Annotated in this window: 44 protein-coding genes and 1 pseudogene; 27 read left to right on the forward strand and 18 right to left on the reverse strand. The window is 58.6% G+C overall.

Annotation, left to right across the window (positions count from 1 at the left end):
- The first annotated feature begins 120 nt into the window (after window positions 1-120).
- The 8 genes from M5G20_RS16475 (at window position 121) to guaA (ending at window position 7487) form a co-directional block, all read left to right on the forward strand.
- Window positions 121-720, forward strand: coding sequence for a CoA pyrophosphatase (locus tag M5G20_RS16475; protein WP_273919941.1), 600 nt, complete (start codon window positions 121-123; stop codon window positions 718-720).
- A gap of 54 nt (window positions 721-774) precedes the next feature.
- On the forward strand, window positions 775-1299 hold the full coding sequence (locus M5G20_RS16480) for a gamma carbonic anhydrase family protein (RefSeq protein ID WP_212625688.1): 525 nt from the start codon (window positions 775-777) through the stop codon (window positions 1297-1299).
- Complete coding sequence (locus tag M5G20_RS16485) at window positions 1296-1511, forward strand: DUF1289 domain-containing protein (RefSeq protein WP_273919942.1); 216 nt, start codon at window positions 1296-1298, stop codon at window positions 1509-1511. The genes M5G20_RS16480 and M5G20_RS16485 overlap by 4 nt, the downstream gene beginning before the upstream one ends.
- Before the next feature lie 207 nt (window positions 1512-1718).
- Window positions 1719-2186, forward strand: a complete 468-nt coding sequence (locus M5G20_RS16490; protein ID WP_273919943.1) for a VUT family protein — start codon at window positions 1719-1721, stop codon at window positions 2184-2186.
- A gap of 100 nt (window positions 2187-2286) precedes the next feature.
- Entirely contained in the window at window positions 2287-3468 is a 1182-nt protein-coding gene (purT, locus tag M5G20_RS16495; RefSeq protein ID WP_273919944.1) for a formate-dependent phosphoribosylglycinamide formyltransferase, read from the forward strand.
- Window positions 3469-3675: 207 nt separating this feature from the next.
- Window positions 3676-4224 carry a sugar ABC transporter ATPase gene (locus M5G20_RS16500; RefSeq protein ID WP_075946645.1) on the forward strand — a complete coding sequence of 183 codons (549 nt, stop codon included), beginning with the start codon at window positions 3676-3678 and terminating at the stop codon, window positions 4222-4224.
- Between the two features lie 117 nt (window positions 4225-4341).
- Window positions 4342-5811: an IMP dehydrogenase gene (gene guaB, locus M5G20_RS16505; RefSeq protein ID WP_150732007.1), complete on the forward strand. Its 1470-nt coding sequence runs from the start codon at window positions 4342-4344 to the stop codon at window positions 5809-5811.
- Between the two features lie 98 nt (window positions 5812-5909).
- Complete coding sequence (gene guaA, locus M5G20_RS16510) at window positions 5910-7487, forward strand: glutamine-hydrolyzing GMP synthase (protein WP_273919945.1); 1578 nt, start codon at window positions 5910-5912, stop codon at window positions 7485-7487.
- 240 nt (window positions 7488-7727) lie between these two features.
- Here the strand turns inward: guaA and M5G20_RS16515 are convergent, their stop codons facing one another.
- The 3 genes from M5G20_RS16515 to M5G20_RS16525 are packed head-to-tail and all read right to left on the reverse strand — an operon-like array spanning window position 7728 to window position 12078.
- Window positions 7728-8732 (reverse strand): DUF3883 domain-containing protein, encoded by a 1005-nt coding sequence (locus tag M5G20_RS16515; protein WP_273919946.1) that lies wholly within the window; start codon window positions 8730-8732, stop codon window positions 7728-7730.
- Between the two features lie 38 nt (window positions 8733-8770).
- A complete protein-coding gene (locus M5G20_RS16520) occupies window positions 8771-10732 on the reverse strand; it encodes a DUF262 domain-containing protein (protein WP_273919947.1) in 1962 nt (653 codons plus the stop codon).
- Window positions 10729-12078, reverse strand: coding sequence for a DUF262 domain-containing protein (locus M5G20_RS16525; RefSeq protein ID WP_337994297.1), 1350 nt, complete (start codon window positions 12076-12078; stop codon window positions 10729-10731). The genes M5G20_RS16520 and M5G20_RS16525 overlap by 4 nt, the downstream gene beginning before the upstream one ends.
- An 83-nt stretch (window positions 12079-12161) precedes the next feature.
- Between M5G20_RS16525 and M5G20_RS16530 the strand changes: the two genes are divergently transcribed.
- Window positions 12162-12386, forward strand: coding sequence for a hypothetical protein (locus M5G20_RS16530; RefSeq protein WP_273919949.1), 225 nt, complete (start codon window positions 12162-12164; stop codon window positions 12384-12386).
- Between the two features lie 216 nt (window positions 12387-12602).
- On the opposite strand, the gene M5G20_RS16535 is transcribed toward M5G20_RS16530, so the two are convergent.
- Both M5G20_RS16535 and M5G20_RS16540 read right to left on the reverse strand, forming a co-directional pair.
- Window positions 12603-13697 (reverse strand): hypothetical protein, encoded by a 1095-nt coding sequence (locus M5G20_RS16535; RefSeq protein WP_273919950.1) that lies wholly within the window; start codon window positions 13695-13697, stop codon window positions 12603-12605.
- A gap of 3 nt (window positions 13698-13700) precedes the next feature.
- The gene (locus M5G20_RS16540) at window positions 13701-15362 is read right to left on the reverse strand and encodes a hypothetical protein (RefSeq protein ID WP_273919951.1); all 1662 of its coding nucleotides are present in this window, start codon (window positions 15360-15362) and stop codon (window positions 13701-13703) included.
- 680 nt (window positions 15363-16042) lie between these two features.
- Here M5G20_RS16540 and M5G20_RS16545 point away from each other — a divergent pair.
- Together M5G20_RS16545 and tadA are read left to right on the forward strand one after the other, a co-directional pair.
- Window positions 16043-17419, forward strand: a complete 1377-nt coding sequence (locus M5G20_RS16545) for a multicopper oxidase family protein (RefSeq protein ID WP_273919952.1) — start codon at window positions 16043-16045, stop codon at window positions 17417-17419.
- The gene (gene tadA, locus M5G20_RS16550) at window positions 17419-17916 is read left to right on the forward strand and encodes a tRNA adenosine(34) deaminase TadA (RefSeq protein ID WP_273919953.1); all 498 of its coding nucleotides are present in this window, start codon (window positions 17419-17421) and stop codon (window positions 17914-17916) included. The genes M5G20_RS16545 and tadA overlap by 1 nt, the downstream gene beginning before the upstream one ends.
- 126 nt (window positions 17917-18042) lie before the next feature.
- Here tadA and cmoB read toward each other — a convergent pair whose 3' ends face one another.
- The 7 genes from cmoB to M5G20_RS16585 form a co-directional block, all read right to left on the reverse strand.
- On the reverse strand, window positions 18043-18999 hold the full coding sequence (cmoB, locus tag M5G20_RS16555; RefSeq protein WP_273919954.1) for a tRNA 5-methoxyuridine(34)/uridine 5-oxyacetic acid(34) synthase CmoB: 957 nt from the start codon (window positions 18997-18999) through the stop codon (window positions 18043-18045).
- Entirely contained in the window at window positions 18996-19775 is a 780-nt protein-coding gene (gene cmoA, locus M5G20_RS16560) for a carboxy-S-adenosyl-L-methionine synthase CmoA (protein ID WP_273919955.1), read from the reverse strand. Before cmoA ends, cmoB begins: the two co-directional genes overlap by 4 nt.
- A gap of 149 nt (window positions 19776-19924) precedes the next feature.
- Entirely contained in the window at window positions 19925-20560 is a 636-nt protein-coding gene (locus M5G20_RS16565) for a lysoplasmalogenase (protein ID WP_273919956.1), read from the reverse strand.
- Window positions 20561-20562: 2 nt separating this feature from the next.
- Window positions 20563-20955: a protease inhibitor I42 family protein gene (locus M5G20_RS16570; protein ID WP_150732014.1), complete on the reverse strand. Its 393-nt coding sequence runs from the start codon at window positions 20953-20955 to the stop codon at window positions 20563-20565.
- Between the two features lie 218 nt (window positions 20956-21173).
- The gene (gene lon, locus M5G20_RS16575) at window positions 21174-23591 is read right to left on the reverse strand and encodes an endopeptidase La (RefSeq protein WP_273919957.1); all 2418 of its coding nucleotides are present in this window, start codon (window positions 23589-23591) and stop codon (window positions 21174-21176) included.
- 237 nt (window positions 23592-23828) lie between these two features.
- Complete coding sequence (locus tag M5G20_RS16580; protein WP_273919958.1) at window positions 23829-26237, reverse strand: glucose/quinate/shikimate family membrane-bound PQQ-dependent dehydrogenase; 2409 nt, start codon at window positions 26235-26237, stop codon at window positions 23829-23831.
- A gap of 211 nt (window positions 26238-26448) precedes the next feature.
- Window positions 26449-27831, reverse strand: a complete 1383-nt coding sequence (locus tag M5G20_RS16585) for a carbohydrate porin (RefSeq protein WP_273919959.1) — start codon at window positions 27829-27831, stop codon at window positions 26449-26451.
- Window positions 27832-28146: 315 nt separating this feature from the next.
- Between M5G20_RS16585 and M5G20_RS16590 the strand changes: the two genes are divergently transcribed.
- Window positions 28147-28377, forward strand: coding sequence for a VF530 family DNA-binding protein (locus M5G20_RS16590; RefSeq protein ID WP_007975135.1), 231 nt, complete (start codon window positions 28147-28149; stop codon window positions 28375-28377).
- Window positions 28378-28397: 20 nt separating this feature from the next.
- On the forward strand, window positions 28398-29012 hold the full coding sequence (locus M5G20_RS16595; protein WP_443218305.1) for a Pr6Pr family membrane protein: 615 nt from the start codon (window positions 28398-28400) through the stop codon (window positions 29010-29012).
- A 39-nt stretch (window positions 29013-29051) separates the two neighbouring features.
- Here M5G20_RS16595 and M5G20_RS16600 read toward each other — a convergent pair whose 3' ends face one another.
- Both M5G20_RS16600 and M5G20_RS16605 read right to left on the reverse strand, forming a co-directional pair.
- A complete protein-coding gene (locus tag M5G20_RS16600) occupies window positions 29052-29837 on the reverse strand; it encodes a siderophore-interacting protein (RefSeq protein ID WP_273919962.1) in 786 nt (261 codons plus the stop codon).
- Window positions 29830-30408 (reverse strand): PadR family transcriptional regulator, encoded by a 579-nt coding sequence (locus tag M5G20_RS16605; RefSeq protein ID WP_273919963.1) that lies wholly within the window; start codon window positions 30406-30408, stop codon window positions 29830-29832. The genes M5G20_RS16600 and M5G20_RS16605 overlap by 8 nt, the downstream gene beginning before the upstream one ends.
- A 471-nt stretch (window positions 30409-30879) precedes the next feature.
- Between M5G20_RS16605 and M5G20_RS16610 the strand changes: the two genes are divergently transcribed.
- The 10 genes from M5G20_RS16610 to M5G20_RS16655 all read left to right on the forward strand — a co-directional run bounded on the left by M5G20_RS16610 (window position 30880) and on the right by M5G20_RS16655 (window position 42948).
- Entirely contained in the window at window positions 30880-31368 is a 489-nt protein-coding gene (locus tag M5G20_RS16610; RefSeq protein WP_273919964.1) for a CS1 type fimbrial major subunit, read from the forward strand.
- A gap of 95 nt (window positions 31369-31463) precedes the next feature.
- Complete coding sequence (locus tag M5G20_RS16615; protein WP_273919966.1) at window positions 31464-33986, forward strand: CS1-pili formation C-terminal domain-containing protein; 2523 nt, start codon at window positions 31464-31466, stop codon at window positions 33984-33986.
- Window positions 33987-34072: 86 nt separating this feature from the next.
- The gene (locus M5G20_RS16620; protein ID WP_273919967.1) at window positions 34073-34813 is read left to right on the forward strand and encodes a molecular chaperone; all 741 of its coding nucleotides are present in this window, start codon (window positions 34073-34075) and stop codon (window positions 34811-34813) included.
- A gap of 98 nt (window positions 34814-34911) precedes the next feature.
- Window positions 34912-35400 carry a CS1 type fimbrial major subunit gene (locus tag M5G20_RS16625; RefSeq protein WP_273919968.1) on the forward strand — a complete coding sequence of 163 codons (489 nt, stop codon included), beginning with the start codon at window positions 34912-34914 and terminating at the stop codon, window positions 35398-35400.
- 652 nt (window positions 35401-36052) lie between these two features.
- On the forward strand, window positions 36053-36721 hold the full coding sequence (locus M5G20_RS30155; RefSeq protein ID WP_337994298.1) for a hypothetical protein: 669 nt from the start codon (window positions 36053-36055) through the stop codon (window positions 36719-36721).
- A gap of 453 nt (window positions 36722-37174) precedes the next feature.
- On the forward strand, window positions 37175-37663 hold the full coding sequence (locus tag M5G20_RS16635) for a CS1 type fimbrial major subunit (RefSeq protein ID WP_273919969.1): 489 nt from the start codon (window positions 37175-37177) through the stop codon (window positions 37661-37663).
- A gap of 106 nt (window positions 37664-37769) precedes the next feature.
- On the forward strand, window positions 37770-40292 hold the full coding sequence (locus M5G20_RS16640; protein ID WP_273919970.1) for a CS1-pili formation C-terminal domain-containing protein: 2523 nt from the start codon (window positions 37770-37772) through the stop codon (window positions 40290-40292).
- Window positions 40293-40334: 42 nt separating this feature from the next.
- On the forward strand, window positions 40335-41585 hold the full coding sequence (locus M5G20_RS16645; protein ID WP_273919971.1) for a hypothetical protein: 1251 nt from the start codon (window positions 40335-40337) through the stop codon (window positions 41583-41585).
- Window positions 41586-41644: 59 nt separating this feature from the next.
- Window positions 41645-42388, forward strand: a complete 744-nt coding sequence (locus M5G20_RS16650) for a molecular chaperone (protein ID WP_273919972.1) — start codon at window positions 41645-41647, stop codon at window positions 42386-42388.
- A gap of 62 nt (window positions 42389-42450) precedes the next feature.
- Complete coding sequence (locus M5G20_RS16655) at window positions 42451-42948, forward strand: CS1 type fimbrial major subunit (protein ID WP_273919973.1); 498 nt, start codon at window positions 42451-42453, stop codon at window positions 42946-42948.
- Between the two features lie 247 nt (window positions 42949-43195).
- Here the strand turns inward: M5G20_RS16655 and M5G20_RS16660 are convergent, their stop codons facing one another.
- The 3 genes from M5G20_RS16660 to M5G20_RS16670 form a co-directional block, all read right to left on the reverse strand.
- Window positions 43196-47875, reverse strand: coding sequence for a dermonecrotic toxin domain-containing protein (locus M5G20_RS16660; RefSeq protein WP_273919974.1), 4680 nt, complete (start codon window positions 47873-47875; stop codon window positions 43196-43198).
- 172 nt (window positions 47876-48047) lie between these two features.
- Window positions 48048-51167, reverse strand: a complete 3120-nt coding sequence (locus tag M5G20_RS16665) for a transglycosylase domain-containing protein (RefSeq protein ID WP_273919975.1) — start codon at window positions 51165-51167, stop codon at window positions 48048-48050.
- A 529-nt stretch (window positions 51168-51696) separates the two neighbouring features.
- The gene (locus tag M5G20_RS16670; protein ID WP_273919976.1) at window positions 51697-52137 is read right to left on the reverse strand and encodes an REP-associated tyrosine transposase; all 441 of its coding nucleotides are present in this window, start codon (window positions 52135-52137) and stop codon (window positions 51697-51699) included.
- A gap of 493 nt (window positions 52138-52630) precedes the next feature.
- Here M5G20_RS16670 and M5G20_RS16675 point away from each other — a divergent pair, with 493 nt between their 5' ends.
- The 4 genes from M5G20_RS16675 to M5G20_RS16690 all read left to right on the forward strand — a co-directional run bounded on the left by M5G20_RS16675 (window position 52631) and on the right by M5G20_RS16690 (window position 57189).
- On the forward strand, window positions 52631-54052 hold the full coding sequence (locus tag M5G20_RS16675) for an amino acid permease (RefSeq protein WP_212625668.1): 1422 nt from the start codon (window positions 52631-52633) through the stop codon (window positions 54050-54052).
- Window positions 54053-54366: 314 nt separating this feature from the next.
- On the forward strand, window positions 54367-54741 hold the full coding sequence (locus tag M5G20_RS16680; protein WP_273919977.1) for a GtrA family protein: 375 nt from the start codon (window positions 54367-54369) through the stop codon (window positions 54739-54741).
- Window positions 54738-55679: a glycosyltransferase family 2 protein gene (locus tag M5G20_RS16685; protein ID WP_273919978.1), complete on the forward strand. Its 942-nt coding sequence runs from the start codon at window positions 54738-54740 to the stop codon at window positions 55677-55679. The genes M5G20_RS16680 and M5G20_RS16685 overlap by 4 nt, the downstream gene beginning before the upstream one ends.
- Window position 55680: 1 nt before the next feature.
- Window positions 55681-57189, forward strand: coding sequence for a glucosyltransferase domain-containing protein (locus tag M5G20_RS16690; protein WP_273919979.1), 1509 nt, complete (start codon window positions 55681-55683; stop codon window positions 57187-57189).
- Window positions 57190-57228: 39 nt separating this feature from the next.
- Here M5G20_RS16690 and M5G20_RS16695 read toward each other — a convergent pair.
- Window positions 57229-57594: pseudogene (locus tag M5G20_RS16695) on the reverse strand (glutamate synthase-related protein); the annotation flags it as partial.
- Window positions 57595-57671 lie beyond the last annotated feature (77 nt).

Genomic DNA, 57671 nt, shown 5'->3' on the forward strand with positions numbered 1-57671 from the left:
CTTGGCGTGCGGCGGTGTCTGTCGGCAAGTTGTCGTTTCGCGACACGCCGCTGTCTGGGGGCTTGGGCGACCGATACGATTGGTGCATGATGCAGCGTAAGGCACAGATCGAGAACACTCATGCTGGACGAGCTACTGCATCGGGTAAGTCATCACACACCGCGCACGCTGGAGACTGACCGACGTTTCCCCGAGGCCGCCGTACTGCTGCCTATCACCCGCAGCGAAGAACCGGAACTTGTCCTGACCCTGCGCGCCAGCGGGCTCTCGACCCATGGCGGCGAAGTCGCCTTCCCCGGCGGCCGTCGCGACCCTGAAGACCCGGACCTGATTTTCACCGCCCTGCGCGAAGCCGAAGAAGAGATCGGCCTGCCACCGGGTCTGGTCGAGGTGATCGGTCCGTTGAGCCCGTTGATCTCCCTGCACGGTATCAAGGTCACGCCTTATGTGGGGGTGATTCCGGATTTCGTCGAATACCGGGCCAACGATGCCGAAATCGCCGCGGTGTTCAGCGTACCGCTGGAATTCTTCCGCGAAGACCCGCGCGAACACACCCATCGCATCGATTACCAGGGCCGCAGCTGGTACGTGCCGAGTTACCGCTACGGTGAGTACAAGATCTGGGGTCTGACGGCGATCATGGTCGTCGAGTTGATCAATCTGCTTTATGACGCGAAAATCAGCCTGCATCAGCCCCCCAAAAGCTTCATCAATACCTGAAGCCATCGTTCGAATGGTCGCAAATGCGGCTGCCTGAGCCCTGAGGAAACCACAATGAAATACCGCCTGGGCGACGCCCGTGTCGAAACCCACCCACAGAGCTGGGTGGCACCCAATGCCGTGCTGGTGGGCAAGGTCAAGCTGGAAGAGGGCGCCAACGTCTGGTTCAACGCCGTGCTGCGCGGCGACAACGAGTTGATCCTGATCGGCAAGAACAGCAACGTCCAGGACGGCACCGTGATGCACACCGACATGGGCTACCCGCTGACCATCGGCACCGGCGTGACCATCGGCCATAACGCCATGCTCCACGGCTGCACCGTGGGCGACTACAGCCTGATCGGGATCAATGCGGTGATTCTCAACGGCGCAAAGATCGGCAAGAACTGCATCATCGGCGCCAATTCGCTGATCGGTGAAGGCAAGGAAATTCCCGATGGTTCGCTGGTGATGGGGTCGCCGGGCAAGGTCGTGCGCGAGCTGACCGAACAGCAGAAAAAAATGCTCGAAGCCAGTGCCGCTCATTACGTGCATAACGCCCAGCGTTATGCCCGTGATTTGGCCGAGCAAGAACAATGACCACGCCTGAACGCCCGGTGGCATCGCCCTGCGTGAACATTTGTGCGCTGGATGACGATGATATTTGCACCGGTTGCCAGCGTACGGTGGAAGAAATCACCCGTTGGGGCCGCATGGATAACGACGAGCGCCGCCAGGTGCTGGGGTTGTGTCATGAGCGGGCGAAGGCCAGTGGGTTGATCTGGATGTTGCCGACCAAATCCAGTAACTGAATAGTGTGGGCTTTTGTGGCGAGGGAGCTTGCTCCCGCTGGGTTGCGAAGCAGCCCCATTTGGTCAAGGTCATACATTTGACACACCGCGTCTTCCGGTTTTGGGACCGCTTCGCGCTCCAGCGGGAGCAAGCTCACTCGCCACAGGTTATTTGTATCCGAAGATGAAGTAATCTGTGCGCAAAATTGACAGGTGTTCCCACGCCCCATGCTCTTCCTGATCGCCTACATCAGCAGCGTCGTGCTGATCAACTTCGCGTTTTCCACCGCTCCGCACCTGGACATCATCTGGTCGGCCTGGGGTGGGCTGGTGTTCATCCTGCGCGATATGGTGCAAACCCGCTTCGGCCACGGCGCGATTGCGGCGATGCTGGCGGCGCTGGTGCTGTCTTACGTCACGTCCGATCCGTCCATTGCCCTGGCCAGCGCCACGGCGTTCGCGGTGTCGGAGTGCATTGACTGGCTGGTGTTCAGCATCACCAAGCGCCCGTTGCACGATCGCCTGTGGATAAGTTCGGCGCTGAGCATTCCACTCGATACCTTTATCTTTTTCGGCATGATCGATGCGCTGACGCCGGGTGTGATCCTCACCGCACTGGGCTCGAAGTTCGCCGGTGTGACCGCCGTGTGGCTGATCATGGCCTGGCGCCTGCGCAAACAGGCTGTCGTCAGCTGAAGCCAAACCCTGCGGTTCATGTAAAATGCCGCGCTTTCTCCCCATGGATCGCGCGTATTGCGCCGTATCCTCGATGATCCGCTCCTTTGAGGACCTTCAGATGACCCGTATCGGAACTCCGTTGTCGCCGACCGCGACCCGCGTATTAATGTGTGGCTGTGGCGAATTGGGCAAGGAAGTGGTGATCGAGCTGCAACGCCTGGGCGTTGAAGTGATTGCCGTGGACCGGTACGCCAACGCGCCGGCCATGCAGGTGGCGCACCGCAGCCACGTGATCAACATGCTCGATGGTGCCGCCCTGCGTGCCGTGATCGAAGCCGAGAAGCCGCATTTCATCGTGCCGGAAATCGAAGCCATCGCCACCGCGACCCTGGTCGAGCTGGAGTCAGAAGGTTTCACCGTAATCCCGACCGCGCGCGCCGCACAGCTGACCATGAACCGCGAAGGCATCCGTCGCCTGGCCGCCGAAGAGCTGGACCTGCCGACCTCGCCGTACCACTTCGCCGACACGTTCGAGGATTACAGCAAGGCTGTCGAAGACCTCGGTTTCCCGTGTGTGGTCAAGCCGGTGATGAGCTCGTCGGGCAAGGGCCAGAGCCTGCTGCGCAGCGCTGATGACGTCAAAACAGCCTGGGACTACGCGCAAGAAGGCGGCCGTGCCGGTAAAGGCCGCGTGATCATCGAAGGCTTCATCGATTTCGACTACGAAATCACCCTGTTGACCGTGCGTCACGTCGGCGGCACCACCTTCTGCGCGCCGGTCGGCCATCGTCAGGAAAAGGGCGACTACCAGGAATCCTGGCAGCCACAAGCCATGAGCCCGATTGCCCTGGCGGAATCCGAGCGTGTTGCCAAGGCGGTGACAGAAGCGTTGGGCGGCCGTGGTCTGTTTGGCGTCGAACTGTTTATCAAAGGTGATCAGGTGTGGTTCAGCGAAGTGTCGCCGCGCCCGCATGACACCGGTCTGGTGACCCTGATTTCTCAGGATCTGTCGCAGTTCGCCCTGCATGCCCGCGCGATTCTGGGCCTGCCGATCCCGTTGATCCGCCAGTTCGGGCCTTCGGCGTCGGCGGTGATTCTGGTGGAAGGGCAGTCGACCGAGACCGCTTTCGCCAATCTGGGCGCCGCGCTGAGCGAGCCGGATACCGCGCTGCGTCTGTTCGGCAAGCCTGAAGTCAACGGCCAGCGCCGCATGGGTGTGGCCCTGGCGCGCGACGAGTCGATCGACGCCGCACGCGCCAAGGCGACCCGCGCTTCGCAGGCGGTGGTTGTAGAGTTGTAAAAGCCGCTCTGGCGGGCCTATACCTTCTATGGGCTCGCCACAATTTCCTGTGGGAGCGAGCCTGCTCGCGAAGGCGGTGTTCGCATCAACATCGATGTTGAATGTGAAGGCGCTTTCGCGAGCAGGCTCGCTCCCACAAGGTTTGTGCTTAATTGACGAGTATTCGATTGCGCAAGTCTTTTCATTAAAGCGTCAGGCCTGTTACCCATGAATTCGCAAAGCATCATCGTCCCGAAAATCTCCACACTGCCGGTGCACGAGCCCCGGGCACGGGCGATTGTGCGTTGGCTGGTGCGCAAGAACATCGTCAAGGAAGAACTGACCACCTGCGGCCGCACCGGCAATCGCATGGCGCACGCCATTGGCGACGGCGCCCGAGCAGTGGTCTTGCACCCTGAAGCCTTGCCGTTTGGCGAGCCGGTCAACGGCCTGGAGATCGTCACCAAGCGTTGCATCTATACGCCGGCCAAGGGCTTCCTTGAAGAAGCGGGCTGCGCCGAGTGCCGCAAGGAAATTGGCGAAGCGCTGTTCGAAAGCCTCGAAGACTGGATGCCGGGGCGCACCGATAACTTCACCTGCCCGGAATGCGGGCACGAAGACGACATCAACGGCTTTCTGTTTTTGCAGGAATGCGGTTTTTCCAACCTTGGTTTCATCTTCAACAATTGGGCTGAAGCCGGGTTCAAACAGAGTTTTCTCGACGAATTCGCCGATTGGCTGGATCAGCCAGTGAGTTGGGTCAAAGTCGAGTTGTAGGTGGCAATTATTCCCGTACATCCGCAATGCCGATAATAGACAGAGTTTTACATTGAACCCGAAGGGGTGTCTGACTATAATGGCGCGCTTCCATTTTCCCGCTCGGGAGCCCCCGCGATGCTGCGTATCAGCCAAGAAGCTCTGACATTCGACGACATTCTCCTAGTGCCCGGTTATTCCGAGGTGCTTCCTAACGAAGTCAGTCTCAAGACCCGCCTTACCCGTGGCATCGAACTGAATATTCCACTGGTTTCTGCCGCCATGGACACCGTCACCGAAGCCCGTCTGGCAATTGCCATGGCTCAGGAAGGTGGTATCGGCATCATCCACAAGAACATGACCATCGAGCAGCAAGCTGCCGAAGTGCGCAAGGTCAAGCGTTACGAAGCCGGTGTGGTCAAGGACCCGATCACCATCGACGCCGACGCTACCGTGCGCGAGCTGTTCGAACTGACCCGCATGCACAACATCTCCGGCGTTCCGGTGCTGCACAATGGCGACCTGGTCGGCATTGTCACTTCCCGTGACGTGCGTTTCGAGAACCGTCTGGAAGCCACTGTCCGTGAAGTGATGACGCCTAAAGAGCGTCTGGTCACGGTCAAGGAAGGCGCCGACAAGAACGATGTGCGTGAACTGCTGCACAAGCACCGCATCGAGCGCGTGCTGATCGTCGATGACAAATTCGCCCTCAAAGGCATGATGACCGTCAACGACATCGAAAAAGCCAAGGCTTACCCGCTGGCCAGCAAGGACGATCAAGGTCGTCTGCGCGTTGGCGCTGCAGTCGGTACCGGTAAAGACACCGGTGATCGCGTGGCAGCCCTGGTCAACGCTGGTGTTGACGTGGTGGTGGTCGACACCGCTCACGGTCACTCCAAAGGCGTGATCGACCGCGTTCGCTGGGTCAAACAGAATTTCCCTGACGTGCAGGTCATCGGCGGCAACATCGCCACCGGCGCTGCCGCCAAGGCCCTGGCCGAAGCCGGCGCTGACGCCGTCAAGGTCGGTATCGGCCCTGGCTCGATTTGCACCACTCGTATCGTCGCCGGTGTCGGCGTCCCGCAAATCAGCGCCATCGCCAACGTCGCCGCTGCCCTTGAAGGCACTGGCGTACCGTTGATTGCCGATGGCGGCATCCGTTTCTCCGGTGACCTGTCCAAGGCCATCGTCGCCGGAGCTTCCTGCGTGATGATGGGCTCGATGTTCGCCGGTACCGAAGAAGCGCCGGGCGAGATCGAACTGTTCCAGGGCCGTTCGTACAAGGCTTATCGCGGCATGGGTTCGCTGGGCGCCATGTCCCAGGCCCAGGGTTCCTCCGACCGTTACTTCCAGGACTCCTCGGCAGGCGCCGAGAAGCTTGTACCTGAAGGGATCGAAGGGCGTGTGCCGTACAAGGGCACCCTGAGCGCGATCATCCACCAGTTGATGGGCGGCCTGCGTTCCTCGATGGGTTACACCGGCAGTGCCGACATCGAAGAAATGCGCACCAAGCCTGAGTTCGTGCGGATCACCGGCGCTGGCATGGCCGAGTCCCACGTTCACGACGTGCAGATCACCAAAGAAGCGCCAAACTACCGCGTAGGTTGAGCCTTCAAGCAAAAAGTTAACGACCGGGGCTGTTTTATTCAGCCCCGAGTTGTTTCTGAATCACGACTGTTTCTGAATGACTTAGACGAGACTGAATCATGGCCCTCGATATTCACGCTCACCGCATCCTGATCCTCGACTTCGGTTCCCAGTACACCCAACTGATCGCCCGCCGCGTGCGTGAAATCGGTGTGTACTGCGAACTGCATCCATTCGACATGGACGAAGATGCGATCCGCGAATTCGCTCCTAAAGGCGTCATCCTCGCTGGCGGCCCAGAGTCGGTCCACGAAGCCAACAGCCCTCGCTGCCCGCAAGCCGTGTTTGACCTGGGCGTGCCGGTCTTCGGTATCTGCTACGGCATGCAGACCATGGCCGAGCAATTGGGTGGCAAGGTTGAAGGTTCCGAGCTGCGTGAGTTCGGTTATGCCCGCGTAGACGTGGTCGGCAAGAGCCGCCTGCTGGACGGCATCGAAGACCACATCGACGCTGACGGCCTGTTCGGCCTCGACGTATGGATGAGCCACGGTGACAAGGTCACCAAGATGCCGGAAGACTTCCACATCCTGGCCAGCACCCCGAGCTGCCCGATTGCCGGCATGTTCAGCGACGAGCGTCGCTACTACGGCGTGCAGTTCCACCCGGAAGTGACCCACACCAAGCAGGGCGGTCGCATCCTGTCGCGTTTCATCCTCGACATCTGCGAGTGTGAAGCCCTGTGGACGCCGTCGAAGATCGCTGAAGACGCCATCGCCCAGGTTCGCGCCCAGGTTGGCACCGACAACGTCCTGCTCGGCCTGTCCGGCGGCGTGGACTCGTCCGTGGTTGCCGCGCTGTTGCACAAGGCCATTGGCGACCAGCTGACGTGCGTGTTCGTCGACAACGGCCTGCTGCGCTTGCACGAAGGCGAGCAAGTGATGGCCATGTTCGCCGAGAACATGGGCGTCAAGGTGATCCGCGCCAACGCCGAGGACCAATTCCTCGACAACCTGGCCGGCGAGTCCGACCCGGAGAAGAAGCGCAAGATCATCGGCCGTACCTTCATCGACGTGTTCGATGCCGAATCCTGCAAGCTGGATAACATCAAGTACCTGGCCCAGGGCACCATCTACCCGGACGTGATCGAGTCGGCTGGCGCGAAAAGCGGCAAGGCCCACGTGATCAAGTCGCACCACAACGTGGGCGGCCTGCCGGAAGAAATGAACCTCAAGCTGGTCGAGCCACTGCGTGAGTTGTTCAAGGACGAAGTCCGTCGTCTGGGCCTGGAACTGGGCCTGCCGTACGACATGGTCTACCGTCACCCGTTCCCGGGTCCGGGCCTGGGCGTGCGTATCCTCGGTGAAGTGAAGAAGGAATACGCCGACCTGCTGCGTCGCGCCGACCACATCTTCATCGAAGAACTGCGCAAAGCCGACTGGTACCACAAAGTCAGCCAGGCCTTCGTGGTGTTCCAGCCGGTGAAATCGGTGGGCGTTGTAGGCGATGGCCGTCGTTACGCCTGGGTCGTGGCCCTGCGTGCCGTGGAAACCATCGACTTCATGACCGCACGTTGGGCACACCTGCCTTACGAACTGCTGGAAACCGTCAGCGGCCGCATCATCAATGAAATCGAAGGCATCTCCCGCGTCACCTACGACGTGTCGAGCAAGCCACCGGCGACCATTGAGTGGGAGTAGGTTTTGCTCGTAACTATCTGATTTCATTGTGAAAAATAAGAATAGATAGTGATGCTTACTGCGTCATCAATGGCGTTTTTCACGGTGTACAGACGGCGTGCCATAAAGAGATGTGCATCGATACCATGTTGGGATGAGGAATACTGACATGGTATCGAGAATGCTCAGTCGAGAAAATTTTTAAACTATTGCGGACTCTTCATTAATATAGCGTGTGGGCTATATCGGCAGGCCGACTGATTAACTCTCCGGCTTCGGGATGAACTTACCGATGTATACGTAGGGTTCAAGATCGAACGCTCGCTTCAGTCCGAGAGCATCGTACTCAGTTATGCTCGGGGTTTCGGACAGTGCAGAGGTAACCATGGCAAGACGCCATGCTGGATTGGATTGTAGACCCTTCCCATACTCATTCCGAGTAATAAAGAATTGGGGAGTGGGACTGGATGTGCCTTTGACCTCGACGTGCCGCACCGATTTACCTTTGGTAAAAACAAAGTCATAACCACATGGTAAATGCGTAACGCGTTCGTAGGCATACCCTTTTGTTTTGTAATGCTCAATGACGGCGCATTCTGCCGCTAGCTCCACCTTTTTCCGATGCTCTGGTGTACCGAATCCTTTTAGAGGATCGGCCGCGTCGAGTTCGGGATCGGGTAACGAGCCCTCGTTAGGGTTCTGGATAGCAAATCGGGTCATCGCTTTCAGACGACAGTTGAGAAGTTCCAGCACGCGCCTTTTGTTCTCGTTGGTGTCTACGCCTGGCCCTTCAAGGAAGGAATATTTGCCCTGCCTCACGGATGGATCCGAGAAAGGCATAATTCGGTACTCTGGTGGAACGAAGTATGCGGTCTTGCTAGATATGCAGTACGACCAGTCATAGGCCGGGTGCGCAGTATCCCCTCGCTTTTTGATCAGACCATCTGGAGGATCAAGCCATTCACCATGCAGGGTGGCATTTTCGTACCATCCGACAACATGGACGCCAGTGTGCTTTGGATTTTTCGCGAGGCAGATCACTGTCCAACCATTTGGATCATCGTTTGAAGGCGCATACTCGCTTGCTTGGGGCGGAACATAACAATAGTAGGTTCCATCAGGCCCAGGGTTAAAGTTGAACGCCTCGTGCCCCCGTCCTTCGTTTTTTTTGCCCTTGTTTTCGTTGAGCCAGCCAAAATTACCGTCGACCGGTCCGCCGCGATAGTATTCTGACCAGCCAAACTTCACCCATAGAATTTTTTTCACAGACCATTCCCTTGTCAATTAGTAGAAAGTTTTCGGGTTTAAACAACATTTCGAATACGGCCCTTATGATAATGGGCTTCCAGCAGCTTTAGCATGTCCTCATGATGTTGTTCTATCATGTCGTCATCCCAAATGTCTGAGTTACCCATTAACTTGAAAATGTGTGCCAGCTTCAATGCGTCAATGTTTGGCTTCTTATTGAAGTCGACGCGTTTCTTCCCTGGATCTTGGTTACTGTAAGATGAATTTTCACCCGGGCTAAGCAGTGCAAGATTGCCGAAGCTGTTCAGCATTTTTTTCTCAAGCTGTTCTTGCGTGTACTCGTGATGCTGCGGGTGTACATGCTCCACCGAGCTCTTCGAGGTAATTCGGAAATCCGGCAAGCGCTTGTCATCCTGGAAGGACAACGACGTTCGGTTTTTCCACAAAACGTATTCCAGCTTCTGGAACCAGTAGTGCTCGAAGCCAGTACCGAGATGTTGCTCCAAGTGTTCCCTGATCCAGTTATGTGGATGGCAAGCTGGTGGCTCATTTTGTAGGAGTGCAAAACTGGCTTCCTTTTGCGAGCAATTGGCTAGCGACAGCTTATTGTCGATGTCTTCCAGCAGTGCGAGTGCCTCTTCATGGCTTGTTGTACCCAGACTCCTTGCGAGGAGAGGCGTGAGCCAGTATTGGGCACTACGCTCGCCGGTGAAGTTGCGTACTGCTTGCAACTGAACCAGATCCTGTATGCGTTCAGGAAAACTGCGGTTCAATCTCTTCTCAGCGTCATTCCAACTTACACTGCCAAGATACAGATGTGCGGTATTGTCATTATCGTCTTGTCGCCATTTTACGACCCAGCGATCGAACTGATAGCGAACGTGCCACAGTAATTCGATGAACGCGACGGCATCTGCTTCTTTCGCTTCTTGCACAAATGACTTGAAGCATTCGCCAAAGTTGTTCGCGTGCAGGCGACTGCTGATATCACCTTGTTTCCGCTCAGCCCTGAAAATCCGGTAGGTGTGCATCAGAAGCAGCGGGAAGCTGATGATGGAGCGGCAGTATTCAGTATTAGCGCTGTCCTTGGGCGCCTGTGTATTCTTATTGTCGGGGGCCCGTACCTGGTGCTCTTCTTTGGCATGTGCGGTCAGTTCGGCAAGAGTCTGGCCCATGATGGCAACGCAATTGCTTTCTTCTATCGGGAACTGTGCGGCGTCGAATTTTGCCAGGCTGTCAAAGCGCAGTTGCTGCCAGTTTGCGTTGGGGAAGAGCTGGCGCACGTTGCGTTCGAAGTAGTTGCCCAGGTTTTCGCAGGCTTGCCAGATGGCATCATAACGGCGTTTGTGCTGATGGATCTTGTACAGGAGTTGTGACTTCAGGATATCGGTTTGCTCCAACTGCACCCCGCTCGTGTTGATGCGAGTGAAAAGTTGGTTCGGGTTCATCCCTGCCGGCATGATGTTGTTGACCCAGACCACCTGCTCATACAAGTAGTCAGCCAATGCTCGCAGCATTTCTTCGTCCTTGGCCAGTTCCTTGAGCTTCTGGCGTGCGGCTTTCAGGCCCTGGTGCAAGTGGACTACGTATGGGTCACACGTTTCCTCTTCAGTCAGACGTACATCGGACAAGCCGGCTTCATGGGTCAGAAAGGCTTGTGCCTTTTCGCGGATCGCGAAGGTGAGCCGGGGCTTTTTTCCAAGCCGGGTCATGTCGACCAGCCTGTGATCCGGTAATCGTTCCCGGAACGCCAGTGCGAGCAATACCAGTGTCGTGATGCGTTGCTGGCCGTCGATCAATTCGTAACTGCCTGCAGTTTCATTGCCAAGTGTGCTGATCAGCGTGCCGATGAAGTAATTTTCCTGGCCGTCCTGTCGGGCATTGGCGACGTCCATCAACAGTTTGGTCACATCTTCTGTCGGCCATATGTAGGGGCGTTGGTAACTGGGAATCTTCAGCGCTACGTTGCGCTGGTGCAGTTGAGCGATGGTTTCCGTTCTGGTCTTGACGCGGCTCATGCATGCTCCTTGCAGCGTTGTTCGATGGCCCGGCTGAGCTCTTGGTCGAACAGCTTGACGATATCGGCTGGGGTAGCTTCAGCCTCGGTCAGTTGAAGACCGAGTACTTTGCACACTGCGTCCACGTGCTGGCGTTTCTTGCTGTTAGTACGATCGAGGTTGTCAATCTGGATGTCGTATAGGAAGGCACGCAAGCGTGTAACCAGTTGGTCGTGGGTATAACTGCAGGCAATCCAGTCCAGGATCGGTGTGTCATGAGCCAGCTTTTGTACCGAGATTTCCTTGACTGCTTTTGCATTGCTCAACCGCAGGGAATACACCGCGCGGAACAACCACAGGCCGGCCTCTTCCAGCTTGCTGTCCCCAAAGCGACTGACGTAGAGCACCAGAGCTGCATCAAAGAGCTTGCGCAGAAATGGGGAGGCATCAGAGCGCGCTACCAGCGCTACGTAGAGCGTTTTCCATGCATCCGTGCAGGTTTCATCGATCAGCTTGTTGGGGCAGTAGCGATGAAGCAAGTGGTTGAAATTTTCCAGATAGTGGATGCTGTTGCACCCGGCGTTCAGTGGTTGGCGCAGGTCGTAATTGCGGAGCCCGGAGAGTGGGCGCAAGCCATTCCCCATTTGGTCATTCACCGAGAGTTGATAGGCGAAGTCACGCGGATCTTCTGCAGTATCGGTAGCCAGTTCCTGGATTACTTGTTTGTTCCAGACTTTGGTCTTTCGAGTTTTGCTAGCCAGGTCTCGCCAGGCTAGGCTTTGCCAGTGCCGTCCACGCATCAGGCAGTCAACAACCGGCTCTAAGTTCCCCATTCTTTCCCAGCGACGTGCGTAATCATCCTGACAGGACATGTCGACTACTGCACGCAGGTGGTGCGCTTTGGCGATATCGATACCCGACAGACGCACGCCACCGCTGTTCTGTGTTTCGAAGAAACGGTATGCATCGTCCTCGTTGCGTGTGACCACCAGTGTGACGTTGATCCGCTCCAGATCTGGCCGTACAAGCGTTGTCCCCTTTAGGGCAGTCAGATTTTCACGGATGCGCTGGAGGCTTTCAGGTGCCCGGTAGCTCAGATTAGGCAAGGGAGTGATATTGGCAAGTGCGCAAAGGATACCCACACTGGTGATGCGTTGTTGGCCATCAATGATATTGAGCCAGCATGCATCGCTGTTCGCATCGCTGCTCTGATGCAGGATCAAGCTGCCAAGATAGTAATCGGGGGCGCTCATGTCTTTCTGATGGCGGGCGAGGTCACCGGCCAGTTGCAGCACTTGTTCGCTGCTCCATCGATAGGGACGCTGGTATTCCGGCAGATGCAGTCGACCTTTGATGATCTGATCCATATCCCGGATGTCTTTGCCTGAAAATAGTTCGGCCAGCGATACGCTGGCGACTGCCAGAGGGAGTGGGGAGGAGGTCATAGGTTATGAATTCACTGCTGTTGTTTGTGTGCTGGACACTTGCTCTGCCCGTTGTGTCCGAATCGATGCTAGTGGCAGGTCATCATAAGGTTATCGGCGTTTCCAGCTACCAAGGTAGTGGCTATGCTGCTTACTCGTCACGCTTCAGGCAGGCTGCCAAGTATCCTGAATTGCTCCATGAGCTGAGTGCTGGATATGGTATTTTTCATGGAATTGAAAACTTTGTATAACGTAATAAATTGTTGTTAAAGGATTTATAGTAATAAACCATAATAGTGGGAGTGACACCTCTTCGCTAAAAACAAAAGCCCGTGTGATAACGGGATTTTGTTTTTTCGCGGTACAGGAGCTAAACGTTAAGGGGCGGGCGTTGGTGCGAATGCCCCGATGTAAACATATGGCCAAAGGCTAAACGCCGGCATGAGTCGTGGATCTGAACAAGCTACTCAGGACGCTGGTATTTGAACTTCGTGGATTTCGACCGGGGCCAAAACAGGCTTCGACGTGCTCCAGAAGGTGAACCCGGCGAAGGCACCGGCGCACACCAACGCCAAGCCGCATACCCAGACCATGAGGTGACGCTGCTCGCGGCGCAGGCGTGTTTCGCTATTGCTCAGTTCGTTGCGCAGCGCCTGCAGCTCGGCCTGGCGCTCGGCCCGCTGCTGCTGCCGTTCGCTGCGTTCGTAAAGCAGCGCTTGATCCTGTTCGGCCAGCACTTCGCGCAGTTCCGAGAGCTGGCGCTCCAGGTCATGGTGCTTCTCGTCCCGCTGCTGCGCTTGGAGGGCCAGTTCGGCATCGAGCCGTTCGGTCTGGCCGGCGGCTTCGCGGCGCTGTTTGTCGAGTGCAGCGAGCAGACCTTGCTCGACAGCCTGGAGACGTTGTTCCAGGGTTGAATCAACCGCCTGCTGCAACTGCGTGAGGCGCTGCTCCAAAGTGCTCGCCTGCTCATCGATGACTTCCCGGAGCAACTGCTGCTGTTCGTCCAGAACCCCCTGCATCTGCTGCATGCGATTGTCGAAGTCCGCCAGCAGGCGATCCCGGGTTTCCATCACTTCTTTGGCGATGCTGATCAGCATCTCGCCGTGTTCGTCGGTCAGTCCCTGGACTTTCAACAGGTCGGTGACGTATTGGCGCAAGCCTGCGGCCTGGTGCTTGATCACGGCCTGGTGCTGTTCGAGGCGCGTGTTCTGTCGTGCCAGTTCCTCGGCCTTGGCATCCAGGGTCTTCTGCTGGTCGGCCAGTTGCCCCTGCTGCTCGGTCAGTTGCTGCGCCTGCAGCGAGCTGATCACCATCAACTGGGCGAGAGTCTTGGAGAATTCCGCCTGCACTTCCTGGGCGTCGAGCTGTGCGTTCTTCAGTTCGCCGCGATGGAACAGCCGGCCTAGGAAGCTACGCTGCTCGTGTTCGTCGCGCACCCTCTTGAAATCGTCTAGACGCTTGAAGGTACTGTGGAACTTCTCGTACACCTCGGCGATGTCGATACGGGCGAGCAGGTCGTCGCTGGGGACGGTGCTGGCGAGTTGGGCAATGACCTTGGACATCCCTTATGTTTCCTTCCTGAACTGCTGAAGCAACGAGCCGAGGCGTTCGTTGAACTGTTTCTTGCTATCGATGGCCTGGGATAGCGCGGCGATAGTCGCAGCCTGTTCTCCCACGGTGCCTTGCGCGTGCTGCTCCGAGGCTTGCGCGGCCTCGGTTGCATGATCGAAGCGCTCGGCGATGCGCTGATTGAGTTGGGCCATCATCCGGTAGCGTGCCGACAGGCGGAATTGCAGCTCTACCCGTTCGATCATGCGCTCGCCCAGTTCGGCTGTAGCTTGCAGGGTATCGATCTGCGCATTGATGAAGTCTGTGCCCTTATCCAGCATCCAATCGATCAGCGAGTCGATGGCGTACATCAGCAGGGCGTTGGCGAGGCCGGTCATCAGGCCGGTGAGCACCGGGGCGATCATGCCGGCCAGCGGTGCGAGCACCGGGATGCCGATGATGAAGGTGTTCACCGATTGCTCCAGGAGCATGCCGGCACCCAGGGTGAACAGGCCGGCCAGGCTCTTGCTCACCGCGCGCATGACCTCGGCGCCGGACATCTCCTTGGGTGGCCAGAGCAGCAGCCTAAGGGCCTTGAACAGCTCTTGCATGCCTTCGCGGATGATGGTCACTACCTTGGCCGAGGTGGTAATGAGGTTGTTGATTAGGAAGGTCAGCAGGTTGCTCACAAGGCCTTGCAGGCCGCCCTCGAAGAAGGCTTCGAAAGCTGCCTTGAACTTGCTCTGAACGCGCTTCAACACACGCTCAACCGCCGCCACCACGCGGTCGAGCAGGGGTTGCTGATCGTCACGCTGGCTGACCACCTTGTGCACTTCGACGAAGCTGCCGTTGACCACCTCGAATAACAGCACTCCCATTGCCCTGCGCAGGCCGGTCTTGCCGAACTCCTTCGCGCCTGTAATGCCCAGCTCCTTGCCGTGGTAGAGCAAGCGGTCTTTGGTATCTGGCTGATGCTGATCGATGGCGGCGCGAGCCTTGTCGATCAGCGGCTTGGTAATGGATTCGTCGTAACCGTTTTCGGCAGAGAGCGCGGTCTCTGCGGCGGTATCACTCTTTTCTCGGTTATTTTCAAAGGTGGTGAAATGCAGATTGTCTTTTTCCGAGGCCAGCGCCTTGCGTTGCTCCGGAGTAAGCATCCAGGCGCCTTCCTTGTGTGCCTGCTTCAGGGGGATGGTGTGATCCAGCTCGGCGTTCATTACCAGCTTGCCATTTGACTTGGCGGTGCGCTTGGTCGGTGCCTTTTCATTGGTGTAGGTGTCGATGAAGGTTTGCGAGTTCATCGTGCCGTCCTTCACCGCATCCTTCATCTTCTGCTTTTTCGCGGCGGAGTAATCGTAGTCGGCTTCCCGGTCATAGTGCTCGGATGCCTTGGCGTAGATGTCCTGGTTAGCATTGTGCTGGGTGGTGACGTTGCCACCATCGATGTCCGAGAACATTGCCGGGGTCAATCCGAAGGGGCCGACCACTTGTTGCAGGGCTTCTTCGCGGCAGCGGTCGAGCAGCTCCTGGAGGCGCTTGTCTTTCAGTGTCTCCCGTTCGGACCGAGCGCCAGCGGGCATCTGTAGCTGCCGCTGGTCGGCATCGACCACGGAGCTGAGCAGGGCATCGAGATTGGCCGTGAGCAGTGGATCGACTTGCAGGGTCGGTTGGGAGGTCATGCAACAGTCCTTGTCGAAAGAAGCCTTCGCAGCAGGGAAAAGGCGAAAAGACACTATTAGGCCACTATTGATTGTTCAGGCACAAGCCGCAGACCTCAAGGCTTCCAGATCACTGGATGTCAGAAATACCCCAAAGGTGTACCGCAGGCGGACACTGCTTGGGGACTATCAGCCCAGTACGGATATGGGTAGGCTCGGGTTATCGCCCATTCTTGATTGGGACGCCCTTCGATGCTCACGTCAGGACGCGAGAAGCACCAAGTGTGATTGAGGTTTCGCAAAGCGAAGGGGGCGCCTGTGAAGGTTAGGCGAGTCAGTAAGAGGACTTACTTCCGAGTGCTACGGCATAGTCCGCGACAGATAACGAATGATGCGCTGAGATGTGAAATGGTATTTTTTATGGTCTTGTACTAATTGCCTCGCCAGAAGCGCCGTTTTTCCTGACGTTTACCTGCTCGTTAATAATAGAGTGGGAGTGATCCCGCACCAGCCCTGAAGGGTTGATCGCAGGATGAAAAGCCGTGTGAACGAGAGTTCACGCGGCTTTTTGCATTGGAGCCGGCCGTACCTGCGGCCCGACGTCACGCCCGCTTTGCTGTTGCTTTCGCAGTTGCAGGTGTATCGTATTCGCCTTTTGCGGGCCCCTGGGCCTGACGCTGATTTGTGAGGTAGTTGAGTTCATGTCCTTTTCCCGTCGACAAATACTCGGTGGTCTGGCCGGTCTTGTGGTGGTTGGCGTGGGAGCCGGTGGCGCGTCGCGGTACTGGCTGGGCAAGATGGCCGATGCGGACGCCGGTCACGACTATGAACTGATTGCCGCCCCCCTGGACGTCGAGTTGGTGCCGGGACACAAGACCGAGGCCTGGGCGTTCGACCCGTCGGCGCCGGGCACCGAGTTGCGCGTGCGCCAGGGCGAATGGTTGCGGGTGCGCTTCATCAATCACCTGCCGGTCGCCACCACCATTCACTGGCACGGCATCCGCCTGCCGCTGGAGATGGACGGCGTGCCGTACGTCTCGCAATTGCCGGTGTTGCCGGGTGAATATTTCGATTACAAGTTCCGCGTGCCCGATGCCGGCAGCTACTGGTATCACCCGCACGTCAGCAGCAGCGAAGAACTCGGTCGTGGACTGGTCGGTCCGCTGATCGTCGAAGAGCGGGAGCCCACCGGTTTCAAATACGAAAAAACCTTGAGCCTGAAGAATTGGCACATCGATGAGCAGGGCGCTTTCGTCGACTTCAGTATTCCCCGGGAGGCGGCCCGTGGTGGTACGGCGGGGCGCCTGTCGACCATCAACGGCGTGCCGCTGGCGGTGATCGATTTGCCTGCCGGGCAGATCACTCGCGTGCGTTTGCTCAACCTCGACAACACCCTGACCTATCGCCTGAACATCCCCGGCGTCGAAGCACAGATTTATGCGCTGGATGGCAACCCCATCGAACCGCGCCCGCTCGGCAAGGAATACTGGCTCGGCCCCGGCATGCGTATCTGCCTGGCGATCAAGGCACCGCCGGCCGGTGAAGAGTTGTCCCTGCGCAACGGCCCGGTGCGCCTGGGGACGCTAAGGTCTGTCGCCAATACTGACGCGCCGACGCAATGGCCGCCGGCGCTGCCCGCCAACCCGGTGGCGGAGCCGGACCTGGCCAATGCCGAGAAACTCAACTTCAATTTCGAATGGGTCGGTTCGGTGTCGGTGAACGTCGACAACGGCAAACCGCCGAGCCTGTGGCAGATTAACGGCCAGGCCTGGGACATCACCGACAAGACCTGCGCCGACCGCCCGATCGCCAAGCTGGAAAAGGGCAAGAGCTACATTTTCGAACTGAAGAACATGACCCAGTATCAACACCCGATCCACCTGCACGGCATGAGTTTCAAGGTGATTGCCTCGAACCGGCACAAGGTGATTCCGTACTTCACCGACACCTACCTGCTGGGCAAGAACGAGCGCGCGCAAGTGGCGCTGGTGGCGGATAATCCCGGGGTGTGGATGTTCCATTGCCATGTGATCGACCACATGGAAACCGGCCTGATGGCCGCTATCGAGGTGGCCTGATGCGTCAGATTCGTCCCGCTGCCATCATCGATCGCAGCCGTGATCACGACTTCATGCGCGAAGCGTTGGCGCTGGCCGCCCAAGGTGCGGCCCTTGGTGAAGTGCCGGTGGGCGCGGTGCTGGTCCAGGATGGGGAAATCATCGGCCGCGGCTTCAACTGCCCGATCAGCGGCAACGACCCCAGCGCCCATGCCGAGATGGTCGCGATCCGCGCCGCCGCCCAGGCCGTCAGCAACTATCGCCTGCCGGGCAGCACCCTCTACGTGACGCTGGAGCCATGCAGCATGTGCGCCGGGCTGATCGTGCATTCGCGGATTGCGCGGGTGGTGTATGGCGCGCTGGAGCCCAAGGCCGGGATCGTGCAGAGCCAGGGACAGTTTTTCACCCAGGGCTTTTTGAATCACCGGGTGTTGTATGAAGGCGGGGTGTTGGCCGAGGAGTGCGGGGCGGTGTTGAGCGAGTTTTTCAAGGCCCGGCGCGCAAAGCCCTCAGACTGAACTCGACACTGTAGGAGCTGGCTTGCCAGCGATGGCGTCGGCATATCAAACATTGATGGCGACTGATGCAGCGCTATCGCTGGCAAGCCAGCTCCTACAGGTTCAATTGGTACTTGGGGGATTGGGTTACTTCTTCGCCACAATCACCGCACGCATCGGCGCCGGCAGCCCTTCAATCGTCTTGCTGTGATCTTGCGGATCGAGGAAATCACTGAGCGACTGATACTTCATCCACTCCGTCCCGCGCTGTTCCTCGATGGTGGTGGTGCTGACATCTACGCAACGAATGTCAGTGAACCCGGCCCGACGCAACCACAACTCCAGCGCCGGCACCGACGGCAGGAACCACACGTTGCGCATCTGGGCGTAACGGTCTTCCGGCACCAGCACCTGATGTTTGTCGCCTTCGACCACCAGGGTTTCCAGCACCAGTTCCCCGCCCTTGACCAGGCAATCCTTCAGCGCCAGCAAATGCTCGATCGGCGAGCGGCGGTGGTAGAACACGCCCATGGAAAACACCGTGTCGAAACCTTCAAGGTTCGGCGGCAGGTCTTCGAACGGGAAGGGCAGGTGCCAGGCATTCGGTTCAGACAGGTAACGCTGCACTGCCTGGAACTGGCAGAAGAACAGCCAGTTCGGATCGACACCGATCACGCTGTCCGCGCCGGCGCCGAGCATGCGCCACATGTAGTAGCCGTTGCCGCAGCCGACATCGAGGATGCGTTTGCCCACCAGATCCAGGTGCGGTGACACCCGCGACCATTTCCAGTCCGAGCGCCATTCGGTGTCGACGTGTACGCCGAACAAGTCGAACGGCCCCTTGCGCCACGGCGACAGGCCCATCAGCGCAGTGCGCATCTGCGCGCGGGTCGCGTCGTCGCAATCGGTATCGAGTTTCAAGCCGTCGAGCAAATCGACTTCACTTGGCTGGATCTTCGGCAGGGCGTCCAGCGCACTCTGCCAACGCTCCAGGTCGCCGTGACCCTTTTCCATTTTCTTGTCGAGTTGCGCTTGCAGGGTGTTCGCCCATTCGGCCAGTGGAGTACCGGCCAGACGGCGGGCGAGGGGGGACAGATCAATCATGGCAAGGCAATCAACGAGGCAAAGTTAAGACACTGGAACCACGGCACGACTTTCGAGAACCCGGCGGCCAACAGGCGTTCGCGGTGTTCTTCGAGGCTGTCGGGCTTCATGACGTTTTCGATGGCGCTGCGCTTCTGGGCGATTTCCAGTTCGCTGTAGCCGTTGGCGCGTTTGAACGCGATGTGCAGATCGGTGAGCAGCGCGTGTTCCTGCTCGTCTTCAAAGCGCAGTTTTTCCGAGAGGATCAACGCACCACCCGGCAACAGCGACTGACGGATGCGCGACAGCAGTGCCGTGCGCTGGTCCGGGGCGATGAATTGCAGGGTGAAGTTCAGCGCCACCACCGAGGCCGGCTGGAACTCGAGGGCGAGAATGTCGCCTTCGATCACGTCCACCGGCAGCAACTCCTGGAACATCGAGTCCTGACCGTTGAGGTACTCGCGGCAGCGTTCGACCATGGCCGCGGAGTTATCCACAGCGATGACGCGGCAACCGTCGGTGCGCACGTGTCGGCGCAGGGCCTGGGTCACGGCGCCCAGCGACGAGCCCAAGTCATACAGCACGCTGTGGGGCTGGGCGAACTGCGCGGCGAGCACGCCGAGGTTCTCCACGATGGTCGGATAACCCGGCACCGAGCGCTTGATCATGTCCGGGAACACGCGCACCACGTCCTCGTTAAAGGCGAAGTCGGGCACCTGGGCCAAGGGCTGGGCGAAAAGGCGATCGGGTTCTTTGCTCACGGCGGTTCCAGCGGCGTAGGTGGAAAAGGCCGGCATTTTAGCCAAGTTGGCGCGGGGATGCGCGGGTTGTCTGATAAAGAGGCATGCCTCGGAATCTTCGCCATCAGTGATATTGCTTTCGCGAGCAGGCTCGCTCCCACAGGTTGATCATCGTTCCTGTGGGAGCGAGCCTGCTCGCGATAGGGTCAACGCGGTTGCTGAGTGAACGCGGAGGCCGTGATACCCCATTGCCCCAGCCAATAACTGAGGATGATCACATAGGGCGCCGCATCAAACGGCATCACAAACCGACTGATGCCAATCACGCTATCAGAAAACACAAACGCCACTGCGCCAGCGGCCGCCAGCAATGCCGAACGCTTGGGCACGTCGGTGCCGAGTCGCGCCAGCGCACGCCAAAGCATGGCGCTGATCGCCAGGCCGTAAACAATCACCGGGATCAGCAGCGGCCCGAGTCCGTGGGAGATCAGAATCCCCAGCAGCACGGCGCCAACGCCAAGGGCCAGAATCAGCGGGAGCACGGCCAGACGTCGACAATCGCTCAAGTACGCTTTCAGGTAAGCCAAATGGGCAACCAGAAACGCCCCCAGCCCAAACACAAACAAATCCCCTGGCCATGCCAGCAGCACATCGCCGAGCAGGGAGAAGATCAATCCAAGACTGATCCAGCGCCGGTATTCGCCGGGTGGCGCGTCGTGCAGCCAGCCGAGCAGCGCAAGCACGGGCAGCGGTTTGACCAGCAGGCACAGCAGCGAGGCGTGCACGCTCAGCCCGTAGAGAAAAGTCACCGCGCCCATCAGCGCCAGGATCAGCCAGCCCATGATCAGTTGACCGAGATTGCGCAGTCGAAGGAGTCCACCGGCAGCACTTCCGGCGCCCACGGTTGTTGCGAGGTCAGGCGCAGACGTCCGGTGCCGGCGGCAAAGGCTTGAAAACGCCAGGTTGATACACCCGCAGCGCCCACGACACCGGCGTCTTCGGGGTTGCGGTAAACCTCTGGGCCCAGCGGACGCAATACGCCGCCAGCCGAATCCTGGATCGTCCAGCGGTAGCCGGTGGTGGGGTTGCTTGGCAAGGTCAGGATCAGATTTTGCCCGTTGGTGAGTTTCACCGGGCATGCGCTTTGTTTTTCCACAGTCACGTTGTGCTTTGGTTGCGTGGCGCAAGCGGCCAGCAAGGCGAGGGCGAGGGGGAGAAACAGGCGAGTGGGGGACATAAGGTCAGTGGCTCCGGCGTTCACGACGAACGGCGAGCATAACCGAGATGAGACAAATTGTGACAGCGACTGAAGGCGGCGGTGTCAGGGCTGACGCCATCGCTGGCAAGCCAGCTCCCACAGTGGTTGTGTGTCGATCGAAAAATATGTGAACGACCCAAAACCACTGTAGGAGCTGGCTTGCCAGCGATAGCGTCGGTGCAGACGCTACTGATCTGTCAGAACAACACCTTCGCCACATCCGCAAAGCGCTTGGCGAAGTGCACCGCAATGCCTTCCTTCAGATACTCCGGCAACTCCTCGAAATTCCCCCGGTTAGCCTCCGGCAAAATCAGCTCGAAAATCTTCTGCCGCCGCGCTGCAATGACCTTCTCGCGCACCCCGCCGATCGGCAGTACATGCCCGGTCAACGTCAGCTCACCGGTCATCGCCACGCCTTTTTTCGGCGCCTGATTGCGGGCCAGGGAGAGCAGGGCGCTGGCCATGGTCACACCGGCGCTCGGGCCGTCTTTCGGCGTCGCGCCTTCCGGTACGTGCAAGTGCACGAAGGCTTCGTCGAAGAACTTCGGATCACCGCCAAACGACTTCAGATTAGAGCTGACGTAGCTGTAGGCAATCTCCGCAGATTCCTTCATCACATCGCCCAACTGTCCGGTGAGCTTGAAGCCACGGTTGAGCGTATGGATGCGCGTCGCTTCGATCGGCAAGGTCGCGCCGCCCATGCTGGTCCAGGCCAGCCCGGTGATCACGCCCGTTCCCGACAACACTTGTTCGTTACGGAACACCGGTTTGCCGAGTGACGGTTCGAGGTCTTTCGGGCCGAGCTTGATCACCGATTTCGGTTCGTCGAGCAGCTTCATCACCGCCTTGCGCACCAGTTTGCCGAGGTTTTTCTCCAGCTGACGCACGCCGGCTTCACGGGCATAGCCGTCGATCAAGGCTTTGAGCGCGGTGTCGCTGATGGTCAGGCTGCCTTTCGATACGCCGGCCTTCTCAAGTTGTTTCGGCCACAGGTGACGCTTGGCGATGGCGACTTTTTCTTCGGTGATGTAGCCCGACAGGCGAATCACTTCCATCCGGTCCAGCAATGGGCCGGGGATAGAGTCCAGGGTGTTGGCGGTGCAGATGAACAGCACTTTCGACAGGTCCATGCGCAGATCGAGGTAGTGGTCGAGGAATTCGACGTTCTGCTCCGGATCAAGGGTTTCCAGCAGCGCCGAGGCCGGGTCGCCCTGGTAGCTCTGGCCCATCTTGTCGATTTCGTCGAGCATGATCACCGGGTTCATCACTTCGACGTCTTTCAACGCCTGCACCAGTTTGCCCGGCTGCGCGCCGATGTAGGTGCGACGGTGGCCCTTGATCTCCGCTTCGTCGCGCATGCCGCCGAGGCTGAAGCGGTAGAACGGCCGTCCCAGGGATTCGGCGATGGATTTGCCGACGCTGGTTTTACCCACACCCGGTGGCCCCACCAGCAACACGATGGAACCGCTGATCTCGCCTTTATAGGCACCGACCGCGAGGAATTCGAGGATGCGGTCCTTGATGTCGTCGAGGCCCGCGTGGTGTTTGTCCAGCACCTTGCGCGCGTGCTTGAGGTCGAGTTTGTCCTCGCCATACACGCCCCACGGTACCGAGGTCGCCCAGTCGATGTAATTGCGGGTGACCGCATACTCCGGCGAGCCTGTCTCGAGGATCGACAGCTTGTTCATTTCCTCTTCGAGGCGTTTCTGCACCTGCGCCGGCAGGACTTTGCCCTCCAGCCGCTGTTCGAATTGTTCGAGGTCGGCGCTGCGGTCGTCCTTGGTCAGTCCCAGTTCCTGCTGGATGACCTTGAGTTGTTCCTTGAGGAAGAACTCGCGCTGGTGCTCGCCGATCTTGCGGTTCACTTCGGCGGAGATTTCTTTTTGCAGGCGCGCGACTTCGACTTCCTTGCGCAGCATCGGCAGGACTTTTTCCATGCGCTTGAGCATCGGCACGCAGTCGAGCACTTCCTGCAATTCGCTGCCAGTGGCCGAGGTGAGGGCGGCGGCGAAGTCGGTCAGCGGCGACGGGTCGTTGGGGCTGAAGCGGTTGAGATAGTTCTTCAGCTCTTCGCTGTACAGCGGGTTGAGCGGCAGCAATTCCTTGATCGCATTGATCAGCGCCATGCCGTAGGCCTTGACCTCGTCGGTCGGCTCCGTGGGCTGGTGCGGGTATTCGACCTCCACCAGGTACGGCGGGCGATGGTGCTTGAGCCAGGTCTTGAGGCGGACGCGGGTCAGGCCCTGGGCAACGAACTGCAATTTGCCGTTTTCGCGGCTGGCGTGGTGCACCTTGACCAGCGTGCCGTACAGCGGCAGGGCCGAGGTGTCGAAGTGGCGCGGGTCTTCCTGGGGCGTGTCCATGTAGAACAGGGCCAGGGAGTGGTGATCGGACTTGCTGACCAGGTCGAGGGTCTCGGCCCACGGTTCTTCATTGACGATGACCGGCAGCACTTGGGCCGGGAAGAACGGTCGGTTGTGGATCGGGATGATGTAGACCTTGTCCGGCAGGTTCTGGCCGGGCAGGGCAAGGCCTTTGCCGGTCGAGTGGTGGGTGGCGTTTTCTGGATCGGCGTATTCGCTCGGGTCTTCGGGAAATGCTTGCTGGTCGCTCATGGGGCACCTGCGCAATGGGGTATGGGTCTTAGATGGGGCAGGTTGGCGGTGGTTTCAATGATGCGTTGGCGTTAATGAATCATTCGAAGGTGTGTTCAGTAGACAGACAGGTTAGCTGAACCATGGCCGTGCACGGTCAAATGTGGGAGCGGGCTCGCGCCCACAGTTTGTTCCGCGCAGGCAATAAAAAAGGCGACACCTGTGAGGGCGTCGCCTTTGTTTTACTGCCGTTACAACTTACTCGGACAGTTTGTACGCAATCACGTAGTCACCCTGTTTGGTGCCCAGCGAGCCATGACCGCCGGCGACGACGAGCACGTATTGCTTGCCGTCCTTGCCGGTGTAGGTCATCGGTGTGGTTTGCGCGCCGGCTGGCAGGCGGCCTTCCCACAGTTGCTTGCCGTTTTTCACGTCGTAGGCGCGCAGGTACTGGTCGAGGGTACCGCTGAGGAAACCGACGCCACTGGCGGTGGTGAAAGTGCCGCCCAGGCTTGGCACGCCCATGCTCAGCGGGATCGGAACCGGCGAGCTGTCGCGCACGGTGCCGTTCTTGTGCTTCCAGAGCACCTGGTGGTTGGTCAGGTCGATTGCGGCCACATAACCCCACGCTGGTGCCTGGCACGGCAGGCCCATTGGCGACAGCAGCGCTTCGAGGACTACGCCGTATGGCGCGCCTTTGTTCGGCTGCACGCCTTCGGTTTCGCTTTTGCGCGGGCCTTGAGCGGCGATTTCAGCGGCCGGGATCATTTTCGATTTGAACGCCATGTAGCTTGGGTTCACGAAAGCGATCTGACGCACCGGGTCAACCGAGATACCACCCCAGTCGAACACACCGAAGTTCCCTGGATACACAATCGAACCCTGCAGCGATGGCGGCGTGAACGGGCCGTCGTAGCGCATGGATTTGAAATCGATCCGGCAGATCAATTGGTCGAACGGCGTAACGCCCCACATGTCGCGCTCTTGCAGCGGCGGCGGCATCAGGTTCAGGTCCGACTTCGGTTGGGTCGGCGAGGTGTGATCGCCTTCCACCGCGCCTTGCGGCACCGGCACTTCATTGATCGGCACGATGGCCTGGCCGGTGCTGCGGTCCAGCACGTAGATGCTGCCTTGCTTGGTGGAGGCCAGTACCGCTTGCTTGACGCCGTCAGCGGTTTTCAGGTCCATCAGGGTCGGCTGGCCACCCACGTCCATGTCCCACAGATCATGGTGGGTGAACTGGAAGTGCCAACGCACCTTGCCGGTGGCGATGTCCAGAGCGGTCAGGCCAGCGGCATGCAGTTCCGATTCAGGGGTGCGAAAACCACCGAACTGGTCCGGGGTCTGGTTGCCCATCGGCAGGTAGAGCATGCCGAGTTTTTCATCGACGGCGAACATGGACCACATGTTCGGCGAGTTGCGGGTGTAGACCTTGCCTTCGGCAATCGGCGTGGTGTCGTCCGGGTTGCCGCTGTCCCAGTTCCACACCAGTTTGCCGGTGTGTACGTCGAACGCGCGGATGACGCCGCTTGGCTCGTCGGTGGAAACGTTGTCGGTGACGTGACCGCCAATCACCACCAGGTCCTTGGTGACCGCAGGTGGCGAAGTGGAGTAGTAACCACCGGCGGTGAAGCCACCGATGTTGGCGCGCAAGTCGACCTGGCCCTTGTCGCCGAAGTCTTCGCACATCTTGCCGGTGTCGGCGTTGAGGGCGATCAGGCGGGTGTCGGCGGTCGGCAGGAAGATCCGGCGCGGGCAGACACTGGCCACCGGAGCGCTGGCGTTGCCGGTCGGGCTCTGTTCGGTGGCGTACACCGCGTCATCGTGATACGTCACGCCACGGCAGGTCATGTGCGCCCAACCCTTGAAGTTCTCCGCGTTCTGCGTGGAGAGCTTCGGATCGAAACGCCAGATTTCCTTGCCGGTGTCCGGGTCCAGGGCAATCACCTGGCTGTGCGGCGTGCACACGTAGAGCATGCCGTTGACTTTCAGCGGGGTATTTTCGGCAGTGGTTTCGCCCGGGTCGTTCGGCCCTGGCAGGTCGCCGGTGCGATAGGACCAGGCTTCAACCAGCTTGTGCACGTTCTGCGGGGTGATCTGCGCCAGTGGCGAGTAACGGTCACCGTGGGCACTGCGGCCGTAGGAGTTCCAGTCGCCATCCGGCATGGCCGGGGCGGTGTTGGTCATGCCGGGTACGCTGTCGCGGTCCAGTTGGCCCTTGATCTCACCTGGGTTGGTGAACTGGCTGGCCAGTGCCGTCACGCCAGCGAGCACCACGGCCACGCTCAGCGCGCCAGTGCCCATCGGTGCGGCACCGTCACGCAGCAGCGGACGACGGAACCAGGGCAGCAGCATCACCAGGCCCAAGGCAAACAGCATTGCCAGGCGCGGCACCAGTTGCCACCAGTCGAGGCCGACTTCCCACAGCGCCCACACGGTGCTGGCGAACAGCACCAATGCGTACAGGCCCAGTGCGGCACGGCGTGCCAGCAACATCAGGATGCCGGTCAGCGCCAGGCCGATACCGGCCAGCAGGTAGTACAGCGAGCCGCCGAGCATGCTCAGCTTGATCCCCCCGGCCAGCATGGCCAGGCCCATTAGCAGAAGCAGTATGCCAAGCAAGCTTGGCAACAAACGGCTTCGACCCAAGGCACTATCAGTGCTCATAGTGTGATTCTCCGTGACGTTTCAAGTAGTCCCGCGCAAGTTCACTGTAGATGACGATCGTGTGCGGGCAGGGTTCAGATAAAAAACGGTTGGTTGATAACCCCCTGTAGGAGCCGGCTTGCTGGCGATGGCGGTGTATCAATCAACATTGATGTGTCAGATAGACCGCCATCGCTGGCAAGCCAGCTCCTACAGGGTTTTGTGGTGTTGGTTAGAACGATGACTGGATCTTGATCCCGCCAATCAGCGCGTCATCAACATCGTTCACGCCACCGGGGTGGCGGATGTATTGCAGGTTCGGGCGCACGGTCAGCCAATTGGTGACGTGCACGCCGTAATAGAGTTCGGCGCTGTATTCGGTGTCTTGCGGCGGCAGGAACGCCGGGTCGTCGTAGTCGAAAACCGCGCGGGCCTGGTTGGTTGCCTCGGCATTCTTGCGGTACGCCGGGTTGACGTGCACGCGGGCCATGGCGAAACCGATGTCGTCCTTGGCGCGGGCGTCAAACAGGCCTTTGTAGACGACACCGGCCTGGACATAGTTGTCGATGGCGTTGGTCTTCTTGTCGTGCATCGTGCCGTTGGCGAACACACTCAGGCCGCGGGAATGGTCGCTGGCGATGCTGGTGATTTGCTGCTGAATACCGAGCCACACACCGTGTTTGCTTGACGCACTGCGATAAGCCTCGCCACTCAGGGCGGCGGGCTGGCCGTTGCTGTCCTTGTAGGCGTCGGTGGCGTTGGCGTTGCTGTAGTAATAACCGGCGCGGTATTCACCCGGCAGGCCGTTGAGCTTCGGCGTCCACACCAGTTCCACCGGCAGGATCGCGCCCTCGGTGCCGCTGCCGCTGAGCTTGAAGCCGTTGTCGCGATCAAGGTTCGACGGGTTCTGCTCGTATACGCCGACCTGCGCGTACAGCTCTGGCGTCAGGTGATACTTGACCCGCATCGCCCATTGGCTGACCGGCCAGTTGTACCAGATGCCGCCGACCCAGTTGCCGACCTGGGAACCGCAGAACGCCAGGTTCTGGAAGTCGCAGGGGAAACTGTTGAAGTCTTCACCCTCACCGAAGCGGCCGACCTTGATGTCGAGTTGCTGATTGAAGAATTTCTGCTGATACCACATCTGCGTCAGACGCCAGGTCTGGCCGCGCCCCCAGACTTCCTGGGCCGAAGTGAAACCACCGACACGCGGGTCGTTGATGCGGTCGTTGCTGATGTTGTTGCCACTGCGTTCGGTGATGGTCAGCTGAAATTCAGCGTCGTGCCAGCCGAGGATCTTTTGCAAGTCCAGATGGCTGCCCAGCGCAAACTGGTCGCTGTAGCGCGCGGTACGGTCGTGATCGTAGCCACCGTGCAGATTGCTGCCCATTTCGCCGGTGTAATCGAGGTTGAACTCGTAGCCTTTTTCCGCCAGTTCCGTACGTGTGCCGTTCCAGTCACCGAGCATCCACGCAGAATCGCTATCGAAAGCCGGGGCAGCCTGGGCGCAAGTGGCCAGGCCCAGTGCGGCGCACCCGCCAAGGAGTTTCAGGACTTTTCGGCAGGCGATCGGGATAGAGACAGCGCTGTCTTGCAACAATGGGAAATCAGGCATAGAAGGAAATTCTTGATCTTTTTCTGTGGGATGAACGTAAAAGCAGACGTGAAGCGGGTTAGCAAAAGCGTTTCAGCTAGAGCGGGCGCAAGGATAATGTTCTGTTACAAATAGAGAAAGGTCTTTTACTGACATGCATCCTTTCAGTTTTTGTAACAGTGGCAAAAGATCGCAGCCTGCAGCCGCGCATTTCCAATGCAGACGGCGATCGTTCAGGCTTCACCTACATTTAACCAGAGCACAGATCGCTTCCCCCCAACGGAGCCCTCGGCTAAGGTGCGCGACTTCCCATCCCCACATCGCTGAAGGCCCGGCATGACCGAACACAACATTGACCCGCTGCACGGCGTCACCCTGGAGCAAATCCTCAATGCCCTGGTCGAGCACTACGAGTGGTCCGGGCTGGCCGAGCGCATCGATATCCGCTGCTTCAAGAGTGATCCGAGCATCAAGTCGAGCCTGACGTTTTTGCGTAAAACCCCATGGGCGCGGGAGAAGGTCGAGCGCTTGTACGTGAAGTTGATGCGCACCAAGCGACCGCTCTGAACATGCTCAACGCGCCTGCCATGCGACGTCGATTTGTGGCCGTGGCTGCCATCCTCGGCTGGGTCGGTTTGAGCATCCAGATGTACTTGATCTTTCATTCGCGCTGGACCTTGGGCGCGAGTCTGTTGGGTGGGCTGATGAGCTTCTTCAGCTATTTCACCGTGCTGAGCAATACGCTGGTGGCCACCGTGCTGACCTGTGAATTGACGTCTCGCGAGTCGGCTGCGCGCCGCTGGTTCTTGCAGCCGTGGGTCAGCAGTGGCATCGCCGTGAGCATCGTTGTGGTTGGGTTGGCGTACAGCCTGTTGCTGCGCCATCTGTGGCATCCCGAAGGCTGGCAATGGCTGGCCGACGAACTGCTGCATGACGTGATGCCCGTGCTGTTTCTGGTGTATTGGTTTTGCTGCGTGCCCAAGGGGTCTTTGCGTTTGCGCCATATCGCCCTGTGGGTGATTTATCCACTGGTGTACTTCGGCTATGCGCTGTTGCGCGGGCATTTTCTGGCGGTTTACCCGTACCCGTTCATAGATGTGGATAAGCTGGGTTATCCACAGGTGTTTATCAATGCCGGGGGGTTGTTGGCGGGGTTTGTGGTGATTGCGTTGGTGCTGATCGGGTTAGACCGACGTCGTTAACCCTGCAGGAGCCAGCAAGCCGGCTCCTGCAGTGATGGGTCATTCCTCCGGGGTGTCATCCAGCCGCCAGTAGCCCACGGCTTTGACGAACTGGTCATCCAGCCCATGGTCATCGAGCAACACCCGGCGGATCTGCCGCGATACCTTGGTCTCCGTCGCGATCCACGCGTACAGGCTGCCGGCCGGAACATCGATCTGCCGCACGGTGTTCAGCAGATGGTCCTGGCCACCCTCGCGCAGTACCCAGATCACACTGACCTCGGCGGCGCTTTCCAGCACTTGCTGTTCCTTGCCGTTTTCCACTTCGATGATCACCAGCGCACGGCGGTTGGCTGCCAGGCCTTCGAGGCGCCGGGCAATGGCGGGCAGGGCGGTTTCATCGCCGATCAGCAGATAGCTGTCGAAGATGTCTGGCACGATCATCGAACCCCGTGGCCCGCCGATGTGCAGGAACTGCCCGGGTTTGGCCTGCTCGGCCCAGGTCGAGGCAGGGCCGTCGCCGTGCAGGACAAAGTCGATGTCCAGCTCCAGGGTGTCCAGGTCGTAGCGGCGCGGAGTGTAGTCGCGCATGGCCGGCATCGGGCCGTTGTCCTTGCCAGCGCCGAGTACCAGGGTGTCCATTGCCGCCTGTTCCGCCGCGTTCTGCGGGAACAGCAGTTTGACGTGGTCGTCGGTGCCGAGGCTGACGAAGCCCGCAAGCTCTGGCCCGCCCAGGGTAATCCGGCGCATGCGTGGCGTCAGGTCGACGACCCGCAGCACCTCAAGGCGGCGGCGCTTGATCTGGTGCATGACGCGGTGAATGGCTTGCGTGTTCACTTCAGTCATTCGCTTTCTCCTGGGTAACTTGAACGGCGGGCCCGTCGACAATGGCTTTGGCGGTGTCGTTGAGCAGTGCAGCGACACGCTGGATTTCTTCGGCGCTCCAGCGCCCGTGGTGCAGTTGCAGCGCGTGACGCAGGTTGTGCACGGCTTCGTGAATTTCCGGCGGGCGATCATGGCCGCGCAAGGAGCGTTTGCTGACATCGATGCGCACCCGCACCCCTTCAAGGGCGACGGCTTGTTCGGCCAGGGACTGACGTCCGGCGTCTGTCACGCTGTAGCGCTTTTTCCCGCCTTCAGCGTCGCCCAGGATCATTTCGCTTTCTTCGAGAAAGGTCAGGGTCGGGTAGATCACGCCGGGGCTTGGACTGTAGGCGCCATCGAACATGCCTTCGATCTGGCGGATCAGGTCGTAGCCGTGGCACGGCTGTTCGGCGATCAATGCCAGCAGCAGCAATTTGAGGTCGCCGGGGGCAAATACCCGGGGGCCGCGCCCACCCCGTTCGCGGCCAGGGCGTTTTTCGAAGCCGTCGCGGCCGTCGCCGAATCCCCGGTGGGATAAATGATGGTCTCTCATTTTTTCGTTCTCTCGTCGTATTTAGATACAACTTAAGATATATCTTAAGGCTGTGCAAGAAAGCCCGACCAGCGGTCGGCGACTTCGGGCCAGACAACGCGCGACGTTTTTTCATTGAGCTATTGCCCATTATTAAATGGCTGTGGCCTGGCTTGGGAGGGTTGTAAGCGTTTTTTTTATGAAGTCTGTCATGTCATTCATATGTTTTAATTTATTTCTTTTGAAATGTCTTAAATTGAATGTTGTTTATTGTGGTTGTTGCTGTTTGTGATTTTTTATTTTCCTTCTTGATTGCTTCTATGTGGCTACGTGTGAAGTCGATTTTTCCTACTTACTTTGCACTTTATTTAAATGATCATCTGCGCCGCTAAAGTTGAGAGACAGGTTTTAACTTCCTTGAATGGGTTGTTGATAAACATTCCTGTTTTAACTTTTTTGCGAAACCATTCTTTTAATAACAGGTACGTAAGCATGTTCAAGAAAATCGCCTTCGCAGCTTCCATGGTTGTTGTTTCTTTGAGTTCTGCCGTGGCATTCGCTGCTGAAGAGTCGCGCAGTTCCATCCAAATCAGTGCCAGCATTCCGAGCAAGGTTTTCCACGCTCAGCCGCGGGACCCGAACTTCGGTAAAGACGAAAAAATGAACTATGTCCTGGCGACTGGGGAATTGACCGCGTTGCGCGCGCTGTATGACGTCAGGCACACCTCCGGCGGTATCGGTGCTTACATCGAAGGTGGGCCGCAGGCATTGCATAACGGTGCCAACAACATTCCACTGACGTACACGTTCAATGGCGTCACCCTGACAGGCGCATCTCAGGAAGTGGTCACCGAGGCTGCAGCAGCGGGTGGTATCTCAGCCGACCTGGTCATCACGGCGGCGAAACCGGGCGACACCCAGAATGGCGAATACAGCGCAACGCCCGTACTGATCTTTGATGCCCTCGCCAAGGCATCGTAATAAAACGCCGTAGTTTTATTTAAGTTATCGGTCGGCGAGTGACGTTCTGCTCGTCGATCCTGGTTTGATACATTTTCTTTTAGAGTATTAAGTTCATGTTCCCGATGACGCCCATCGCGATGGCGCTCGCTCTTGTTTTTTGCGCAAACGCTTTGGCCGTGCCAGTGAATAGCGGCCTGACTCCCCGAAGTTTGCTGGCTCAGTCCAAGGGCTTGCCCCGTGAATTCGAAGAGCACTTCTTTGATGTTCCGTTAGCGGTCCGCGTGGAACTTGATCAACAGTTTCTCGGTGAGGCGATGGTGGTGTTAAGTCGCGACGATCGCGTCACCCTCGTTGACTTTACCGAAGTCAGTGACAGCAAGATCAAGTCTGTCGAGCGAGATACCTGGTCGACCTACCTGACGCAAGGAATAGCGCTTGGCGCCTGCCAAACCAAATGCCCGGAGCAGTTGCTCGCCGTGTACTACAGCCTTGAAAACTCAATGCTGTCGATCCTCACGGAAAACGCCGAGCGTGACGATCAGGCACGACGCTTCTACCACTTGCCGCAGGGCGGCAGCAGCGGCCTGATTGTGCGCAATCAACTGAACCTCAACGGCGGTCAGAACCAGGACCTGGGCGGGCGCTACGGCCTGCAAGCCAGCAGCAGCCTGGGCCACTGGACCCAGTCAGTCAACCTGCAACTGTCCCGGACCGGTGGCATCGACAGTCAGGTCAATCACGCCGTGCATGACCTCTATGCCCAGCGCGAACTGGAGGGCAACTTTCTGCGTCTGGGCTACTTCACCCCGACCTCCGAAGGGCTGACCCGCCAGCCACGTACATTCGGTGCGAGTCCGGATACGGCATTGGGTGTCATGTATGGCAGCTCCGACAGCCTGGTGATTAATAACCCGAAGCCGTCGATATATCCGATCTACGTGACCGCCAACCGCCAGGGTTCGGTGGAAATCTACCGCGACGGCTTGTTGATCAATACGCAAGCGGTTCCAGCCGGATTACAAACGCTGGATACGCGTCCGCTGCCGGGTGGCATTTATGAGGTCGAAGTGCGACTGGTCGTAGATGGCCAGACCACCTCCAGCGCTCAGGAGTTGGTCTACAAGCCGAACAACTGGCGCAACCATGACGAGCGCTGGCGCTACAACCTGTTCACCGGACGTGAATCCAGTTTGCTCAGCAACTGGGACAGGCAGGCTGACGGCGGTATGGTCGCCGGTGCGGCGTTCAACTTCCTGCTGCACCCGCGAGTGATCCTCGGCATGAGCGGTCGACAGGTACGCGACACCCTGCAATACGGCACATCGATCGACTGGACAGTCATCAATAATGCCAGCCTTTTCGCCAATATCTACCAGACCGAAGACTACGGAACCGGCCTCGATTTGCAGGGTTTGTACGCTTATGGACGGGGCAGCCTTGTCGCCAGCCATAATCGTAGCTGGCTCGACACGACGCGACTCTACGACACCTTGCCTGACGGCACGCGGTTGCGGCAGCGTAATGTGTTTGTCGGCCAGACCCGTCACTCATCGTTGGCGGTCAATCACCGGCTCACCCAAAAAAGCTCGGTCAATGCCCGGGTCTCCCATAGCCAGGGCAATACCGTGGGCACGGGCGTGGATCTGGGCTGGACTCAGCGCACTCAACTGTTTGGCAATGATGCCAACTGGCGCTTTTCACTGTTCGATCGACCGGGCAGCTATAGCTCGGGGAACAACCGGGATCGTGGGGTCGACGTCAGTCTTAACCTCGCCTTGGGCGGGCCGGGAGAACAACTGACCGGCAGCCTGGGTTCGCGCACTGCACGAAACGGCGGCGGCGATCACCATGCCTCGCTGACCTATCGCAAAAACCTTCAGGATCACCTTCTGCAAAGTGTCTCGGCCACGGCGACCACTGACACCTATGGCGTGGGTTTGTCTGCGATGGCGACGATGCATTCGGACCTGGTCAGTGGCGATGGTTTCCTCCAGCGCTCCTCCTACAACAATGACGTGACAGGCGGCCTCAATCTGGACAGCACCGTGGCGATCGGTGCGCGGAAAATGGTCATGACCAGCCAGGCCCACCGTGATGGTGCGGGCATGATCATCGACGTGGAATCGGACATCGACGGCATCACCCTGCGTGCCGACGACTTGAGCGGCGGCAGTGCAGTACTGCGACCAGGTCGCAACTTTGTGCCGCTCACGGCTTTTAAAAGCAGCGCGGTGAACTTCGATTTCGAAGGCAATCATGTGCCCGCCGCGAGCATCCAGCCGCCACGCTCCAGCTATCACCTGAACAAGGGAGGCGTGGAGTATCGCAAGATCACCATCAGCAAAACCGTCACCGTGCTCGGTCGCCTGATTGACCCTGAGGGCAGGCCGCTCAAAGGTCATCACATCATCAATCACGCCAGTCGCGGCGTGAGTGAAGTCGATGGTTTTTTCTCCATGGAAATGAACGCCGGTTCACCCACGCTCGAAGTGCGTTCCGGTGATCAGTTGCTCTGCCGGTTCCGACTCGACCCGAACAATGCTCGTCGGGAAAACGATGTGCTGATGATCGGTGATTTGCGCTGCTCGCCGAAGACGTTGGCCGATGCAAATTCCAAGTCTGAGAAACCCGGTTGAGGCGCCGTTGGAGTCAGTGGATGCACCGCTGATCCAGGCCTTCATCGGACCGGATTCGGCTGAATTTAATATTGAGGGGGTACGTCATGAAACGTCTGTTGGCAATGTTCGGCTTTTCGCTGTTTTCTCACGTGGCCCAGGCCGCGCCGCAAATCAATGTCGGGGTGGTTTACGATTATCTGGATGGCGATAAAAGCTCTTATTTGAAACGCATATTCAATGGGGGCGACAGCACGGCTTTCGTCAAAATCAATATTCTGGAAATCATCTATGACGCCGATGGCAACGCCAGGGAAATTCCGTTGGTCAATCAAACCGACGGCACTTCGCGCGATGGCTTGATGGCCAGCCCGGCGCGATTGATTGTGCCGGCCAATGGTCTGCAGGGCAGCCGATTGCTGTACTTGGGGGCGCGCGAGAAAGAACGTTATTTTCGCGTGCGTTTTGTGCCCGTCGTGCCAGAAAGGGAAGATGAATTTGCCATCTCGGCAGAAGAACGTGACGACTATAAAAAGAGCCTGTCGGCCGGGGTCAACGTACTTGCCGGTTATGGCACGGTGTTCTTCGTCCGGCCCAAGGAGACCCGTTTTGACAGCGTGAGCGAGAACGAGGCAGGGCAATACCGGATCCGCAACAACGGTAACAGCGTGGTGGTGATCGACGAGTTCAAAAATTGCTCGATCAAGAGCGCGCACGACTGCCTGCCCACTACCAAACATCACATTCTGGCCGGTCGGACTTTTCAGTTCGAAAAACAACCAGGCCGTCACTACCGTTTCACCATGATTGAAGGAAGCAAAAGCCAAAACCTGGATATCAAGGGTTGAGTCCGGTTTAGCGTATTTATCAGTTGCTGTCCTGAAATCTCATATCGGCGTTGGCTTCTTTGTTTGCAGCATTGAAGTGCAAGTAACAGGTGAAAGTCATGTTTGAGAAATGGATAACCGTCACCTCGACGGTGTGTCTGACGCTGTCCAGTATTTGCGCATACGCCGTTGTGGAACGCGAAACTTTCGAAGTGTCTGTTTCTATTCCGACCGCGGAGTTTCATGTATTGCCGGTGGACCCGGGCTGGATGGGGCATGAGCAGAAGCTGCACTGGAATCTGGCGACGGATGAACTGGGTTCGCTGCGTAAACAATTCGACGTCAAGAACACTAACGGTGCAATTGTCGCTCGATTGAGTGAAGAGCCCTATATCAGCAACGGCCGGGAGGTCGACAACATTGCGCTCGCCGTCATGTTCAATCGAATAAAACTCACGGTGGACAATGCCCAGGTGATTGCGGCGTCAGAGGCAAATGTTGGCAAGCGCGTGGAGTTATTGATTGCCGCGGTCAAGCCGGATGCTGGTTATAAGCCCGGAGACTATTACGGCAGTGTGCATATGATTTTTGAGGCCCTCGCTCCTTGATGCCTCAGGGGTAATCGCGTGGCGCTTATTACGCTCTATTGAAATTCCAGGTCAATTCAAAATGAAGTTATTTTTTTCGCCGGGAACGATGACTGCGCTCTCGTTGGCGGGTGGCTTGCTGGCCGGGTTGTATACGTCGCCAGTGGCAGCAGTGGTACAGGAAATCAGCGCGAAGTTCGTGCCTGATCCGTCAAGTCCGTTGGTCAACAAATTTATCAACACGACGCCACAGACCGGCGTGTGCCCAAATTTTATACCTGCCCGATGTGCGCAATTAGACATCTTCAGCCTGCGAGTGCCCGACCTGAGATTCCGCTCTGCACAGCCAATTCCGGCTGGACATACCGATCCCAGGCAGGGAGCGACCTTCAGCGTGCCATCGAGCTGGCGCCCAGTGGAAGTTGTGCACAGTCGAACAGGTGAGCGGGAGACTGTTGAAATGCGTATCGCCGGAATTGGTGGTACCTGGCATCTGGCGCATCCACCGGGAGTCAGTGCCTGGGCCACGACGCCGGGAGGCCGTTGGCGCGCGCCATGGACCCACCCAGCCGCCCCCTGTACCGGTCTCGACATTAATGCCGCCGGAGTCGCTCATGCTTTTTTCTTTTGGCTCTTTCCCGAGGGCGCGGGGGCCTGCAGCATATTGGCCTATATGGATATTCCCTGGTTCGACCACCGCGCAGTTGAATACGTCTATGAACTGCGCACGCCTAATCCTTTGACCATGTCCTCCGGCGAATATCGGGGCTCATTGACGTACACCACAGGCCCTGGTGGTGATTTCGACATGGGCGATGTGATGCTGCCAAACGACTCGGCAATCACGCTCAATTTCACCCTGAATGTCCAGCATTCGCTCAAGGTCGACATCCCGCCGGGGGGGAACCGAATCGATTTGGTGCCCCAGGGTGGCTGGCAAGCCTGGTTGAATCAGGGGCGCAAGCCTGTGCGGTTGTTCCGCGACCAGACGTTCAATGTCTCGGCGTCATCGCGCTTCAAGATGCAGCTCGAATGTCAGTATCCCGCTGGCAATACCTGCGCGTTGCGCGACAGCGAATCTGCGCAGCAGGTGCCCTTGAACATCAGCGTGAGTCTGCCAGGCGGCTTGGGGGATGCTGCCGGCCAACCGGTGCAGCGTCGTCCGTTGCGTCTGGATGGCAGTGGCACCGAGTTGTTTCAGCCGGGTTTCTACGTCGACCGCAAGCCGGGCACGCTGCACTTCGAAGTGGCCCGGGAGCATGTCGATCAGATGTTGCGCGAGGGCGGCGGGAACACTTGGTCGGGCAATGCCACGGTGATCTGGGATTCGGAAGTGCTCTGAACCCCTGGCCCTGAAGTTTCGTCAAGCGAGTGCTTCAGGGCCATCGGCCTCCTTCAAGGCCACGGATGTAAAGAGCCTGTTTTTTTGCATGTCAATGCGATGAAATTAGTGTTAACTCTCTAATGTCGGCTTTCGGGCCTTGGTTTACGGCTTGTGTAGTATTGTTCTTACGGAAGTGCTTCTACCTGGATAACCTTATTAATATTGATTATCACGACTTTGTAGTACCGTTCTTACAGTAGAACAATGCGGTTTAGTTTATTTCGCGGTTTTTCTTTCCATGGTCGTAGCACTCTGGCTACGCACTTGCAGGAACTTGCCTGCTTACTTTCCAGATAAATTGGTCGATCATCTTTCGGCGTTGAAAGTTCAGCTGGGCAAATAGCTGCTCGTGACGGTTTTGCTCTTCATGAACTTTCAGCACTTATCCTTTTTAAAGACAGGTACTGAAAGATGTTCAAGAAAATCGCGTTCGCTGCTCCTCTGGCTGTTCTGGCACTGAGTTCTTCCGCCGCGTTTGCCGCAGGTGAAGCCCGTCATTCGATCAATCTGGTAGCTGAGGTGCCGACCAACGGCTTCTACGTGGTCCCGACTGATCCTGATCTGGTCAACAAGGACCAGGACATGAGCTATCGGCCCACTACCGGCAAAATGGGTGAGGTCAACGGGCACTTTGACATGATCAACACTAACGGCTCTGTACACGCCAGTCTGGACAGCGTGCCGCAACTGTACTCCGGTTCTAACGCTATCAATCTAGCGGTGACGGTTAATGGTGTAGTCCTCACTACGTCCCCGCAAATGGTGGTCGGTGAGACCGAATCGAACGTCAACTTCCGAGCCCCAATCAATATCAAGGCTACTAGCGCCAGCATAGCGCCAGGCTCTTACACGGGTTCCGTCAACATGACGTTCGACGCTGTTCTCCCTGTTGCTATTTGAACTTGAGCTGGAGTCGTAAGCGTTTACTTTCTTAAGTAGCGTGACCGGCCGGCTTACTTGAGTTTTCCGGCCGGGTTTCAATTTTTTGCAATCAGAGTATTCGTTCATGTTCCCGATGACGCCCATCGCGGCGGCGCTTGCGCTGCTGTTATGCAGCAGTGCATTTGCGGCGCCCACTTCTGTTGATAATACACCGCGAAGTTTGCTGGCTCAGGCCAAAGGCTTGCCGGCAGAGTTCGAGGAGCATTTTTTCGACGTTCCGTTGGCGGTTCGAGTCGAGCTCGATCAGCAACCGCTTGGCGAGGCGATGATTGTGTTGACCCGCGATGATCGGGTGACACTGCTCGACTTCACCGACACCAGTGAAAGCCGTTTCGGCGCCAGCGAACGCGAGACCTGGACTGACATTCTGAACCCCGGCGTGGCGCTGGGCGCCTGCACCGGTCAATGCCCGGAACAAATGCTGGCGGTTCACTACAACCTGGAAAATTCATTGCTGTCGATCGTCACCGAAAATGCCGAGCGCGACACCGAGGCCAAGCGTTTCTACGCGCAACCGGAAGGCGGCAGCAGCGGCTTGATGGTGCGTAATCAACTCAATCTCAACGGTGGCCAGGATCAAGACCTGGGCGGCCGTTTTGGTCTGGAGGCCAGTGGTAGCCTGGGCAACTGGAGCCAGACCTTCAACATGCAACTGGCGCGTCTGGGCGGGCCGGACGACAAGACCTACCACGCCGTGCATGAGCTGTTCACCCAGCGCGAACTGGAGGGCAGTTTTTTCCGCCTGGGCTACTTCACGCCCGGCTCCGAAGGCCTGACCCGTCAGCCCCGGTCGTTTGGCACCAGTCCCGACACCACCGTGGGCGTGATGTACGGCAGCTCTGACAGCCTGGCCATCGACAATCCGAAACCCAGCGTGTACCCGGTTTATGTCACGGCCAACCGCCAGGCGTCGGTGGAGATTTTTCGCGATGGCCTGTTGCTCAACACGCAGTCGGTACCGGCCGGTTTGCAGACCCTCGACACACGACCATTGCCCGGCGGCATTTACGAAGTGGAAGTACGGCTGATCGAGGACGGTCAAATCACCTCGACCACTCAGGAATTGATCTACAAGCCGAGCAACTGGCGTAACCACGATGAGCGCTGGCGCTACAACCTGTTCGCCGGGCAGGAAAGCAAACTGTTGAGTAACTGGGATCAACAAAGCAGTGGCGATACCACGGCGGGCGCCTCGATCAACTATCTGCTGCACCCGCGGGTGATCCTCGGGCTGTCGGTGCGCCAGGAGCGGGAAAAGCTTCAGTACGGCAGCTCCATCGACTGGACCCTGGGCAACAGCACCAGTTTCTACGCCAACCTTTACCAGACCGAAGACCACGGCACCGGCGCTGACCTTCAGGGCCTGTACAACTATGGCAATGGCAGTCTGGTGGTCAGCCATAACCGCAGCTGGCTCGACACCACCAACACCTATGAAACGCTGCCCGACGGCACCCGCGTGCGCCAACGCAATGTGTTTATTGGCGAAGCCAGCAATTCGTCGCTGGCCCTCAACCACCGCATCAGCCGCAAGAATTCGCTCAACGCCCGGGTCTCCCACAGCGAGGGCAATGTCGAAGGTGTCGGTATCGACCTCGGCTGGTCTCAACGAACCCAGCTGTTTGGCAGCGATGCCAATTGGCGCCTGTCACTGTTCGACCGCCCGGGCAGCTACAGCAGTGGCGATGCACGCAATCGTGGAGTCGACCTGAGTATCAACATGGCGCTCGGGGGGCCGGGGCAGCAGATTTCCGGCAGCATCGGTAGCCGCACCGCCCGTGATGGCAGCCGTGACCACAATGCGTCGATCGGTTATCGCAAAGACCTGCAAGACCACATTTTGCAGAGCGTTTCGGTGACGGCGCTCACCGACACTTATGGCGTGGGCTTGTCGAGCCTGGCGAACTTTCGCACCGATGCCATCAATGGCGACGGGTTTATCCAGCGCTCATCGTTCAACAACAATTTCACCGGCGGTGTGAACCTCGACAGCACGCTGGTCATCGGCGGCCAGCGCATGGCGTTGACCAGCCAGCACCAGGGACGAGGCGCAGGAATGATCGTCGACGTCGAGTCCGACATCGAGGATATCGCCTTGCGTGCCGACGACCTCAGTGGCGGCAGCGCAGCCCTGCGTCCGGGGCGCAATTTCATTCCGTTGACAGCCTACAAAAACAGCTCGGTGAGTTTCGACTTCGAAGGCAATCACGTGCCGGCGGCCAGCATCGAACCGTCGCGCACCCGCTACCACCTGAACAAGGGGGGCGTGGAGTACCGCAAGGTGCGGGTGATGAAAACCCTGACCGTACTCGGACGTCTGCTCGACCCGCAGGGGCGGCCGCTCAAGGGCCATCACGTGATCAACCACGCCAGCCGCGGGGTCAGCGAAGTCGATGGCTTCTTCTCGATGGAAATGAACGCGGGCTCGCCAACCCTGGAAGTGCGTTATGCCGACCAGTTGCTGTGCCAGTTCCGCCTCGATACAGACAAACACCGCCGCGAAAACAACGTGCTGATGATCGGTGATTTGCGCTGTTCCCCAGACACCCTGGCGGACGCCACCCACAAATCCGAGACGGCGGGCTGAACGGCGCGCTGTTGAAACCCTTTTATCGGAGGTCAGGCATACATGAATGTCTCGCGTTCTTTCGTTTCACGTACCGGCCATTGGTGGTGGGGTGCTTTGCTCGCGTGTGCAGTCGCCAGCCCGGTCGAGGCGCAGGTCTCCACGATCACGGCGTCGTTCAAGCCGGATTCGGCGCACCCGCATCTCAACAAATTCACCAATACCACGCCACCCAGCGGGTACTGCGAAAGTCATCCAGAACAATGCCAAGGAGACGGTTTGTTCAGCCTGCAGGTGCCGATTCAGTTCAATTCACGTGCGCCGATCCAGGCCAATCATGCTTCCGAGCGACAGGGCGCGATGTTAAAAGCGCCGTCGCAATGGCGTGATCTGACCGTGATACATGAAGCGACCGGAGACCCCCAAACGGTGCGGATACGCATTGCCGGCATTGGCACTCGCGCCATAACCGATGACGTGAAGGACCTGGTGGGGGGCGCCGAAAACTATCAGATTGCCCACAATCGTTTGTGGGGTTCGAGTTGGGTGTACGCACCGCCGCCGTGCGGGTACACGGGCAGTGGTTTTTACAGCACCAATTTCTACGAGTTTTTCTGGACAACGCCCACGCTGGGGGCCTGTGCAAAACAGGCGAAGTACAACGTCCCGTGGTTGCGTTTCGATTACCTGGATTTCACCTACGAACTGGAGACCCCCGATCCGTTGAAGATGTCCTCGGGACACTACACCGGTTCGCTGAACTACGCCGTCGGCCCCTATGGGGATTTCGATTTTGGCGATGTGTTGATACCAAACGATTCGATGTTGACCCTCAATTTCAACCTCGACGTTCAACACACCCTCAAGGTCGACATCCCGCCCGGTGGCGAGAAAGTCCAGTTGGTCCCGGCCGGCGGTTGGCAAAGCTGGTTGCAGGCCGGGCGCAAACCCGTGCGGCTGTTCCGTGACCAGACCTTCAATATCTCGGCCAGTTCTCGATTCAAAATGTTTTTGCAGTGCTCAATCAGCGACGGACGAGTCTGCTTTATGGCTGATCGGGATTTGATACTTACCGCTCCATTGAAAGTCAGCGTGAGCTTGCCAGGTGGCTTGACTGATACCAGCGCAAGACCGGTCCAGCGTCAGGAACTGCTGACTGAAGGCGGCGCCGTGATTTTTCAGCCGGGCCACTATGTGGATCGTAAGCCGGGTACGTTGCACTTCGAACTTGAGAAACCCGATAACTTTTTTTTGCCAGGGGCTCCAAAGCACTATTTTGGCAGCGTCACCGTGATCTGGGATTCGGAAATCTGATGGGCCGCCTATCGATGGACCGCGCCTGTGTTGTGTTCAATGTCATGAGGTTCAAGGGTATGAAACGTTTGTGGTGGCTGTTGGGTTTGAGCGGGTTTTCTCTGGCGGTCCAGGCCGGTCCGCAGATCAACGTTGGAACGGTGTACGACTATCTGGAAGGCGACAAGAGCACTTACCTCAAGCGCGTGTTCAACAGCGGTGACAGCACGGCGTTCGTCAAGGTCAATATCCTGGAAATTGTCTATGACGCCGATGGCACGCACCGCGAGATACCGGTCGCAACGCAAGCCGATGGCAGCGGCCGGGATGGCCTGATGGCCAGCCCCGCACGGCTGATCGTGCCGGCCCAAGGCATGCAGGGCACACGTTTGTTGCACATGGGCGCGCGGGATACCGAGCGGTATTTCCGCGTGCGCTTCGTGCCGGTGGTGCCGGAAAAGGAAGACCAGTTCGCGATGTCGAGCGAAGAGCGCGACGCCTATAAAGAGAGTCTGTCGGCGGGGGTCAATGTGATGACCGGGTTCGGCACGGTGTTTTTTGTCCGGCCCAAGAACAGCCGCTTCGACAGCGTGATCGACGACAGCGCCGGTGTTTACCGGCTGCGCAACAACGGTAACACCGTGGTGGTGATCGATGAATTTCGCAACTGCTCATTGAAGAAAGAAACCGAGTGCGAGCCGACCACCAAGCACCACATCCTGGCGGGCAAGTCATTCGAATTCGAGAAGAAACCCGGTCGCGAATACCGCTTCAACCTGATCGAAGGCGCCGACAAGAAAACCATGCGCATTGCCAGCCAGTAACACCGCCAGAGGCGAGCCGCCCTGGAGGCTCGCCGCTTTTTTTCACGCAACAGGTAACTGAAATGATCAAGCAATCGGCCTTCGCCCTCTGTGTGGGCGTGATGACGTGTGCCCAGGTTTTCGCGGCACGGGAGGAGCGCACGTTCGAGGTGTGGGTGGATATTCCGACCCTGGGCTTTTACGTGATACCGGCCGAGTCGAACTGGATTCATCTCGAACAGAACCTGCAGTGGAACCGCAATACGTCGAAGCTCGAAGGGCTGCGCAAAAATTTCGACGTCAAGCACGACACCAGTGCGATCGAAGCGCGGCTTGACGCCGAGCCCTATCTGTTCAACGGGCGTGAAGAGCAGAACATCTATTTACGGGTCAGCTTCAACGGTCGGGAGTTGAGCCACGAGGCGACGCCGCGTGAAGTGGTGTCGGCCGCGCAGGCCATGGCAGGCGGGCGCTTTGCCCTGGAAATCCAGCCGAAAGAGCCAGCCGGTGGCTATAAGCCAGGCACTTACTACGGAACGGTCCAGCTGATGTTCAGTGCCGCGGCGCCAGCAGGTCATTGAGGTCGTAGCGAGTGATTAATATTTCAGCAACATCCACGGCGATGAAACACGGTGACTCATCCGACGCCCCTGCGCAGACGGTCGAATTTCGGGTGGCAGGTAGGGGCGTGGCGTACAAGTGGCCAAAACCGGCGCGAAAACAGTATGTCGGCAATGTCACCGTGATCCGGGATTCGGAAATCTGAGGGCGGGGGGGCTGCACCTGACGGCGTAATCCGCCGTCAGGCTGTCCTCACTGTCTTCGGTATTACTGGCCGGCGCGCCTCAGGGCTTCGCGGGTCAAGCTTCGCGACAGTTCTTTCTCGGCGTCGCCCAGGTCGACCAGCAGCAGATCGAAAGTCGCATCGCTGATCGGCTCATCGACAAAGATCGCCGTGTCCGGAACCGGCAGATCGGTCATCAGTTCCCTGAGCCGGCTGCGCAATTCGGCGCGGCGCGGATCCGATGTCGACTCAACCCATTCGCGCTGTGTTTCGCGCAAGCTGTCCATTTGATCCGACAGACGCTGATAGCGACGCTGGTTGGTTTGCAGTGGATTCGTGTAGCGCTCGTGCAAATGATCTTGCCAAAAATCCTGTTCGAGCATCCGGTCGACCAGACCATCGCCTTCACCCAGGGTCAGGACCGTGTCATAGGCTTGATCGATCATAGCGTCAGTGACGCCAGACACTGGCCGGTAAAGCATGCCTTTCGATTGCCAGGGCAAGTCGAGGCGCTGGGCTAATCCGGTCTGATAGGCCAGGTAGATCTCGACTTGGTCCGGGTCGCCAGCACGACTGGCGACATCGGCGCGGGCGATGTCGTTAACCTGTGCCAGCCGCGCCGCGCCTTTGGCCAGGGTGACCAGTTTCTGCTCCAGCTGAACCGGGTCGGTGGAATAGGCGTGAGCCTCGTAGACAAGCACATGGATGCCCATGTGATTGAACAACTGGGTACCGGCGTCGGCGCAATCCACCGGCGCGATGGCCATGGTGAACAGCTTCTCCCGCAGAGGCGTGTCGACGTACACGGCATCGAGCATGCGCCAGACACGTTGCACCAGTTGATCCCGAGCTTTGCCGCCGGCCCGGTAGTCAGCGGAAAGCCGGGTATCGAGCAATACGTTCAAGAAGCGCTCGGCCTGGGGCTCGTCGACCAGCTCCGACCACAGATTGGCGCGGTCGATGCCCCAGCCGGGCACATCGTTCCAGTGGTCCGCGCTGTAGTTGGAATTGACCACCCAGTCGGCCTCGCTGTTGGAGGCCACGATGGGCTCAGGGGGCAATTGCACCGAACGACGGATCGCCTGATAGCGCACCTGGTTGATGTCCGACAGGTTGCCGACATCCAGTCGGGTACGCGCCACGACCCAGGCCTGCGGCGAACCAGGAACCACCTCGGGTACCAGGCTGATCGGGTTATCCCGAAGATCGAGCAGAAAACCGCGGGGCCTGGTTTTGCTCAACGTACCTTCAGGCCAGCTGACAATGACAGTGTCCCGCAGCCCCACGACCTTCAGCTGGGGCATGCGTGAGATGTCGACCAGCCTGCCCAGGGGGTTTTCATCCAGACGCAGGATCTCCAGATAAGTCAGGTGTTTGAGTTGCTCGACAGCGGCGGCGTCGAGCACGATCTCATTGTCACTCAAGCGCAGGCGTTGGAGCCGATGCATGGCGCCGATGTTTTCCGGCAGGCTCGTCAGGTTGCATCGACTGGCACTGAGTTCGCGAAGGTTGGGAAAGTCTTTCAGCAAACCATTGGCTTTGGCGGAAAAGCGTGTGTTGTCGAGTTTCAGGGTCGTGACCTTGTCCAGAAAGCTCTGTAGTTGCAGCCGATCGGGCCATTCGGATTGCAGATTCAGAGGCAAAAGAAACTCATCGTGTGACAGATCCAGCGCATAGCCATTCAGGTCGGTACGGCTACCGGGTTCGGTGTTTTTTCGCTCGAAACAGGCGAGCAAACACCGGGCAATGTGTTGGCGAGCGGCAGATAGAGGCCTCGGAGTGTCGGCATCCAGCCCGGCGGCCTGCGCGCGCCAGAGATCGATCAGATTGCGCAGGTGGTTGAGATCGTTTTCTTGTTCCTCCAGAAACTGCATCGGCTCGCCCCTTTCAATCAGGGCACTGGCGAACGTATCGACCTCGGTATCGCTGAAGTGCGGATAAAGGTCATGGATGCGCTCGTGCACGGTCTGGCCCTTCCTGCTGAGCCCGCCTCCACGCACCAACAGCAATGTTTCATGCTCGGCCACCATGCGCACGGGCGGCTCGGCGAGTACGGTCCGGCGTTCGCTGGGCGGTGCCGATTTTACAATGACCCACTGCCTGAACTGATCAGCATCACCCGGCTTGTAACCCAGGCTGTTTTGCCCATTCTCTTGCGTGGCCTGCAGCACGGCTTCAAAAAAATCATCCGCTTCATGGATTGGCTGATCGTCACCATCACGCACCTGATACTGCCCGGCGTCGTCGCGAATCAGTACCCGCACCCGCGTGGCGTCATCGGGGCCGGCGCTGCTGCGCAACTGGCCATCGACGGTGCCCTGACGAATCTCCAGGCGCAGGTCGCCAAAAATGTCTGTGTTGATGCGCAGGGTGCCGAGCACCAGGCGCTCGGTGTCCGCGGTCATTGCCGTGCTCGGGTACAAACCCTGGGCCGCTCGTACCGCCCGGGTTTCGAAATGCAACTCTCGGGCCTGGGTTTTCAGGCGCAGGGGCAGGCGTTTTTTCTGGGCGATGTGCTGATCTTCCGTGGCACTGGCGCCCTCGATGATGTGTGCGGCAACGGTCGCCGGCAGCTCGGGGAATTCACTGAACAGCGGCGCAATCTCAGGGGACAACGCAGCGGGTGCAACGGGCGGTGAAGCCAGGCGTTGCAGGGTATCGGTCAACAGCGGTGGCGGTGCTGCGCTCTCCACGTGCATCCGCCGCAATACGCCCTCATCGGTGCCGCTGATCTGGCGAATCTGCTCCAGTTGTTCATCGTTGAAACCCTCGGTGCTGTGACCGAGGCGGCGCATCAGAGTCGGGCCTTGCCACTCCCGCGGGTTCTCCGTTTCGCAGACCCAGGCCCCATGGCCATTGTGGCGCAGGGTCGGGGAGTAGGCTTCTGAGCGCTGCGGATGGCGGATGCGCTGTTGCCCGGTAACCGGGTCTGGCAGCACTTCGAAGTGTTGATCGTTCAGACGCAAGATGCGTCGGCCCTGATGCGTGTGAAGGCCCTGACCATCCGGTCGGGCGTCCGTGGGCAATTGCACATCGGTTTGCTGATAAGGGCTGAGGTCAGGGTTCCACAACCGCGCTTCACCGTTTGCCATTTTCACTGGTTTGAGCCCATCGAAAAACGGCGAGAGCTTGGCCCGGGCAACATTGCCGAGTGCGCCTCCCGCGGCGAATACGCCCAGCTGGATGACGCTTTGCAGCACGCCGAGGGTCTGCTCGCCGGCCTCGGCCAGGTGCCCCTCGGCCAGGTCGACAAGGCCCTCGACCACGCCATCGGTCAGTTGATAGGCGGTGTACGCCAGCATCAGTTGGCCCAGGCCGGGCACCAGCGGCGTCGCGACCAGCAAGGCCACGTTGAGGATGTCCGAAAGCATTTTTTCCAGGTTATCCCACCAGGCCCAACGGGCCATGCGGTCGGCGTACGCGGTGGGGATGGCGATTTCCCGAGCGTCGTTGAATACCTTGTTGAGCGTCTGCCGGTAACGGTAGCCCCACAGATCATTGTCGAACGTCGTCTCGCGGTCGCTCTTGATACTCGACACACTGAATTGCAGATTGGGTTTATCCACAGGCGTTTCGCGCCAGCTCGGCAAGTTTGAACCTGATGCAACCGGTTGCCATTTCACCGTACTCAGACGCGCATTCAGTCCGGCAAAGAAATGGCCGCGTTGCCCATGGGGCACGAACTGGCTGAAGAACCGTTGATAGCTGTCGGTGGATGCGCCATCGCGCAACTGGCGAGTCAGTTCGGCCATGAACTCCAGCGACGAGGGGTATTGCCTGAGCGGGTGCAGCGGGTCATGGGGAACATAGGCAATCACCGGGACCGGGTCGCTGGCGCTGGAGGTGTCCGCCGCGATCAGGATGATGCCACTCAGGCGCGTGTCCATCATCGCCAGGTTGTAATAGTCGACGGGTTTGTCGTTCCACTTCAGTTGCGAGCGATCATCGAGCATACCTTGCACGACATCAAAGGCCTCCTGGTCGATGTCGTTCTTCATCAGGGCCATATGCGCGGCGACATTGAGTGCGCTTTTCTGGCTGAGAATGACTTTATGGCGCAGGACTTTGCTCGTCGTTTTGTCCGTGGGACGTAAAGCGTCTTCAAGGTGTTGTTGGTATTGGGCGCCGATGTCCAGTTCGCGACACAGGGACTTGAACTGCTCGAGGCTCAGTTTGTGCTTGAGCTTTACCACGTTGAAATGCCCGCGTGCGTCGGGGCGGGTGATGAATTCCGAGTCCTGGGTGAACGCCTCGTCCCGGGAAAAATTGTGCAGGGCGGCGTCGAGCAGCGAAACGGTTCGACTGGTGGTTCCACCGGAAAAGTCGTGCACCCACCAGGCTGTCTTCGCCGGGGCATACAGCCGCAACCAGGTTTGCTCGACATCGTCTTCGATGCCGAAACGGTCCTTCAAGGCTTTCTGCAGCAAGGGTTTGGCAAAGGCGGAGATGTCCTGCAGATCGAGCAGTGCCTTATCCACATTGTTCTGTGCGGTCCAGCCGAGCCGGATGGCGTTTTTCAATTGTCGGTGAGCGGTGGTTGACGCGTTGCGGTGCCACTCGGGCAGCGTCAGCCTGATGGATTTCAGGGCGTCGATGCGCGATGGGGAGGTGTTCAGCAGCCAGGAAGGAATCGCCTTTCTGACCTGATGGAAGTGGATACTTTTATCGAAAGGGGGGAGCTCGAGCGGGGCTGATCCTTGAATCGCCGAGGGTAAATTGGGCATTGCTTGATCGTCCGTTGATCAGAAGTGGGACGATCAGACTAGGCAAGCGAGTCAGGCAAAAAAAGCGCAAAAAATTGCTTGGTCAGGCGGGTGGCAACGCTTTGAATCTACGAAAAACAAAGCCTGAAAAATACATATGTACCGCCATTTCGTATTCGCTGTGGGCGCCCACTCACCGGCCAGCCGTTACCTGGCTTGGCTGGCACATCGTGTGGGTGCCAGGTTGCAGGTATTGCGTCAGGATCGGCGCCATGCCCTTGAGCACTTGCACAGGCAGCGCCGAGGTGAAGGTGAAGTTTTCCGCCGAGCGGCCCGGTACATAAGCGGTCAGCGTGCCGAAGTGGCTTTCGCCGATATAGAACACGAACGTGGCCGTGCGGTTGACGGATTTCGAACTGAGAATGCGTCCACCCGAGCCGATGGCTTCGATACGGTTATCGCCGGTACCGGTCTTGCCACCCATGGACAGAGGTGTGCCATCGGGCAGGTTGAAACTGCCGGCCAACCGTCTTGCGGTCCCGGCGTCCACCACTTGCGAGAGGGCTTCGCGCATAGCGCTCGCAACTTCCGATGGCATCACTCGTTTGCCGCCACCCGGGTCCTTGGTCAGCCGGGTTTCATAAGGGGTATTGGTTGCGAACTGCAGGCTGTCGATCCGCAGTGTCGGCATGCGCACACCGTCGTTGAGTATCGTACCGATCAATTCAGCCAGCGCTGCCGGGCGGTCGCCGGAGCTGCCGATGGCGGTGGCCAGTGACGGCACCAGATGGTCGAACGGGTAGCCGACTTTCTGCCAGCGCTGGTGAATGTCGAGGAACGCTTCGATCTCGAGCATGGTGCGGATGCGGTTGTCGCGGGCACCCTTGTGCCGGCTCTTGAACAACCAGCTGTAGACTTCCTGGCGCTCAAACCGGCTGGCCTTGACGATGTCCTTGAAGGTCGCGTCCGGATGATTGAGCAAGTAGCCCATCATCCACAGGTCGAGCGGATGCACCTTGGCGATGAAGCCCTGATCGGGCAGGTCGTAGCGGCCGGGGCTGTAGGCTAGATAGAGCCGCTCAAGGCGTTCGTCGGTGAGTTTTTCAGTGAGCTTGGCGCCGCTGAGGTGCGAGCGCACGAAGGTGTCGAAGCTTTGCTGACTGGCCTGTGGCAACAGGTAGCGGTGCACGGCGGCCAAACGGATCGGGGTCGGGCGCATGCTGTCGAGGAACGTTTCGAGCCGCGCCTGGGTGTCTTTGTTGCGGTACTTTTTCCAGAACTTGAGCAGGAACGACGTGCCCTCACGGTCGGCGAACGAGGCCAGGTATTCCTGACGGCGTGGATCGCGGTCGTCCTTGAGCAGTTCGGCACTGTTGTTGGGCCCGGAGTACGTGGTGTAGCGCACCAGGTCGCGCATCAGGCGAATGAACGGCAGGTTGATCGACTCCCGCAGGGCATCGCGCAGGGTTGGCAGGCGACCGTTGTCCTCCTTGCGGAAGTTATGGAAGGTGTGCAACCCGCCGCCGGTGAAAAACGCTTCGCCAGGACTGGCGGAATATTTGCGGTCCAGCGCGGCACTGAGCAGGGGCTGCAGGCTGTGGTCCTTGTTCTCGATCAAGTAATCGACGACCCAGCGACTGAGGCGGTCCTGCTCCGATACTTCGACTTTCTTCAGTTCCGGTACGCCCATGTCGGCGTATTTATCGTGCAGCTCGGCGATGATTTGCAGGTAAGTCGTCATCACCCGCATTTTCGCGGTGGAGCCCAGTTCCAGTTTGCTGCCTTCGTTGATGTCGAACGGCTGGTCGGTACTGTCGGTCTGTACCCGCACCCGCGAACCGTCCGGGGTCAGTTCGAACAAGGTGAAGCTGTAGCGCACCTGGGTGGTGCTGGTGGGGGTCAGCAAGCGTTCGCCCATCAGTCCGATTTCGGCGGCATAGACCGGGTCGGCGAGTTTTTTCAGGTAGGCGGTGGCCTGACTTTGCAGTTCACCTTGCAGCGTGCTGGTGGCCGAGAGGTCGAGGCGGTCGAGGTCGTACAACGGACGATTGAGCAATCCGGCCAGCCGGCTGCGCGCGACGCTGATACCCTTGTTGGTTTCAATCGGTTGCATGGCCGGCTGGGTCGCCCAGTCGCGGTACGTAACCTTGCTGGCCAGGGCTGCCGCGGCGAACGGCGCATCGATCACGTTGTTCTGTGCCAGCAGCCGAATATGGCTGTCGGTGAGGTCGGCCAGTTCATCCCGGCCTTTGGTCAGGTAATGAGAAGGGCGGCGCTGGGCGATCATCAAAGACAACATTTCGCGCAAGGCCAGGCCTTTTTCCGCCAGGCTTTCTGGATCCGTTGCGTTGCTGGCCAGATGTTCGTTGGCCGTGTTGAAGTCGGCGCCGTACCACACGCGCAAACCTTCAGCCATGCCGTGCACTTCACCGTGGCCCGGCACGGCTGACAGAGGCACGCTGTTGAGATAGTCGCGGACCACGTTCTGCCGCGACTTGAGTGTTTGCGGCCCATCCTGATAAGCGCGCACGCTGGCGGAAATCATCTGGCGGATCTTTTCGCCGCCCGATACGGTCAAGCCCTCGGGCGAATGCCGGTACTTTTCCAGTTGCGTGGCCAGGGTACTGCCGCCCGCCGATTGACCGGGCAGATGCAGCATCTTGGCGACCTGGGTATAGGCCGCCATGCCGAACCGTGGCCAGTCCACCGCCGGGTTGGCCAAGGGTTGGCGAGGGTCGAGCAGGAAGCGGTTTTCGATGAACAGCAGGCTGTTGACCACGACCGGCGGGATCGCGTCGAAGCTGGGATAAAGCTGTTGCGGATAGTTGTACTGGTACAGGGGCGCCGCACGGCAATCGCTGATCGACAGGCCGGCCTGGATTTTTTCCGCATAGGGCACGAACAGGCCTTTGTCGGTGTAGTTCATCAACGCCGGGGAAAAGCGCGTTTGCTCGGTTATCACGTAGTCACGCTTGAGCAACCGTGGCAGAAACTCGCCCAGGGAGCTGTAGCCCAGGCGCAGATCGAACGGACCGGCACCTGGATAGTGAATCGCATCGCTGGGGCCAGGTTTTAGCTCATACGTGAGGGTCTTGGCGAACTTGCTGACTTCCCGGGATTGAAACCTCGAGGTGCGCATCTCCTTGACAGCCGCGAGTCCTACCACGATGGCAATGATTACCAACAACAGCCAGAACGCCTTCCAGCCGTGCATGACGCGGCTGCGAGGAGGTTTTTCAGGTAATGGCGCTTCATCCACAGGTTCAGTCTGGACCACGGTTTTACTCGAATCGGTTTGCCATAAAGCGCCCATAGTCGACTGATCCATTCACGCAGATTGATCGGACTTGTCTGAAGCTTAGACGGTGGTTGGCGTTGGTGAAAAAATTGTGGACCTCCAGATATCGGGTAACTGGTTCACCTGTGGCGAGGGAGCTTGCTCCCGCTGGGCTGCGCAGCAGCCCCAAACCAAACGCCGGGTTGGGTCAGGTACATTCCGATTGCAGGATTTGGGGCCGCTTCGCAGCCCAGCGGGAGCGAGCTCCCTCGCCACAAAGTGAGCAGCGTTGGGTTCAGAGCCTGCGGGCATCTGGGCGTGGAAGCATTCTTTTGCCTACGGGTAGCTTCAACGTCTGCGGGAAATGCCCGAAATCCCTAAAAGAAAGTGATCCCCTGTGGCGAGGGAGCTTGCTCCCGCCGGGCTGCGCAGCAGCCCCAAACCAAACGCCGGGTCGGGTCAGGTACATTCCGATTGCAGGTTATTGGGGCCGCTTCGCAGCCCAGCGGGAGCGAGCTCCCTCGCCACAAAGTGAGCAGCGTTGGGTTCAGAGCCAGCAGGCATCCTACAGAGGGTAGTCACCGATTTGTTCAACCAATCCTGCACGTAAAGGATTAGCAACGATGTAGCGGGCGAAAGGCCGTAAGTCCTCCCCGCCACGTATTGCCCGGTCGTGATAGCCGGTTTGCCAGAATGCGCCCGTTCGATTCAATACCCGGTTGATCGTCAACGTACTACGGGACTTGGTTGTCTGCATGAGCTGCGACAAGGTGCATTCTTCGATCTGCACGAGCCAATGAAAGTGATCAGGCATGATCACCCAGGCAATCGAGTTCACTCTTTCCTGATCGTGGGCGCGCTTGAGTTCCGCTACCAACAAACGTCCCAGATTCCAATCACTGAACATAGGGCGTCTCTGATGTACAACCGCAGTGATGAGGTAGGCCCGACCTGATTCCGAAAAACGGCCTCGGCGTAGTAAGTGCGAGTTTGGGCGTGGAAGCATTCCTTGCGTCCTTTTGTAGAGCTTTCATCTGAATCTAGTCGCTCACAGGCCTACGGGGAGCTTCAACGTTTGCGGGAAATGTCCGAAATCCCTAAGGGAAAGTGATCCTCTGTGGCGAGGGGATCGTTGCAAGCTGGGAATCCCGATCTAGACGTGTCCCACTGGGTATTACGGCCAAGAGCAAGGCATGACGCTGCACCAATACCGTGCAATACTCCCCGCCGCCTGCAATAGCGAAAATTCCTGCAAAACTCAGACAATCCTTCTCCGCAAATAGCATTTCTTCCCAGACTTACGCCTATTTTTTGTGGTTTATAGAGTGAAATACGCTTTTGGCAGCTTTTTATACTGAATGCCCCCGCTGATCTTGCCGGTCTGACCCGCAGGACGGTTCCGCCCACGAGGCGGCGCCGGTTACGGGAAGCGATGACCTATCGGTTCGCGCTTCAACACTCGGTGGTCATATCCAATAACAAGACGAGGTTGTACCCCTATGTCCGTAGGCAATCATCTGCCCCACGGCGACACCGCTCAGGGCGGTCCGCTCAAACGCGAACTCGGCGAACGGCACATTCGCCTGATGGCGCTCGGTGCCTGTATCGGCGTCGGTCTGTTTCTCGGTTCGGCCAAGGCCATTGAAATGGCCGGCCCGGCGATCATGCTGTCCTACATCATCGGTGGCCTGGCGATTCTGGTGATCATGCGTGCCCTCGGCGAAATGGCCGTGCACAACCCGGTTGCCGGCTCGTTCAGCCGCTACGCCCAGGACTATCTCGGCCCGCTGGCGGGTTTTCTCACCGGGTGGAACTACTGGTTCCTGTGGCTGGTGACCTGCGTCGCGGAAATCACCGCCGTGGCGGTGTATATGGGCGTCTGGTTCCCTGATGTGCCGCGCTGGATCTGGGCGCTGGCAGCGTTGGTCAGCATGGGCTCGATCAACCTGATCGCGGTCAAGGCCTTCGGTGAGTTCGAATTCTGGTTCGCCCTGATCAAGATCGTCACCATCATCGCCATGGTGCTCGGCGGCGTCGGCATCATTGCTTTCGGTTTCGGCAACGATGGCGTGGCATTGGGCATTTCCAACCTGTGGGCCCACGGCGGCTTCATGCCCAATGGCGTGCAAGGCGTGTTGATGTCCCTGCAAATGGTCATGTTCGCTTACCTCGGTGTCGAGATGATCGGCCTGACCGCCGGTGAAGCGAAGAATCCGCAAAAAACCATTCCTGATGCGATCGGCTCGGTGTTCTGGCGGATTCTGCTGTTCTACGTCGGCGCGCTGTTCGTGATCCTGTCGATCTACCCGTGGAACGAAATTGGCACCCAGGGCAGCCCGTTCGTGATGACCTTCGAGCGACTGGGCATCAAGACCGCCGCCGGCATCATCAACTTCGTGGTGATCACTGCAGCGTTGTCGTCGTGCAACGGTGGCATCTTCAGTACCGGACGCATGCTCTACAGCCTGGCGCAGAACGGTCAGGCGCCGGCCGGTTTCGCTAAAACGTCGAACAACGGCGTGCCGCGTCGTGCGTTGTTGCTGTCGATCGGTGCGTTGCTGCTGGGTGTATTGCTCAACTACCTGGTGCCGGAAAAAGTCTTCGTCTGGGTGACGGCCATTGCCACCTTCGGCGCGATCTGGACCTGGGTGATGATCCTGCTGGCCCAGCTGAAATTCCGCCAGGGCCTGAGCGCCAGCGAACGTGCCGGCCTGAAATACCGCATGTGGCTGTACCCGGTCAGCTCGTATCTGGCACTGGCGTTTTTGGTGCTGGTGGTCGGCCTGATGGCGTACTTCCCGGACACCCGCGTGGCGCTGTATGTGGGGCCTGCGTTCCTGGTGCTGCTGACGGTGCTGTTCTACGTGTTCAAGCTGCAACCGACCAATGTGTCGCAAGGTGCGGTACGTACGGCTTCGTAAGTCGTAGCATCTGAAATACAAAAGCCCCGGTCCATATGGCCGGGGCTTTTTCATGTGTCTTCAGTGGCGAGCAGGCTCCCTCGCCACAGAAGCGCTCAGGCGATCAGAAAGCCCTAGATTACAGGCCGCTCATGGGCGGCGCGCAGGGTGGACGGATTCGCCTTCAATTGCAAAGTCGGGGTCTTCGGCATGTCATCTGGGCGGGTCCGAGATGATAACCGCTGGTCTGAAAGATGGGCCAACCTGCGATTTCTGACAGTAGACAAGCTCCAATACTTAGGGCAGGCAACGGGTTCCAGCAAAGGATCGTCAGCATGAGACGTTTGTGGCGAGGGCTGTCCAGCTACACGGTGATCGGGGTCGCCAACACCCTTATTCACTGGCAGATATTTTTCCTGCTTAGCGTGGCGGCCGGTTTCAGTCAGGCTGTCAGCAATCTGGCGGCGTTTTGCGTGGCGGCCTCGTTTTCCTTCTACATGAATGCGCTCTATACCTTTGACAGCAAACTGTCGGTCGGTGGGTATCTGCTGTTCATGATGGCGATGGGCGCGTTGAGTTACGGGGTCGGGCTTGCCGGTGATGTGTGGCGGCTGCACGGTCTGCTGACCGTGGCGTTGTTTTCGGCGTTGAGCCTGGTACTGGGTTTTCTGTTTTCCAAGTACGTGGTGTTTCGCGAGCGTGGTGTATGAAGGTTTCGTTGATCGTCCCGGTATTCAATGAAGAGCAGGCGATCAACCTGTTTTATCAGGCCGTGCGCAGTGAGTTGAAACTGGGCGATATCGAAGTCGAAATTGTGTTCATCAACGATGGCAGTTCCGACCGCACCGCTGAGCAGGCAGCGGCCTTGGCGCAGGCGGACGACCAGGTGTTGCTGATCAACTTTTCGCGCAACTTCGGCAAGGAGCCTGCACTGTTCGCCGGCCTGGAGTATGCCAGCGGCGATGCGGTGATCCCGATGGACGTCGACCTGCAGGACCCGATCAGCGTCATCCCGCAGTTGATCGAACAATGGCAGAAGGGTGCCGATGTGGTGCTGGCCAAGCGTCGCAGTCGATCCGCCGACGGTTACCTCAGACGCCACAGCGCGTCGATTTTCTACCATGTGCTCAACCGCATTGCGTACACGCGTATCGAAGAAAACGTCGGCGATTTTCGCCTGATGGATCGCAAGGTCGTGGATGTGATTCGCTCCTTGCCCGAGCATCAGCTCTTCATGAAAGGCGTGCTGTCGTGGGCCGGGTTCAACACCGTGGTGGTGGAGTACGAACGGGCCGGACGGGTGGCGGGGAGCAGCAAGTTCAACGGCTGGAAACTGTGGAACCTCGCGCTGGAGGGCGTGACGTCGTTCAGCACTGTGCCGTTGCGGCTGTGGACTTACGTCGGTGGCGCCGTGTCGATCTTCGCCGTGCTGTACGCGGTGTACATGGTGCTGGACAAGATTTTCTTGGGCAACAGCGTGCCCGGCTACCCGTCGTTGATGACCGCCATTCTGTTTCTCGGCGGCGTGCAGTTGATCGGCATCGGCATCCTCGGTGAATACGTCGGGCGGATTTACATCGAGGCCAAGCATCGGCCGCGTTATGTGGTCAAGGACATCGTTGGCGGCAAAGAACGGCACGAGCGCTGACATGGGCAGGCTCGGCGACTTATTCATCAAGGAACTCGGGGGCCGTCAGGTCTGGCTGTTTTTTCTGATCGCGACGTTGCTGTACGTCTTGCCACTGATCCTCGCGGACTATCCCTACATCGATGACAACTGGCGTTCACTGTCGGGCGGCATGGCCTGGGCCGAGCAGGGGCGATTGTTCACCGAACTGTTCTACAACGCGCTGACCTTCACCGGCGCCGCGCCGAACATCTTTCCCTTGCCGTTGTTGTTGGCAACGCTGGCGATGACCTTGGCGCTGACCAGCCTGACTTTCCATTATTTTCGCCAGCCGACCTTCGCCTGTTGCCTGGTGCTGTTGCCGCTCTGGTACAACCCGTTTTTCCTGCAGAACCTGTCGTATCAATATGACGGCGCGCCCATGGCCTTGAGCGTCGTTGCGGTGATTTATGCGATCACGTTCCGTCACCCTCGGCGCAGTGTGCAATGGCTGGTGCCTTCGTTGCTGATTGCGTTGGCGCTGGGTTTATATCAGGTGAGCCTGAATGTGTTTCTGGGCCTGTGTTGTCTTGAGGTGCTCAGGATCGCCCACGATAAACAGGCGTGGCCGGCATGGTTGAGTGTGATCGGCTTGAAAGGTGCGCAGGTCTTGCTTGGCTGGTTGATCTACGGCGTCAGCGCGTTCCCGTTCATGGGCCATGGCCGCACGCTGATGTTGAATCTGGCGGCGCAACCCTGGCTGCAACTGCAGACCAACATCGAGCGCGTGTGGGAAAAAGTCATGCTGCTGTTTCACGGCGGCTTTGCGTGGGTGTTCGCCGGGCTGTTGTTAGGCGCCATCGCCGGTGCGGTCCGCCTCGCAATGACCCTATGGCAGCGCGAAGACAGTGCGACCGCGAAACTTCTGGCCGGTCTCTTGTGCGTGCTGGTCGTGCCAGTGGTGGTGCTGCTGGTGTCCGGTATTGCGCTGTTCTTTCGCGACTTCAACGAGGGCGCCAGAACCTTGATGGGTTTTGCCGTGTTGCTGGTGCTGCTGTTCTATTTGAGTCATCTGGCGCTGGCGTCGGTGCATGAGCGGTTGCCGCTGTTGCTGGTGGTGCCGCTGTTGGCGATGCTGTCGTTGTCGTTCGCCTATGGCCGGGTGCTGACGGTGCAGAAAACCTTCGCCGCCAGTGCGTTGTTCAGCCTTGAGCACGACATCGCGAGCCGGCAAGGGCTGCGTGACGCCAAGCGCATCTACATGTCGGTGACTTATTCGGACCATTGGCTGGTGGGGGCGGCGGGTTCTTACAAACGCCTGCCGGTGCTGCACTATCTGCTCAATATCGACTTTTACATGCTGGCCGAGAATCTGCCGAAAGTCGGCATCACCAACGTGGTGGCGGAGAAGGAACGGCGTAACGCCACGCGCGTGGGCTACCAGCATTTCCCGGCGCTGGTGGAGAACCGGTACTACCGGATTTACCTGATTGGCGATTACGGATTTATCGTCTTCAAAGAGCCGGGTCGGATCAAAACGTTGCGTTGGTGAAGATCAAGAGATCGCAGCCTGCGATCTCTTGATCTTTGATCAGGCCGCCGCTACTTCATTGGGCTCAAAACTGTCCGCCCGCGCCATCTGCCACATCCGCGAATAGAACTCGCCATTCACTTCGCCGGTGAGCAACTCGCCGGGTTTGAGGAAGACATGCAGCTGCGAGAACAGCTTGATCTCGGTGGCCGACATGCGTCGTACCAGATGCTTGGCCGACAACTGCGACGGATGTTCGAGACCGGCGGCAGCGAGCATCTCGGCCAGACCCTTGAGGGTGTTGCGGTGGAAGTTGTAGACGCGTTGGGCCTTGTCCGGCACCACCAGCGCACGCTGGCGCAGAGTGTCCTGGGTGGCGACGCCGGTCGGGCATTTGTTGGTGTGGCAACTCTGCGACTGAATGCAGCTGTCTTTTTATGGCCCCCAAAATTCAACTATTCATCTGAGAGTGAGTGAGTGAGCGGAGTCCTAATAGTTGAGTA

Origin of the sequence: Pseudomonas sp. TNT2022 ID1044, from assembly GCF_028656895.1 — a bacterium.
Classification (GTDB): domain Bacteria; phylum Pseudomonadota; class Gammaproteobacteria; order Pseudomonadales; family Pseudomonadaceae; genus Aquipseudomonas; species Aquipseudomonas reinekei.

What these genes read in the sequence shown, in the direction of transcription:
- M5G20_RS16475 (WP_273919941.1), top strand. Translation starts at nt 121, where the DNA reads ATGCTGGACGAGCTACTGCATCGGGTAAGTCATCACACACCGCGCACG.
- M5G20_RS16480 (WP_212625688.1), top strand. Translation starts at nt 775, where the DNA reads ATGAAATACCGCCTGGGCGACGCCCGTGTCGAAACCCACCCACAGAGC.
- M5G20_RS16485 (WP_273919942.1), top strand. Translation starts at nt 1,296, where the DNA reads ATGACCACGCCTGAACGCCCGGTGGCATCGCCCTGCGTGAACATTTGT.
- M5G20_RS16490 (WP_273919943.1), top strand. Translation starts at nt 1,719, where the DNA reads ATGCTCTTCCTGATCGCCTACATCAGCAGCGTCGTGCTGATCAACTTC.
- purT (WP_273919944.1), top strand. Translation starts at nt 2,287, where the DNA reads ATGACCCGTATCGGAACTCCGTTGTCGCCGACCGCGACCCGCGTATTA.
- M5G20_RS16500 (WP_075946645.1), top strand. Translation starts at nt 3,676, where the DNA reads ATGAATTCGCAAAGCATCATCGTCCCGAAAATCTCCACACTGCCGGTG.
- guaB (WP_150732007.1), top strand. Translation starts at nt 4,342, where the DNA reads ATGCTGCGTATCAGCCAAGAAGCTCTGACATTCGACGACATTCTCCTA.
- guaA (WP_273919945.1), top strand. Translation starts at nt 5,910, where the DNA reads ATGGCCCTCGATATTCACGCTCACCGCATCCTGATCCTCGACTTCGGT.
- M5G20_RS16520 (WP_273919947.1), bottom strand. Translation starts at nt 10,732, where the DNA reads ATGAGCCGCGTCAAGACCAGAACGGAAACCATCGCTCAACTGCACCAG.
- M5G20_RS16525 (WP_337994297.1), bottom strand. Translation starts at nt 12,078, where the DNA reads ATGGATCAGATCATCAAAGGTCGACTGCATCTGCCGGAATACCAGCGT.
- M5G20_RS16530 (WP_273919949.1), top strand. Translation starts at nt 12,162, where the DNA reads ATGAATTCACTGCTGTTGTTTGTGTGCTGGACACTTGCTCTGCCCGTT.
- M5G20_RS16535 (WP_273919950.1), bottom strand. Translation starts at nt 13,697, where the DNA reads ATGTCCAAGGTCATTGCCCAACTCGCCAGCACCGTCCCCAGCGACGAC.
- M5G20_RS16540 (WP_273919951.1), bottom strand. Translation starts at nt 15,362, where the DNA reads ATGACCTCCCAACCGACCCTGCAAGTCGATCCACTGCTCACGGCCAAT.
- M5G20_RS16545 (WP_273919952.1), top strand. Translation starts at nt 16,043, where the DNA reads ATGTCCTTTTCCCGTCGACAAATACTCGGTGGTCTGGCCGGTCTTGTG.
- tadA (WP_273919953.1), top strand. Translation starts at nt 17,419, where the DNA reads ATGCGTCAGATTCGTCCCGCTGCCATCATCGATCGCAGCCGTGATCAC.
- cmoB (WP_273919954.1), bottom strand. Translation starts at nt 18,999, where the DNA reads ATGATTGATCTGTCCCCCCTCGCCCGCCGTCTGGCCGGTACTCCACTG.
- cmoA (WP_273919955.1), bottom strand. Translation starts at nt 19,775, where the DNA reads ATGCCGGCCTTTTCCACCTACGCCGCTGGAACCGCCGTGAGCAAAGAA.
- M5G20_RS16565 (WP_273919956.1), bottom strand. Translation starts at nt 20,560, where the DNA reads ATGGGCTGGCTGATCCTGGCGCTGATGGGCGCGGTGACTTTTCTCTAC.
- M5G20_RS16570 (WP_150732014.1), bottom strand. Translation starts at nt 20,955, where the DNA reads ATGTCCCCCACTCGCCTGTTTCTCCCCCTCGCCCTCGCCTTGCTGGCC.
- lon (WP_273919957.1), bottom strand. Translation starts at nt 23,591, where the DNA reads ATGAGCGACCAGCAAGCATTTCCCGAAGACCCGAGCGAATACGCCGAT.
- M5G20_RS16580 (WP_273919958.1), bottom strand. Translation starts at nt 26,237, where the DNA reads ATGAGCACTGATAGTGCCTTGGGTCGAAGCCGTTTGTTGCCAAGCTTG.
- M5G20_RS16585 (WP_273919959.1), bottom strand. Translation starts at nt 27,831, where the DNA reads ATGCCTGATTTCCCATTGTTGCAAGACAGCGCTGTCTCTATCCCGATC.
- M5G20_RS16590 (WP_007975135.1), top strand. Translation starts at nt 28,147, where the DNA reads ATGACCGAACACAACATTGACCCGCTGCACGGCGTCACCCTGGAGCAA.
- M5G20_RS16595 (WP_443218305.1), top strand. Translation starts at nt 28,398, where the DNA reads ATGCGACGTCGATTTGTGGCCGTGGCTGCCATCCTCGGCTGGGTCGGT.
- M5G20_RS16600 (WP_273919962.1), bottom strand. Translation starts at nt 29,837, where the DNA reads ATGACTGAAGTGAACACGCAAGCCATTCACCGCGTCATGCACCAGATC.
- M5G20_RS16605 (WP_273919963.1), bottom strand. Translation starts at nt 30,408, where the DNA reads ATGAGAGACCATCATTTATCCCACCGGGGATTCGGCGACGGCCGCGAC.
- M5G20_RS16610 (WP_273919964.1), top strand. Translation starts at nt 30,880, where the DNA reads ATGTTCAAGAAAATCGCCTTCGCAGCTTCCATGGTTGTTGTTTCTTTG.
- M5G20_RS16615 (WP_273919966.1), top strand. Translation starts at nt 31,464, where the DNA reads ATGTTCCCGATGACGCCCATCGCGATGGCGCTCGCTCTTGTTTTTTGC.
- M5G20_RS16620 (WP_273919967.1), top strand. Translation starts at nt 34,073, where the DNA reads ATGAAACGTCTGTTGGCAATGTTCGGCTTTTCGCTGTTTTCTCACGTG.
- M5G20_RS16625 (WP_273919968.1), top strand. Translation starts at nt 34,912, where the DNA reads ATGTTTGAGAAATGGATAACCGTCACCTCGACGGTGTGTCTGACGCTG.
- M5G20_RS30155 (WP_337994298.1), top strand. Translation starts at nt 36,053, where the DNA reads ATGGATATTCCCTGGTTCGACCACCGCGCAGTTGAATACGTCTATGAA.
- M5G20_RS16635 (WP_273919969.1), top strand. Translation starts at nt 37,175, where the DNA reads ATGTTCAAGAAAATCGCGTTCGCTGCTCCTCTGGCTGTTCTGGCACTG.
- M5G20_RS16640 (WP_273919970.1), top strand. Translation starts at nt 37,770, where the DNA reads ATGTTCCCGATGACGCCCATCGCGGCGGCGCTTGCGCTGCTGTTATGC.
- M5G20_RS16645 (WP_273919971.1), top strand. Translation starts at nt 40,335, where the DNA reads ATGAATGTCTCGCGTTCTTTCGTTTCACGTACCGGCCATTGGTGGTGG.
- M5G20_RS16650 (WP_273919972.1), top strand. Translation starts at nt 41,645, where the DNA reads ATGAAACGTTTGTGGTGGCTGTTGGGTTTGAGCGGGTTTTCTCTGGCG.
- M5G20_RS16655 (WP_273919973.1), top strand. Translation starts at nt 42,451, where the DNA reads ATGATCAAGCAATCGGCCTTCGCCCTCTGTGTGGGCGTGATGACGTGT.
- M5G20_RS16660 (WP_273919974.1), bottom strand. Translation starts at nt 47,875, where the DNA reads ATGCCCAATTTACCCTCGGCGATTCAAGGATCAGCCCCGCTCGAGCTC.
- M5G20_RS16665 (WP_273919975.1), bottom strand. Translation starts at nt 51,167, where the DNA reads ATGGGCGCTTTATGGCAAACCGATTCGAGTAAAACCGTGGTCCAGACT.
- M5G20_RS16670 (WP_273919976.1), bottom strand. Translation starts at nt 52,137, where the DNA reads ATGCTTCCACGCCCAAACTCGCACTTACTACGCCGAGGCCGTTTTTCG.
- M5G20_RS16675 (WP_212625668.1), top strand. Translation starts at nt 52,631, where the DNA reads ATGTCCGTAGGCAATCATCTGCCCCACGGCGACACCGCTCAGGGCGGT.
- M5G20_RS16680 (WP_273919977.1), top strand. Translation starts at nt 54,367, where the DNA reads ATGAGACGTTTGTGGCGAGGGCTGTCCAGCTACACGGTGATCGGGGTC.
- M5G20_RS16685 (WP_273919978.1), top strand. Translation starts at nt 54,738, where the DNA reads ATGAAGGTTTCGTTGATCGTCCCGGTATTCAATGAAGAGCAGGCGATC.
- M5G20_RS16690 (WP_273919979.1), top strand. Translation starts at nt 55,681, where the DNA reads ATGGGCAGGCTCGGCGACTTATTCATCAAGGAACTCGGGGGCCGTCAG.